Consider the following 57,087-nt stretch of genomic DNA (forward strand, 5'->3'; position numbering starts at 1 on the left):
CTGCACCGACACCGGCGCGTCCCCGCCCACCGCCACCGGACCGACCATGATCTGCCGGCTCTTCCGCCGCTCGGCGAGCTTGGTCGGAACGGACGGCATGCCGAGAGAAATCGCAGTCATCTGCTGTGCAACCCCAAGTCGTGGATCAAGGTCCGGTCCCGTGGACAGCGGGCTTCGGACTCCGAGATTACGGCACCGGCCGCACCCCCGGCACACCCGCTCCCGCCGGTCCACCCGGGGGGAGGCGGCCGGGGGTTGGACCTCCCCGGCCGCCCGTGAACAGCGGGTGGCCACCGGATGCGGCTACGAGATTCTGACCGGGTTGACGACGTCGGCGATGAGCACCAGCAGCGTGAAGCAGATGAAGATGCCCGCGACGACGTACGCCACCGGCATCAGCTTCGCCACGTCGAACGGACCGGGGTCCGGGCGGCGCAGCAGCCGGGCGGTGTGCCGGCGGACGGACTCCCAGACGGCGCCCGCGATGTGGCCGCCGTCGAGCGGGAGCAGCGGGAGCATGTTGAACAGGAACAGGGAGAGGTTGAAGCCGGCGACCAGCATCAGGAAGCTGGCCAGTTGCTGGGTGGGCGGGATGTCGAGGGTGAAGATCTCGCCGCCGACGCGGGCCGCGCCGACCACGCCCATCGGCGAGTCGGCCTGGCGGGGGGCGCCGTCGAAGGCCGCCGCCCACAGCGCCGGGATCTTGCCGGGCAGGCTTGCCAGGGAGTCGACGGCCTGGTCGACGTGGTCGCCCATCCAGGTCAGGGACTGGCCGAAGTCCTGGCGGACGACGCCGGTGGCGGCGCTGAAGCCGAGGAAGCCGGCGGTGACGTACTGGCCCTGGACGGGCTGGCCGCTGGAGTCCTTCTTGGCGACCTTGTTGGTGGCGATCTTCGCGTGCAGGGTCAGTTGGTGGCCCTTGCGCTCGACGACGATCGGCACCTGCTTGCCGGGGACGGCGCGGATGAGGTCGGAGAGCTGGTTCCAGCTGGTGGTGCGCACCCCGTCGAAGGAGACGATCCGGTCGCCGGGCTTGAGGCCGGCGGCGGCGGCCGGGGAGGACGGGTCGGTGTCCTTGCAGGTCTGCCGGTTCTCGCTCTGGGCGATGACGCATTGGGAGACCGAGCTGACGGTGGTGGTCTGCTGCGGGATGCCGAAGCCCATCAGGACGGTGAGGAACAGCGCCACCGCCAGGACGAGGTTCATGAAGGGGCCCGCGAACATGACGACGATCCGCTTCCACGGGGCGCGCGTGTAGAACAGGCGGGTCTCGTCGCCCGGCCGGATCTCCTCGTACGCCGCCGAGCGGGCGTCCTCGATCATGCCGCGCCAGGGCGAGGTGGAGCGGGCGGTGATCCGTCCGTCCTCGCCCGGCGGGAACATGCCGATCATGCGGATGTAGCCGCCGAGCGGGACGGCCTTGATGCCGTACTCGGTCTCGCCCTTCTTGCGGGACCACAGGGTCGGGCCGAAGCCGACCATGTACTGCGGCACGCGGATGCCGAACATCTTGGCCGTGGACAGGTGGCCCAGCTCGTGCCAGGCGATGGAGACCAGCAGACCGACCGCGAAGACGACTATGCCGAGGATCATCATCAGGGTCGTCATGCGCGCGCCTCCGCGGTCGCCGTCCGGTGCGTCAGTTCCCTCGCCCGGGCCCGCGCCCAGGTCTCCGCCTCGAGGACGTCCGGCAGGGTCAGCGGGGTTCCCGTACCCGGGGTGCCGTGCTCCTCCACCACCCGGGTGACGGTGTCGATGATCCCGGTGAAGGGCAGCAGGCCGGCGCGGAAGGCGTCGACGCACTCCTCGTTGGCCGCGTTGAACACCGCCGGGGCGGTGCCGCCGAGCCGGCCGACGTGGCGGGCCAGGTTCACCGAGGGGAACGCCTCGTTGTCGAGGGGGAGGAACTCCCAGGTGGAGGCCTTGCTCCAGTCGAAGGCGGGGGCCGCGTCGGGGACGCGCTCGGGCCAGGCCAGGCCGATGGCGATGGGCCCGCGCATGTCGGGGGGCGTCGCCTGGGCGAGGGTGGATCCGTCTATGAACTCAATCATCGAGTGGACATACGACTGCGGGTGCACGACCACCTCAATGCGGTCGAAGGGAATGTCGTACAGCAGGTGTGCCTCGATGACCTCCAGGCCCTTGTTGACGAGGGTCGCGGAGTTGATGGTGATCACCGGGCCCATCGCCCAGGTGGGGTGGGCGAGGGCGTCCTCGACGGTGACGTGGGCCAGTTCCTGCCTGGTCCGGCCGCGGAAGGGGCCGCCGGAGGCGGTGACGACCAGCTTGCGCACGTCCGCGCGGGTGCCGGCGGCGAGGGCCTGGAAGAGGGCGGCGTGTTCGGAGTCGACCGGGATGATCTGGCCCGGCTTGGCGAGCGCCTTGACCAGCGGGCCGCCGACGATGAGGGACTCCTTGTTGGCGAGCGCGAGGGTGCGGCCGGCCTCCAGGGCGGCCAGGGTCGGCGCGAGGCCGATGGAGCCGGTGATGCCGTTCAGCACGGTGTGGCAGTCGGAGGCGGCGAGCTGGGTGGCCGCCTCGGGGCCGGCGAGGATCTCCGGCAGCGGCTCGCCCGCGCCGTACTCGGCGGCGAGCGCCTCGCGCAGCGCGGGGACGGCGTCCTCGCGGGCGACGGCGACGGTCCGCACCCGCAGTCGGCGCGCCTGTTCGGCGAGGAGGCCGATCCGTCCGCCGTTGGCGGAGAGTCCGGTGACACGGAACCGGTCCGGGTGGCGCAGCACGAGGTCGATGGCCTGGGTGCCGATGGACCCGGTGGAGCCGAGGATCACCACGTCCTTCGGACCGTCCCCCGCTGCGGGGTCGAAGACGAGGTGCGGGTCGGCGAGAGGGGCTGGACTGTCGGTCATTGCTCCATTGTCGCCGCAAGCGGCCGGCCGCAGGACGGCACGTCCCTCGTGCGGGTGCACCGGGGGGCGCCCGGCGGGTGCGGGCGCCCCCGTGCCGGTCAGCGGACGGGGCGTCGTACGTTCTCCCTGCGCGCGGGGCCGGGCGAGGCGTCCGCGATCCACGGGCCGTCGCCGGAGGGGTCGAGGACGCCCTCCTCCAGCCAGGTGTAGACACCGCCGAGGACGCCCTTGACGACCTTGCGGTCGAGGTCGTCGGTGTTGGTCCACAGGCGGTCGAACAGTTCCCCGACCCGGATGCGGGCCTGGCGGCAGAAGGCGTCGGCGAGCTGGTAGGCCTCGCGGCCGTGGTCGCCGCGGGCGCGCAGCATCTCGGCGCGCACGCAGGCGGCGCTCATCGCGAACAGTTCGGCGCCGATGTCGACGATCCGGCCCAAAAAGCCCTGCTTGGTCTCCATCCGGCCCTGCCAGCGGGACATGGCGTAGAAGGTGCAGCGGGCGAGCTTGCGGGCGTGCCGTTCGACGTAGCGCAGGTGCGTCGAGAGGTCGACGTCGTGTTTGAACTCGCCGAAGGCGCCGGGGACCTGGCCCGGTCCGGCGACCAGCTTCGGCAGCCACTTGGCGTAGAAGACGCCGGCGTTGGCGCCCGCCCTCGCCTTGTCCGACAGGGACTTGCCGGGGTCGATGAGGTCACCGGCGACCGACAGGTGGGCGTCGACGGCCTCGCGGGCGATGAGCAGGTGCATGATCTCCGTGGAGCCCTCGAAGATGCGGTTGATGCGCAGGTCGCGCAGGAGCTGCTCGGCGGGTACGGCACGTTCGCCGCGGGCGGCGAGCGACTCGGCCGTCTCGAAACCGCGGCCGCCGCGGATCTGCACGAGTTCGTCGGCCATGCGCCAGGCCATCTCGGAGCCGTACAGCTTGGCCAGGGCGGCCTCGATGCGGATGTCGTTGCGGTCCTCGTCGGCCATCTGCGAGGACAGGTCGACAACGGCCTCCAGGGCGAACGCCGTCGCCGCGATGAAGCTGATCTTGGCGCCGACGGCCTCGTGCAGCGCGATGGGCCGGCCCCACTGCTCGCGCGCCGCCGACCACTCGCGGGCGATCTTCAAACACCATTTGCCGGCCCCGGCGCACATCGCGGGCAGCGACAGCCGGCCGGTGTTCAGCGTGGTCAGCGCGATCTTCAGGCCCTGGCCCTCCTCGCCGATGCGGTGGGTGGCGGGGACGCGGACGCGGTGGAAACGGGTGACGCCGTTCTCCAGGCCGCGCAGGCCCATGAAGGCGTTGCGGTTCTCCACGGTGACGCCTTCGGAGGCCGCCTCCACCACGAACGCGGTGATGCCGCCGCGGTGGCCCTCGGACTTCGGTACCCGCGCCATGACGACGAGCAGGTCGGCGACGACGCCGTTGGTGGTCCACAGTTTGACGCCGTCGAGGATGTAGTCGTCGCCGTCGGGGACGGCGGTGGTGGCCAGCCGGGCGGGGTCGGAGCCGACGTCCGGTTCGGTGAGCAGGAAGGCGGAGATGTCCGTGCGGGCGCAGCGCGGCAGGAACTCCTCCTTCTGCTCCTCGGTGCCGAACAGCTTCAGCGGCTGCGGGACGCCGATCGACTGGTGGGCGGAGAGCAGGGCGCCGACGGCGGGGCTGACGGAGCCGGCGAGGGCGAGGGCCTTGTTGTAGTAGAGCTGGGTGAGGCCGAGGCCGCCGTACTTCGTGTCGATCTTCATGCCGAAGGCGCCGAGTTCCTTCAGGCCCCGGACCACCTCGTCCGGGATGCGCGCCTCGCGCTCGATCAGCGCCGGGTCGATCTCCGTCTCGCAGAAGTCCCGCAGCTTGGCGAGGAACTCCTCGCCGCGCTGGGCCGCCTCGGCGTCCGGCAGCGGGTGAGGGTGGATCAGGTCGAGCCGGAAGCGGCCCAGGAACAGTTCCTTGGCGAAGCTGGGCTTGCGCCACTCCTGCTCCCGGGCGGCCTCCGCCACCTGGCGGGCCTCACGCTCGGTGACGAGGGGCTGGGTCGTGGATGCCGGTGCTGCGGACATGAGGGTCACCTCGCCGCCCAATAGGGGATCTTGGGATCCCAAACAGGGATCTTGGGGTCGAACCGTTACCGACCGGTGCTACTGGATCGTTGGTACCCGATTCGGGCCGACCCCACCACCCCTCGCGCACGGGCGCACCGGTCCTTCCACCGGTCCCGGTCCGGGCTGACGGCGCGTCAGTGTGCGCCGGGGCGGGGCCGGAGCAGGGCCGGGCGGGGTGCGGCCGGGACGGCGCGGGGGCGCTCCCGGCGGGGCGGGGCGGTACGGCCGTAAGGGTGACGCCGACGCGCGGGCATCCTTCCGGCGCCACCCTTCCGACGCCGTCCTCCCGGCACCGTCCTCCCGGCGCCGTCCTCCCGGCGCCGTCCTCCCGGCGCCGTCCTCCCGGCGCCGCCGTGCCGGCGAGGGGCGTGGGCCGTCGCGTGGCGGCGCGGTCCTCGGTGTTGCGTCGACGGCCCGCTCCGGGGGAACGTTCCTCTGCGCGCCCGGGGAGTCGCGGGCAGCGGGGCCGCGAAGAAAAATCGTCGAAGCGCTTCGACGACCCATGGACACCCACTCCGGGTGAAGCTACTGTCGAACCCCCCTCACGCGCCCTGTCAACCGCGCGCACCGTCGAAGCGCTTCACCAGCTTGGAGAGCCGGATGGTCACCCTCGCCGAGGTCGCCCGGCACGCCGGAGTCTCGGCGAGCACGGTGAGCTATGTCCTCAGCGGCAAGCGGTCCATCTCCGCCGGCACCCGGCAGCGGGTCGAGCAGAGCATCCGGGAGCTCGGCTACCACCCCAACGCCGGCGCCCGGGCGCTGGCCGGCAGCAGGTCGAACATCATCGCGCTGATGGTCCCCCTGCGCACCGACATGTACGTGCCGGTGATGATGGAGATCGCCATCGCCGTGGCGACCACCGCCCGCACCCACGGCTACGACGTGCTGCTGCTCACCGGCGAGGAGGGCCCCGACGCGGTGCGCCGGGTCACCGGCAGCGGGCTGGCCGACGCGATGATCCTGATGGACGTCGAGCTGGAGGACGAGCGGCTGCCCCTGCTGCGGCAGACCGGCCGGCCGTCCGTCCTCATCGGCCTGCCCGCCGACACCACCGGCCTGACCTGCGTCGACCTCGACTTCACGGCGGCCGGCGCGCTGTGCGTGGAGCACCTCGCGGCCCTCGGCCACCGTGACATCGCCGTCATCGGCGAGGCCCCCGCGGTCTACGAGCGGCACACCGGCTTCGCCGAGCGCACCCTGGACGGCCTGCGCACCCGCGCCCGCGAGCTGGGCGTACGGCTGCTGCACCGGCCGTGCGAGGGCGGGTACGACGCGATGGCCGCGACCCTGGCCCGCGTCTTCGACGAGCGCCCGGCCACCACCGGGTTCGTGGTGCAGAACGAGTCGGCGATCGAGCCGCTGCTCGCCCTGCTGCGCCGGCAGGGCCGGGCCGTGCCCGAGGACGTGTCGGTGGTCGCCGTCTGCCCCGAGCAGGTCGCCACCCAGGCCTCGGTGCGGCTCACGGCCGTCTCCATCCCCGCCCGGCAGATGGGCCGGTACGCCGTCGAGCACCTGGTCGCCAAGCTCGACGGCCGCGGCACCGACGAGGTCGTGCTGATCGCGCCCGAGCTGACGCGGCGCGCCAGCTCCGGCCCGGCGGCGACCCGGACGCCCCCGCCTACCGGGAAGTCCTGATCCGCTGGTTCCAGTTCGGCGCGCTGTCGCCGCTGATGCGGCTGCACGGCTTCCGCGAGCCGGGCATGCCGCTCGGCCCGGAGATGACCGGCGGCCCCAACGAGGTGTGGTCCTACGGCGAGGAGGCGTACCGGGTGCCGGCGCGGTACCTGCGACTGCGCGAGCACCTCAAGCCGTACGTCCTGGACGTGATGCGGCAGGCGCACGAGGAGGGGCTGCCGGTGATGCGCCCGCTGTTCCTGGAGTTCCCGGGCGACCAGGCCGCCTGGACGGTCGACGACGCCCACCTGTTCGGGCCCGGCCTGCTGGTCGCGCCGGTGCTCACCGCGGGCGCCACGGCCCGCACCGCGTACCTGCCTGCGGGGGCGCGGTGGACGGACGCGTGGACGGGGGCGGTGTACGAGGGCGGTGCGACGGTGACGGTGGACGCGCCGCTGGACCGCATCCCGCTGTTCCTGCGCGACGACGCGCGGCTGCCGGTCGCGGAGTGAGGACGGCGCGGTGAGAACGGCGGCCGGCCCCTGCGCCGCGCACCGCCGCGTCACCCTCGCCCCCGGCGAGCGGGCCGGGCTGTCCCTGGACGGCGGCCCGGTGCCGGCGGTGCCCGCACCGGACGCGCCCACCTCGGGGCCGTACGACTGCACCACGCTCGGCGCGGACCTGGCCGTCGAGGGCGTGCACGACGTGCGGATCACTCTGCGCGGCCCGCTGCGGCCCGCTGCGGCCCGCTGCGGCTGCGCACGTCGGCTTCTCCGGTTCTCCGGTTGAGGGTCCGGACGCGGGCCGACGGGGAGATGAGGGGGCCCGGCACCGGTGGGCAACGGTGCCGGGCCCCTTCATGGGCGCGGGTTCAGAGCTGGATGCCGGTGAGCACCAGGACCCGCTCGTAGGTGTAGTCCTCCATCGCGGACCGCACGCCCTCCCGGCCGACGCCGGACTGCTTGACGCCGCCGTAGGGCATCTGGTCGGCGCGGTAGGACGGGACGTCGCCGATGACGACGCCGCCGACCTCCAGGGCGCGGTGGGCGCGGAAGGCGGTCTGCAGGTCGTGGGTGAACACGCCCGCCTGCAGGCCGTACTTGGAGTCGTTGACGGCGGCGAAGGCCTCGGCCTCGCCGGTCACCTTCTGCACGGTCAGCACCGGGCCGAAGACCTCCTCGCAGGAGATCGTCACGTCGGCCGGCACGTCGGCGAGCACGGTGGGCGCGTAGGAGGCGCCGTCGCGCTTGCCGCCGGTGAGCAGGGTGGCGCCGGCGTCCACCGCCTCCTGGACCCAGGACTCCACGCGCTTGGCGGCGTCCTCGCTGATCAGCGGGCCCACGTCGGTGGCGTCGTCGTTCGGGTCGCCGGTGACCTGGGCCTCGACGGCGGCCACGATGCGCGGCACGAGCCGGTCGTAGACGGCGGCGTCGGCGATGACCCGCTGGACGGAGATGCAGGACTGGCCGCCCTGGTAGTTGGAGAAGGTGGCGATGCGCTGCGCCGCCCAGTCCAGGTCCTCCTCGCTCGCCCAGTCGGCCAGCACGACCGCGGCGCCGTTGCCGCCCAGCTCCAGCGTGCAGTGCTTGCGCGGCACCGAGTCCATGATGGCGTAGCCGACCTTCTCGGAGCCGGTGAAGGAGATGACCGGCAGCCGCTCGTCCTGGACCAGGGCGGGCATGCGGTCGTTGGGCACCGGCAGGATGCTCCAGGAGCCGGCGGGCAGGTCGGTCTCGGCGAGCAGTTCGCCGAGGACCAGGCCGGAGAGCGGGGTGGCGGGCGCCGGCTTGAGGATGATGGGCGCGCCGGCCGCGATCGCCGGGGCGACCTTGTGGGCGCACAGGTTCAGCGGGAAGTTGAACGGCGCGATGCCGAGTACGACGCCCTTGGGGAAGCGGCGGACGAGGGCGAGCCGGCCCTGGCCGCCGGCGTCGGTGTCCAGCCGCTGCCCCTCGCCGCCGTTGAACCGCCGCGCCTCCTCGGCCGCGAGGCGGAACACGGAGACCGCGCGGCCGACCTCGCCGCGCGCCCACTTGATCGGCTTGCCGTTCTCGGCGGAGATCAGGCGGGCGATCTCCTCGGCGCGCTCGGCCAGGCGCCGGCTGACGTGGTCGAGGGCGGCGGCGCGCACGTGCGCCGGGGTGGCGGCGAACTCGTCCCGCACGGCGTACGCGGCGGCCACGGCCTCCTCGACCTGGGCCTCGGTGGGCACGCTCACGGCGGCAACGACCCGGCCGTCCCACGGGGAGGTGACGTCGAAGGTGTCCTCGCCGGTGGCCTGGCGGCCGGCGAGCCAGAAGGCGTGGGTGGCGGCCACAGAGTTCTCGGGCATGTGCGAGTCCCGGCCCTTCCGCGTTGAGGTGTGTTGCTGGCTTGTTCCAGCTCCACGGTAGGGCGGCCCGGGCCCGTCGGCGCTTGTCCGAGTCGTAGCAGTGACCGCGGGGGATGCGCCGGTTTGTAGAGGCGGCAGCAGGGACTGATGAATCGGAGGGTGGGGGAAACAAGTCGGCCGCCTCGGAACCGGGGGGTGGTTCCGAGGCGGCCGGACAGACCGGAACGTCGCGCGCCCCGGGGGGTCTGGGGCGGGCGACCGTCCGATCGTGCGGAGAATCCGGAGCCGGAGCCCCGGTTGTGTGCGCGAGGCACGACCAGGTCGAAGCTGGGGAGGCCCCGGCCTGACCGCCCGCAGTCCCCTGCGGGCGGGTGTATCTCTCATCTGGAGATGAACCTACGCCAGGGGATGCGCCCGCGACAGCCGCTGCGGCCTCCCGCCATCCACCTCGCACACGTTCTTCACACGGCCCGACGTTCGGCCTCGTCAGGCGTGCGACGGCCGGCTCAGATGCGCGTGAACGCCTGCTCGACGACGTCCAGGCCCTCGTTGAGAAGGTCCTCGCCGATGACGAGCGGCGGCAGGAAGCGCACCACGTTGCCGTAGGTGCCGCAGGTCAGGACCAGCACGCCCTCCTGGTGGCAGGCCTTGGCGAGGGCGGCGGTGGTCTGCGGGTCCGGCTCCTTCGTCGTCCGGTCCTTGACGAGCTCGATGGCGATCATCGCGCCGCGGCCGCGGACGTCGCCGATGACCTCGAACTTCTCGGCCATGGCCGTCAGCCGGGCCTTCATGATCTCCCCGATCCGCCGGGCCTTCGCGTTGAGGTCGAGCTCCTTCATGGTCTCGATCGCGCCGAGCGCGGCCGCGCAGGCCACCGGGTTGCCGCCGTAGGTGCCGCCGAGGCCGCCCGCGTGCGCGGCGTCCATGATCTCGGCGCGGCCGGTCACGGCGGCCAGCGGCAGGCCGCCGGCGATGCCCTTGGCGGTGGTGATCAGGTCCGGGACGATGCCCTCGTCCTCGCAGGCGAACCACTGGCCGGTGCGGCAGAAGCCGGACTGGATCTCGTCGGCGACGAAGACGATGCCGTGGTCGGCGGCGAACTGGCGGATCGCCGGCAGGAAGCCCTTGGCCGGCTCGATGAAGCCGCCCTCGCCGAGGACCGGCTCGATGATGATCGCGGCCACGTTCTCCGGGCCGACCTGCTTGGTGATCTGGTCGATGGCCTGCCGGGCGGCCTCGGGACCGCAGTTGTCCGGGCCGGTCGGCCAGCGGTAGGCGTAGGCGACCGGGACGCGGTAGACCTCGGGCGCGAACGGGCCGAAGCCGTGCTTGTACGGCATGTTCTTCGCCGTGAGCGCCATGGTGAGGTTGGTGCGGCCGTGGTAGCCGTGGTCGAAGACGACGACCGCCTGCCGCTTGGTGTGGGCGCGGGCGATCTTCACGGCGTTCTCGACGGCCTCGGCGCCGGAGTTGAACAGCGCGGACTTCTTCGGGTGGTCGCCCGGGGTCAGCTCGGCCAGCGCCTCGGCGACGGCGACGTAGCCCTCGTACGGCGTGACCATGAAACAGGTGTGGGTGAAGTCGGCGAGCTGGGCGGTCGCCCGGCGTACGACGGCCTCGGCGGAGGCGCCGACCGACGTGACGGCGATGCCGGAGCCGAAGTCGATCAGACGGTTGCCGTCGACGTCCTCGATGATGCCGCCGCCCGCGCGGGCGGTGAACACGGGCAGGACCGAGCCCACGCCCTGCGCGACCGCGGCGGTGCGACGGGCCTGAAGCTCCTGCGACTTGGGGCCGGGGATGGCGGTGGCGACGCGGCGCTCCTGCGGAACTGCGGTCATGCGGGGCTCCTGGAGTGTTGCAGAGGGTGTTACGGACACTTTCCTTCTTTTCCCGCAGGCTAGGCCGGGCGGCCGGAGGTGGGCATGCTCCATGTGGGCGCCTTCGCCGGACGCGATTGTCCGCGGTGGACAGGGCGATGCGGTGACACCTCGGCGCGGCCCGGGCCGCGCCATCGGTGAACTCCCCAGGCGTGGGCGTTAGATTGGCTCGCTGATGGGTGTCGGAACGGCTGCTCAGGGGGCAGGCTCGATGGACAGCGACGGGACGCGGGACGCCCGTGGGACGCACGCGAACCCGGTGCCGCGTCCGGCGGCGCCGCCGGAACGGCCCGCGGTGCCCCCGAAGCCGGCCACGGCCCCCGGGGCGCCGCCACGGCCGGACGGCTCCGCCTTCCTGACCTGGCTGCGCACCCCGCGGCCGCCGGCGGCGCCCGGGGTGTGGCGCTTCGGCCACCGGCCGCGGCCGCAGGAGGAACCGGAGCGGATCCCGGCGCGGCAGCTGCTCGGCGGCGCGCTGATCTCCTTCCTGGTGGGCTGGCTGGTCTGGTCGCTGCTGTGGAACGGCTACCTGGGCGGCTGGTGGCTGCTGCCGCTGTACGCGATGATCCCCCGCTCCTGGGCCGCCCCCCACACCTTCGCCGCGGTCGTGGTCGTCTACGCCTACTACCTGCTGATCGCGCTGGTCATCATGGTCGCCGTGGCCCGGCTGGGCCGCTGGGGCGAGGTGTGGCGGCGCTACGGACCGCCCGCCTGGAGCCGCACCGCCCCCGCGCCGGAGCGGCCGCCGGCGCCGGAGCACGACCCGGCCGAATGGCCCGCGCTGCGCGCCGCCGGCGCCCACGAGGCCGCCGAGCGGCTGGCCGCCGAGGCGCGGGCCGGGCTGATGCGGGACGTCGACCACGCGCGGCTCACCCGCGCCTGGCAGGGCGTGCGCGACGGCACGCACAGCCTGGCCGCCTTCACCGGCGCCGTGCTGCGCGACGGCGCCGCCGCCTGCCTGCACCCCTCCGGCGCCCGCGACCTGCCCGCCCGGCACGTCCCGCACGACCTGCTCACCGGCCAGGTGCGGCTCGGCACCACCGCCGACGACCCGCGCAACCCCTACCCCTACCGCGGCACCGGCCTCGCCCTCGGCCCCGAACTGCTGGGCACCTCCCTGCTCGCCGTCGGCCCGGCCGGCTCCGGCAAGACCGGCAGCGTGGTGCGCCCGCTGGCCGAGTCGCTGTGCCTGCAGGCGCTGGCCGGGCGGGCGTGTGTGGTCGTGGTCGGCGCGGCGGGCGCGGGGCTCGGCCCGGCGGACGCCTACGACGTCGTCGTCCGCATCGGCAACCCGGACTCCGAGTACGACCTCGACCTGTACGGCGGCACCACCGACCCCGACGAGGCCGCCGCCGTCCTGGCCGAGGCCCTCGTCGGCGACCTCGCCGACCCGCACCCGGGCAGCGACAGCCGCCGCTCCACCACGGTGCTCGCCCAACTGCTCGGCCCGTTCCGCGCGGTGCACGGCCGCTTCCCCTCCGTACCGGAGCTGCGGCAGCTGCTGGACGGGGCGCCGGGGCCGCTGGCCGCGCTGCGCGAGGCGCTGCACCAGGCCGGGCAGGAGTCGCTGCTGCGGGAACTGGACGCGCGGCAGCGGCAGCTCGGGCACCCCGGTGACGTGGCGGCGGTGCTCGCGGACCGGGTGGCGCTGCTGGACCGGCCCGCGTTCGCGTCCTTCTTCGACACCTCGGGGCGCTCGCGGCCGTTCTCGCTGCGGGCCCTGGACCATCCGGTGCGGGTGCGGGTCGACCTGCCCGAGCGGGGCCACGCGGACGCCTCGCGCATCCTGGCGCGGCTGGTGCTCGCCCAGTTCGCCGCGAGTGTCGCGGTGCGCGAGGACCGGTCGCTGTTCGCCTGCCTGATCCTCGACGACGCCACCGGCGTGGTCACCCCGGAGGCGGTGCGCGCCGTCCAGCGCCTGCGCTCCGCCAACGCCGGCGTGGTCCTCACCCTGCGCACCCTGGACGACGTGCCGCGCCCGCTGCGCGGGCCGCTGCTGGGCGCCACCGGCTGCCGGATGGCGCTGTCCGGGCTCACCCCGTGGGACGGGCAGGACTTCGCCGAGGTGTGGGGCAAGGAGTGGACCGAGACCCGGGACGTCACCGACCGGCAGATCATCGCCGAGACCCCGGCCGGCAAGGCCGTGCACATGCTGCGCCGGGTGATCACCGGCAAGGCGCCCACCGCGCGGGCGGTGACCGTGCGGCAGGTCGAGCGGGAGCGCTGGTCGGCCTCCGAGCTGGCGCACGCCGTGCCGCCGGGGCACGCGGTGCTGTCGCTGACCGACGTCAGGGGCGAGCACGCGCCGCCGCTGCTGGTGGACCTGCGGGGCTGAAGTCCGCGACGGGGCGCGCGGCGACCATACAGTGAGGCAGAATCATCACAGGTCGTTCATACACGACGGCCAAAAGATCACCGGTTCTGCATCGCGACCACACCGACCGCACAGACCGCACAGACGGACAACCGACGGACACCGACGGACACCGACGGACACCGACGGACACCGACCGACACCGACCTGAAGGCCCCATGCCCCCGACGCTCGCCTCGCTCGTCCACCACTCGGCGCTCAAGCTGACCGTGCGGGCGGGCGCGGACCGCCTGGACGTGCCCGTGCGCTGGGCGCACGTCAGCGAGCTCGCCGACCCGGTGCCGTACATGGAGGGCGGCGAGCTGCTGCTCATCACCGCGCTCAAACTGGACGCAGAGGACCCCGAGGCCATGCGCCGCTACGTCCGGCGGCTGGTGGAGGCGGGCGTGGTCGGACTGGGCTTCGCCGTGGGCGTCAACTACGACGAGATCCCCAAGGCCCTCGTCGACGCGGCCGAGCAGGAGGGGCTGCCGCTGCTGGAGGTGCCGCGCCGCACCCCGTTCCTCGCCATCACCAAGGCCGTCTCCGCCGCGCTCGCCGCCGACCAGTACCGGGCGGTGACGGCCGGCTTCGCCGCGCAGCGCGAACTGACCCGGCAGGCACTGACCGCCGGCCCCGAGGGGCTCCTGGCGGCGCTGGCCGGACAGGTCGACGGGTGGGCGGCGCTCTACGACGCCTCAGGCGCCGTCGTGGCGTGCGCGCCGGAGTGGGCGGGCCGCCGGGCCGCCCGGCTCACCGCCGACGTCGAACGGCTGCGCGACCGGCCCGCGCCGGCGTCGTCCGTGGTCGACGGCCCCGGCCACGACGACCGCGTCGAACTGCACACCCTGGGCACCGGGCGGCGCCCCCGGGCGGTCCTCGCCGTCGGTACGGCCGCCACCCTGGGCACCGCCGAACGCTACGCCCTGCACTCCGCCATCGCGCTGCTCACGCTCACCACGGAGCGCTCCCGCTCCCTGCACGCGGCCGAGCAGCGCCTCGGCGCGGCCGTGCTGCGCATGCTGCTCGCCGGGGAGCCCGACCATGCCCGCACCGTCGCCGGGGAGCTGTACGGCGGCCTGCTGGACGCGCCGTTCCGGGTCGTCGTCGCCGAGCCGGCCGCCGCTTCCACCGCCCGGCTGCCCACCGACGCGCCCGCGCCCGCGGCCCCGGCCAGGCCGTCGGCCGCCGCGCTGGCCGCCGCCGACGCGGGCGACGACGTGCTGGGCGGGCTCGCCGAGACGGTGGAGGCCGCCGCCGCCCGTGCCGGGGAGGCGGTCCTGGTCGTCCCCGACGGGCAGCGGCTGGTGGTGCTGGCCGCCGACGGGGGTGCCGCGGCCGCCGCGTGCACGCAGTACGCGGCGGCGATCGAGGCGGCCCGTGCCGCCCGCACCGCCCACCGGCGTGCGGCCGCGGGCGAGCCGGCCGACCTCGTCGTCGGCATGTCCGCACCGGCCGGGCCGATCGCCGCGGCCGCCGCCTACCGGCAGGCCGAGCAGGCCCTGTCGGTGGCGCGGCGCCGCGGCCGGGTGCTGGTCGAGCACGAGCAGCTCGCCGCGGGCTCGGTGCTGCCCCTGCTCGCCGACGACGCCGTGCGCGCCTTCGCCGACGGCCTGCTGCGCCCCTTGCAGGAGCACGACGCCACCGGCCGCGGCGACCTCCTGGCCTCCCTGCGCGCCTGGCTGTCCCGGCACGGCCAGTGGGACGCCGCGGCCGCCGAACTCGGCGTGCACCGGCACACCCTGCGCTACCGGATGCGCCGCGTCGAGGAGATCCTCGGCCGGTCCCTGGACGACCCGGACGTGCGGATGGAGCTGTGGCTGGCCCTGAAGGCGACGTCCACGGAGTAGGCACGGGGCGGCGGGCAGGGAACGGCCCGGCGGCTGAAGGAGCGGCCGGCGGACGAAGGGCGGGGCCGCGGACAGAGGGTGGGGGCCGACGGGCGGAAGGCGGGCCCGGCGGCTGAAGGGGCGGGCCCGGGGCGGAGGGCGGGGCGGCGGACGATGGGCGGGGCCCGGGGCTGAGAAGCTGGTCGGCGTGCCGACCCAGCGAGATCCGCAGCCGCTTCCCCGGCGGCTCCCCCCGTTGTCCCCGTTGCCCCCGTTGTCCCTGTCGTCCCTGCTCCCGCTCCTCCTGCCCGCGCTGCTCTTCGCCCTGATCACCTGGCAGGTGGCCGGTCACGGCCCGCTGCTGGCCGAGGACGCCCGCCTCAGCCGGGCGCTCGTCCACCCCGACCGCGTCTCGCAGGTCCTCTCCGACCTCGGGAGCGCGCCGGTGGCCGTGCCGGTCCTGGCCGTCGTGCTGGCGTACGTCGCCCGGCACGGCCGCGGCTCGGGCGCCCGCGGCTGGTGGCGGCCGCCCGTCGCGGCGGCGCTGGCGATGGTGCTGGTGCCGGTGCTGGTCCTCCCCCTCAAGGAGCTCACCGCCCGCCCCGGCACCCCGGTGATGCCGCCCGGCACCGGCTACTACCCCTCCGGGCACACGGCCACGGCCGCCGTCGCCTACGGGGCCGCGGTCCTGCTCCTCCTTCCCCGGCTGCGCTCGCCGCACGCCCGGCGCCTGCTGGTCGCCGCCTGCGCCGCCGTCAACCTCGGCGTGGGTTTCGGACTGGTCCGGCACGGCTACCACTGGCCCCTGGACGTGCTGGCGAGCTGGTGCCTGTGCGCGGTGCTGCTGCACGCGCTGCGGCTGGTGCTGGCGCTGCCGCGGCCGTCGTCCGGCGGCCGGTCCCCCGCGTGACCGGCCTCCGCCGTCCTATTCCTCCTGCCCCGCGCCCTCCGCCGTGCCCTCCCCCGTGGCGAGTTCCGCCGCCGCCTCATGCAGGGCCAGTTCCAGCAGCGCCGGGTCGGTGAGGGTGCCGGAGCCGTCCGGCGGGACCAGCCAGCGGACGGCTCCGGCGGTGCGGCCGGGATGCGGCACGACGATCCAGGCGCCCAGCCCGACGGTGCGGATGCCGGTGCCCAGCCAGTGCGCGGCGGTGCCCGGCGGGACGAGGAAGCCCGTGCGGGCGTCGCCGAAGCCGGCCAGCACCGGGCCCGGCCGGTCCAGGACGCGGGTGAGGACGTCGAGCGTCGGACGGCCGAGCCGGGCCGGCAGGATCAGCACGTCCCAGGCCCGGCCGGCGGGCAGCAGCGCCGGCCCGAAAGGGTTGCGCTCCCACTCCCGGCGGCACGCCTCGGGGTCGGGTGCGACGGACGCCAGCCAGGCGACCGCCGTCTTCGGCCCTGTCATGGCGGAAGACCTCTCTTTCGCTCCGTTGGGCGCTCGGTTGCGCCTGCCGGACGCGATCACGTCCGGCACGGAGAGAAAGAGAGATCTCCCGGGAGGCGTTACGCGGGTTTCCGTGCCCCTTTGGAGTGAAGCCCCTTTGGAGTGAAACGGGGCACACCCCGGTTCTGCGGGGTGTGCCCCGGTCTGCGAGTGTGCCCCGGCCGGCGGGTCAACTGTCGAAGCCGAGGCCCAGCCGGTCCATCGCCCGCAGCCACAGGTTGCGCCGCCCGCCGTGCGCGTCGGCGCGGGCCAGCGACCACTTGGTGAGCGCGATACCGGTCCAGGCGAACGGCTCCGGCGGGAACGGCAGCGGCTTTCTGCGGACCATGCCGAGTTCCGTGCGCTCGGTGCGCTCCCCCGCCAGCAGGTCCAGCATCACCTCGGCGCCGAAGCGGGTGGCGCCCACGCCGAGGCCGGTGTAGCCCGCCGCGTAGGCCACCCGCCCCCGGTGGGCGGTGCCGAAGAACGCCGAGAAGCGGGAGCAGGTGTCGATGGCGCCGCCCCAGGCGTGGGTGAAGCGGACGCCCTCCAGTTGCGGGAAGCAGGTGAAGAAGTGCCCGGCGAGCTTGGCGTAGGTCTCCGGGCGGTCCTCGTACTCGGCGCGCACCCGGCCGCCGTACGGGTAGATCGCGTCGTATCCGCCCCACAGGATCCGGTTGTCGGCGGAGAGCCGGAAGTAGTGGAACTGGTTCGCCGAGTCCCCGAGGCCCTGGCGGTTCTTCCAGCCGAGCGACGCCAGTTGGCCGGCGGTGAGCGGCTCGGTCATCAGCGCGTAGTCGTAGACCGGGACGGTGTAGGCGCGGACGCGTCGGACCAGGTTGGGGAAGACGTTCGTGCCGAGGGCCACCTGCCGGGTGCGCACCCGGCCGTAGGGGGTGCGTACGGCCATGCCGGCGCCGTACGGCTCCAGCGTCAGGGCGGGGGTGTGCTCGTAGACGCGCACGCCCAGGTCGAGGCAGGCCCGCTTCAGGCCCCAGGCCAGCTTGGCCGGGTGCAGCATGGCCACGCCCCGGCGGTCCCACAGGCCGGCCTCGAAGGTCGGGGAGTCGACCTGTTCCCGCACCGCGTCGGCGTCCAGGAACTCCACGTCCTCGGCGAGGCCGCGGCGGCTGATCTCCTCGTACCAGTCGCGCAGTTCCCACGCCTGGTACGGCTCGGTGGCGACGTCGATCTCGCCGGTGCGCTCGAAGTCGCAGTCGAGGGAGTAGCGGGCGACGGCCGCCTCGATCTCGTCGAGGTTGCGGGCGCCCAGCTCCTGCAGTGTGTGGATCTCGCCGGGCCAGCGGGCCAGGCCGTTGGCCAGGCCGTGCGTGAGGGAGGCGGCGCAGAAGCCGCCGTTGCGGCCCGAGGCGGCCCAGCCCGCCTCGCGGCCCTCGAGCAGGACCACGTCCCGCCGCGGGTCGCGCTCCTTGGCGAGGAGCGCGGTCCACAGTCCGCTGTACCCGCCGCCGACGACCAGCAGGTCGCAGGTCTCGGCGGCGGTCAGCGCGGGCTCGGGGCGGGGCCGTGCGGGGTCGTCCAGCCAGTACGGGATTGGCCGGGCCTCGGAGAGGGACGGTGTCCAACGGCTCATGGCGCTCGGGGCCATGATGTCAACTCCCTACGAGGGCTTGTGCCTTCTGTTTCGTTCGGCGGTTGCCGACGGCCATGGAGGCCAGGACGAGCAGCACGGCGACGACGAACATGGCCGTGCCGATGACGTTGATCTGGACGGGCGTGCCGCGCTGGGCGGAACCCCACACGAACATGGGGAAGGTGACGGTCGAGCCCGCGTTGAAGTTGGTGATGATGAAGTCGTCGAAGGAGAGCGCGAAGGCGAGCAGCGCGCCGGCCGCGATACCGGGGGCGGCGATGGGCAGGGTGACCCGCAGGAAGGTCTGGGCCGGGCCCGCGTAGAGGTCCTGCGCCGCCTGTTCCAGCCGGGGGTCCATCGACATCACGCGCGCCTTGACCGCCGTCACGACGAAGCTCAGGCAGAACATGATGTGGGCGATCAGGATCGTCCAGAAGCCCAGTCGGGCGCCCATGTTGAGGAACAGGGTGAGCAGCGAGGCCGCCATGACGACCTCGGGCATCGCCATCGGCAGGAAGATCAGGGCGTTGACCGCGCCGCGGGCGCGGAAGCGGTAGCGGACCAGCGCGAAGGCGATCATCGTGCCGAGGGTCGTGGCGCCGATCGTCGCCCACACCGCGATCTGGAGGCTGAGCGACAGCGAGCCGCACATGCCGGAGACCCCGCACGGGTCCTTCCAGGCGTTGGTGGAGAACCGCTGCCACTCGTAGTTGAAGCGTCCCTTCGGCGCGTTGAAGGAGAACACCGTCACGACGACGTTCGGCAGCAGCAGGTATCCAAGCGTCAGCAGTCCCGCGAGGACGACGAGGTTGCGCTTGAGCCAGTTGACGAAGGCCATTCAGACCAGATCCTCCGTGCCGGACTTGCGGATGTAGAACGTGACCATCAGGAGGATGGCGGCCATCAGGATGAAGGAGAGGGCCGCGGCCGTCGGATAGTCCAGGACCCGCAGGAACTGCGCCTGGATGACGTTGCCGACCATGCGGGTGTCGGTGGAGCCGAGCAGTTCGGCGTTGACGTAGTCGCCCGCGGCCGGGATGAAGGTCAGCAGCGTGCCGGAGACCACGCCCGGCATCGACAGCGGGAAGGTGACCTTGCGGAAGGTCGTGAACGGCTTGGCGTACAGGTCGCCGGCCGCCTCGTGGAGCCGTCCGTCGATGCGCTCCAGCGAGGTGTACAGCGGCAGGATCATGAACGGCAGGAAGTTGTACGTCAGGCCGCACACCACCGCGAGCGGGGTGGCCAGGACGCGGTCGCCGGCCGTCCAGCCGAGCCAGTCGGTCAGGTCCAGGACGTGCAGCGAGGTCAGGGTGTGCACGACGGGACCGTCGTCCGCGAGGATCGTCTTCCAGGCCAGGGTGCGGATCAGGAAGGTGGTGAAGAACGGCGCGATCACCATGATCATGACCAGGTTGCGCCAGCGGCCCGCGCGGAAGGCGATCAGGTACGCCAGCGGGTAACCCAGCAGCAGACACAGCAGCGTGGCGACGGCCGCGTAGACCACCGAGCGCAGGAACTGCGGCCAGTACGCGGACAGCGCGTCCCCGTAGGCGGCGAAGTGCCAGGTCACCTTGTAGCCCTGCTCCAGGGAGCCCGTCTGCACGGACGTGGAGGCCTGGTAGACCATCGGCAGCGCGAAGAACAGCAGCAGCCACAGGATGCCGGGCAGCAGCAGCCAGTACGGCACCAGGCGGCCCCGTCTGCGCGGCGGCCTGCGCCCGGGAGCGGCCGGGGCCAGGGGCGGGGGTGCCTCGGTGAGTGTCGTCATCTCTACGCGCCCTCCTCCTCGGCCGTTCCGACGCCCGCGTCGATGTCCTGCGCCGCGTCCAGTCCGAAGGTGTGGGCCGGGTTCCAGTGCAGGACGACCTCGGCGCCGGGCACCAGGCGGGGATCGCGGTCGATGTTCTGGGCGTAGACCTCGAACCGGGGGCAGACCGGGCTGTCGACGACGTACTGGGTGGAGACGCCGATGAAGCTGGAGTCGACGATCCGGCCGGTGATGCGGTTGCGGCCCTCGGGTATCCCGCCGGCCTCGTCGGCGTGGGTGAGGGAGATCTTCTCCGGGCGGACGCCGACCAGCACCTTGCCGCCGGTCGTCGCCGGTGCGGAACACCGCGCCCGGGGCAGTACGAGCTTGCCGCCGCCCGCCTTCAGGACGATGTCGCCGCCGGCGGCGGAGTCGATCTCGGCCTCGATGAGGTTGGAGGTGCCGAGGAAGTTGGCGACGAACGTGGTCCGCGGGTTCTCGTACAGGTCGGTCGGCGAGCCGAGCTGCTCGACGCGGCCGGCGTTCATCACGGCGACCGTGTCGGCCATCGTCATGGCCTCCTCCTGGTCGTGCGTGACGTGGACGAAGGTGATGCCGACCTCGGTCTGGATGCGCTTGAGCTCCAGCTGCATCTGGCGGCGCAGCTTCAGGTCGAGGGCGCCGAGGGGCTCGTCGAGGAGGAGCACCTTGGGGTGGTTGATCAGCGCGCGGGCCACGGCGACGCGCTGCTGCTGGCCGCCGGAGAGCTGGTGCGGCTTCTTGCGGGCCTGCTCGCCGAGCTGGACGAGTTCCAGCATCTCCTCGACCTGCTTCCGCACCGACTTGATGCCGCGCCGGCGCAGGCCGAAGGCGACGTTCTCGAAGACGTCCAGGTGCGGGAAGAGGGCGTAGGACTGGAAGACGGTGTTCACCGGGCGCTTGTACGGCGGCAGGTGGGTCACCTCCTGGTCGCCGAGGAGGACGGTGCCCGTCGTGGGCTCCTCCAGGCCGGCGATCATGCGCAGGGTGGTGGTCTTGCCGCAGCCGGACGCGCCGAGCAGGGCGAAGAAGGAGCCCTGCGGCACGGTCAGGTCCAGTGGGTGCACGGCGGTGAAGGAGCCGTAGGTCTTGCTGATTCCGCACAGGCGGACGTCGCCGCTGTTGTCTGTCGTCATCTTCGTCACGCCCCGGTGAGCTTCGCGAACTTCGATTCGTAGGCCGTCTCTTCCTCCGTGCTCAGTGAGCGGAAGGCGTGCGACTTCGCGGCCATGGCCTGGTCGGGAATGATCAGCGGATTGTCCGCCGCACTCTCGTCGATCTTCGCGAGGTAGGGCTTCACGCCCTCGACCGGGGACACGTAGTTGACGTAGGCGGAGAGCGCGGCGGCCTGCTCGGGCTCGTAGAAGAAGTCGATGAGGCGCTCGGCGTTCGTCTTGTGGCGCGCCTTGTTGGGGATCAGCAGGTTGTCGGTCGACGTCATGTAGCCGCTGTCGGGGATGACGAAGTCGACGTCCGGGCTGTCCGCCTTGAGCTGCACCACGTCACCGGCCCAGGCCAGGCACGCGGCGAAGTCGCCCTTGGTGAGGTCGGACGTGTAGTCGTTGCCGGTGAAGCGGCGGATCTGGCCCTTGTCGACGGCCTTCTGCAGGCGGGCGATCACCGCGTCGAAGTCGTCGTCGGTGAACCTCGCCGGGTCCTTGCCCATGTCCAGCAGCGTCATGCCGATGCTGTCGCGCATCTCGGACAGGAAGCCGACGCGGCCCTTGAGCCGGGGGTTGTCGAGCAGGTCGGAGACCGACTTCACCTCGATGCCGTCGAGCGCCTTCTTGTTGTACGCGATGACGGTCGAGATGCCCTGCCAGGGGTAGGAGTAGGCGCGGCCCGGGTCCCAGTCGGGGCTGCGGAACTGGTCCGACAGGTTCGCGAAGGCGTGCGGCAGGTGGGACGGGTCCAGCTTCTGCGCCCACCCCAGGCGGATCAGGCGGGCGGCCAGCCAGTCGGTGAGGACGACGAGGTCGCGGCCGGTGTCCTGGCCCGCGGCGAGCTGCGGCTTGATCTTGGCGAAGAACTCGTTGTTGTCGTTGATGTCCTCGGTGTACTTGACCGTGATCCCGGTGCGCCGGCGGAACGTGTCGAGCGTCGGGTGGTGTTTCCCGCTGTCGTCGACGTCGATGTACTCGGTCCAGTTGGAGAAGTGGACGACCTTCTCCTCGGCCGAGTGGTCCTGGGCGGAGACGCCGCCCCGGGTGTCGCCCGCCGGGGGGATGCCGCAGGCGCCGAGCGCCCCGAGACCGCCGGTGGCGAGTGCGCCGCCCGCGCAGGCGCGCAGCAGCGAACGGCGGGTGAGGGAGGCCCTGCCGTTGCGCAGACTGCGCCGCATGGCGGCCACCTGGGCCGGGGACAGGCGGTCGGGCTCGTACTGCTCCATGCGCGTGGTGCCCTTTCGGGAGGTGGACGGCCGCGGGTCAGACGGCCTGGTGCTGCTGTCGGTCCCCGAAGACGGTGCGGTGCCAGCCCTTCCTGGCCACCGCGGTGTTGTCGAACATGACGTGCTTGATCTGCGTGTACTCCTCGAAGGAGTAGGCGGACATGTCCTTGCCGAAGCCGGACGCCCGGTGGCCGCCGTGCGGCATCTCGCTGACGATCGGGATGTGGTCGTTGATCCACACGCAGCCCGCGCGGATCTCGCGGGTGGCGCGGTGCGCCCGGTAGACGCTGCGAGTCCACGCCGAGGCGGCGAGCCCGTAGGGGGTGTCGTTGGCCAGCCGGAGGCCGTCGTCGTCGCCGTCGAACGGCAGGACCACCAGCACCGGGCCGAAGATCTCCGCCTGCACGACCTCGCTGTCCTGCGGGGCGCCGGCGATCAGCGTCGGCCGGTAGTAGGCGCCCGCGGCGAGGTCCCCGCCGGGCGCCTCGCCGCCGGTGACCACGCGCGCGTAGGCACGCGCCCGGTCCACGAAGCCGGCGACGCGGTCGCGGTGGGCGTGCGAGACGAGCGGGCCCAGATCGGTGCCGGGGGCGAAGGGGTCGCCGAGCCGGACGGTCTCCATGAGCGCGGCGGTCTGCTCGACGAACGCCTCGTACAGGGGCCGCTGCACGTACGCGCGGGTGGCGGCCGTGCAGTCCTGCCCGGTGTTGACAAGGGCGCCGGCGACCGCGCCGTGCACCGCGGCCTCCAGGTCGGCGTCGTCGAAGACGACGAAGGGCGCCTTGCCGCCGAGTTCCAGGTGGAGCCGTTTGACGGCGGCGCCGGCGATCCCGGCGACCCGTCGGCCGACGGCCGTGGAGCCGGTGAAGGAGACCATGGCCACGTCGGGGTGGCCGACGAGGTGCTCCCCGGCCTCCTCGCCGGTGCCGGTGACGACGTTGACCACGCCGTCGGGGATGCCCGCGTCCCGCGCCGCCCGGGCGAACAGCAGCGAGGTGAGCGGGGTGAGCTCGGCGGGCTTCAGCACGACGGTGTTGCCCGCGGCGATCGCCGGGAGGATCTTCCAGGCGGCCATCTGCAAAGGGTAGTTCCAGGGTGCGACCGAGCCGACGACACCGACGGGTTCCCGGCGTACGTAGGAGGTGTGGTCGCCGGAGTACTCCCCCGCCGACTGGCCCTGCAGGTGCCGGGCGGCGCCCGCGAAGAACGCGGTGTTGTCGATCGTGCCCGGCACGTCGAACCCGCGGGACAGCTTCAGCGGCTTGCCGCACTGCAGGGACTCCGCGCGGGCGAGGTCCTCGGCGCGGTCGGCGAGGACGTCCGCCAGGCGGTGCAGCGCGTCGGAGCGCTCACCGGGCGTGGCGCCCGCCCACTCCGGGAACGCGGCGCGGGCGGCGGCCACCGCCGCGTCCACGTCCTCGGCTCCGGCCAGGTCGTAGGTGTACACCGGCGCGCCGGTGGCCGGGTCGACGACGGTGTGCGTACGGCCCGAGGTGCCCTTGGCCGGGCGGCCGGCGAGGTGCAGCGCGCCGTCGGCGAAACGTTCCTGGGCCGGGAAGCGTGCGTCGGCCTCGTGGTGCATGTCGCTCTCCTCCGCGTCCCCGCCACGGGGGCCGGCGTGGCTCAGGCTCGATGTGAATGCCGATCCTGACAGAGCAACGGGATGCCAACAAGTGATTCCGTTGTTTCCTTTTGGTTACGCAACGGAATCTGTCGACCGGGTGTCGAGTGGGAGCGGAAAAACGGGGACGGAATGTCAGTGGCGCGTGCCACACTCGGCGGCATGGTGAAGATCGATTCTCGGGACGCCCTGATCAGGGCGATCCACGCGGGGGCGAGGGTCACGTACCTCTTCTTCTGGGGGCACCGGCCGCGCCCGGACGGGCGGATCGGCGCGAGCTGCCTGAGCCAGTGGTGGCCGGCGCCGTTCACCGTGGACGGCGTGACCTACGCGAGCGCCGAGCACTGGATGATGGCGGGCAAGGCGCGGCTGTTCGGCGACGCGGAGGCCGAGCGGCGGGTGCTGGCGGCGGAGCATCCGGCGGAGGCGAAGAAAGCGGGGCGGCTGGTGCGCGGCTTCGACGAGGCGATATGGCGGCGGGAGCGCTTCGGGATCGTCGTCGCGGGCAGTGTGCACAAGTTCGCCGCCCACCCCGAGCTGCGGGAGTTCCTGCTGGGCACGGGGGAGCGGGTGCTGGTGGAGGCCAGTCCGGTGGACCGGGTGTGGGGCATCGGCCTGGCCGCGGACGACGAGGCCGCCGCGGACCCGGAGCGCTGGCGTGGGGACAACCTGCTCGGTTTCGCGCTGATGGAGGCGCGGGAGCGGCTGTCGGCGCAGGTCCGGTGACACGGGGGCCGGTCGCGCGGGAGCGGCGGCGGATCGGCGGGACCGGCGGCGGATCGGCGGGACCGGCGGCGGATCGGCGGGACCGGCGGCGGATCGGCGGGACCGGCGGCCCGCCGGACCGGTGATCCGGCGGGAGTGGCGGCGGCGCGCGGCGCGGGCGGGTCAGTGGTGGACGGCCGCCGCGACCGGGCCGGCGCCGTCGTAGACGTACGGGTCGGATTCCGTGTCGTCCTTGTTCGCCGCCATGACGATGCCGACGACTATCAGCACGGTGACGGCGAGACCGAGGATGATGCCGATGATCCCGGTGATGAAACCGGCCTGCGCCTGCCCGTGGTTGGTGGCCTCGCCGCGGTCCGCGCGCCGGCGGCCCTTGATGCCGAAGACCACGGCGAGGACGCCCAGCACCAGCGAGAACACGCCGTAGAAGCAGAACAGGCAGCAGGACAGGATGCCCAGCACCATCGCCGCGATGCCCATGCCGTTCTGCGGCGGCATCGGCGGGGCGCCCCAGCCGGGACCCTGCGGGTAGCCCGGGTAGCCGTAGCCGCCGGGTGCCGCGGGGGGCGGGACGGCGGGGCCGGAGGGGGCTATCGGCGGAGGCGGCACGGATCCGGCGCCGGTAGGGGCGGGGGCGGGACCGGGGTGACCGGAGCCCGGGGCGCCGTAGCCGGAGTGGGGGGCCGGGGTGCCGTAGCCGGGGGTGCCCGCGGCCTGGGCGCCGGGCGCCTGGCCCGCTCCGGGCGGGGCGAAGCCGCCCGGGGCGGGCATCGAGGTCACGGTGGCCTGGTCGTGCACGGACGACGGCTGCCCGGCCGGGGACTGCTGGGCCGGGGGCTGCTGCGGGGGCAGGTCCGCGGACTGCGGCGGCGGCCAGCCGGCGGCGGGGGCCGCCGGAGCCGTCGCGCCGGGCGCGGGCGGCTGCTGCTGCGGGCGCTTCTCCAAAGACGGGCCGTGCTCCGGGGGTGCCCAGGGATGGGCGCCGCTTCCGGTGTCGTCGTGCGGCCGGCTTCCGTCCGTCATCTCGTAAGTCCCCCTCGCTCGATCGTCCCGCCATGCTACGGCCTGGCGCCGACGTGCCCGCGCCCGGTCCTCCGCCGGGCGCCCGGCCTACGATGATCCCCGATGCGCCGATCAGCCGATCACCGCGTCCCGCCCGCCGCCCCGGTGGAGCGGGGCGCCGCTTTCGGGGAGGAACCGTTGACCGACCAGAGCACCGCGCCCGCCGCCGACCGGGCCGCCCGCGACCTGCACGCCTTCATAGCCGCCCTGCCCAAGGCCGAACTGCACGTGCACCACGTCGGTTCCGCCTCCCCGCGCATCGTCGCCGAACTGGCCGCCCGGCACCCCGACTCGAAGGTGCCCACCGATCCCGAGGCCCTGGCCGACTACTTCACTTTCACCGACTTCGCCCACTTCATCGAGGTCTACCTGTCCGTCGTCGACCTGATCCGCACCCCGGAGGACGTACGGCTGCTGACCTACGAGGTGGCTCGTGAGCTGGCCCGGCAGCAGGTGCGCTACGCCGAGCTGACCGTCACGCCGTACTCCTCCACCCGGCGCGGCATCGACGCGCGCGCCTTCATGGACGCCATCGAGGACGCCCGCAAGGCGGCCGAGGCGGACTTCGGGACGATCCTGCGCTGGTGCTTCGACATCCCCGGCGAGGCGGGCCTCGAAGCGGCCGAGGAGACCGTCCGGCTCGCCACCGACGACCGGCTGCGCCCCGAGGGACTGGTCTCCTTCGGGCTGGGCGGGCCGGAGATCGGCGTGCCGCGGCCGCAGTTCAAGCCGTACTTCGACCGCGCGATCGCCGCCGGGCTGCGCTCCGTGCCGCACGCCGGCGAGACCACCGGCCCGCAGACGGTGTGGGACGCGCTGACCCACCTGCGCGCCGAGCGCATCGGCCACGGCACCAGCTCCGCCCAGGACCCGAAGCTGCTCGCCCACCTCGCCGAGCACCGCATCCCGCTGGAGGTGTGCCCCACCTCCAACATCGCCACCCGCGCCGTCCGCACCCTCGACGAGCACCCGATCAAGGAGTTCGCCGCCGCCGGGGTCCTGGTCACCGTCAACTCCGACGACCCGCCGATGTTCGGCACCGACCTCAACAACGAGTACGCCGTCGCCGCCCGCCTCCTCGACCTGGACGAGCGGGGTGTGGCCGAGCTGGCGAAGAACGCGGTGGAGGCGTCCTTCCTGGACGCGGCCGGCAAGGCGCGGCTGGCGGAGGAGATCGACACGTACACCGCCCGGTGGCTCGCCGCCTGATCCGGACGGCCGGCCCCGGGCCCTGGGCTCCGTTCCCCGGGCCCGGGAACCCTGTACCCCGGGCCCAGGCCCGGCTCGGGCCCAGGCCCGGTTCGGGCCCAGGCCCCGACCCCGGCCACAATGGGCCCATGCAGACCGTCACCGCCGTGGCCCACCGCGGCGATCCCTACCGCGCCCGTGAGAACACCCTCGCCTCGCTGCGCTCCGCCCTCGCGCGGGGCGCCGACGCGGTCGAGATCGACGTACGGCTCACCCGCGACGGCGTGCCCGTGCTGCTGCACGACGCGACGCTGAAGCGGCTGTGGGAGGTGGACCGGCCGCTGTCCGCGCTCTCGGCGGACGAGGTGCGGGGCCTGACCGCGGGCGGCGTGCCCACCCTGGAGGAGGCGCTGCGGGCCACCGACGGCCACCGCGTGATGATCGACCTGCCCGGCGCCCCCGGCGTGCGCGCCGTGCACCGGGTCGTGGACGCCGTGCGCGCCTGCGGTGCGCGGGACCGCGTCTACTACACCGCCGGCGCCCCCGCCATGCTCGCGGTCCGCGCCGCCGACGCGTCCGCCGAGATCGCCCTCACCTGGACCACGCTCGCCCCGCCCCGCCCGGCCCTCCTCGACGCCGTCCGCCCCCGCTGGCTCAACTACCGTTTCCCCCTCGTCGACCGCGCCCTCGCCGAGCGCGTTCGCCGCGACGGCTACCTTCTGTCCTGCTGGACCCCCGACACCCGCCGCTCCCTGCGCCGCCTCCTCGCCCTCGGCGTCGACTCGATCACCACCAACCGCGTCGACGTGCTGCACGCGCTGCGGGCGGACGAAAGCCGGCTCCCGTAGGGGTGATCCCCCACAACTTCCTTCCCCATCAAGGGGGTTGATCCGGGGACGCGCCGGGGCCGATGCCCTCCTCACCGACGATCCGCGGCGGCTGCGCGGCACCGGACGATGATCGGCGTCACCTCAACCACCACAGGAGGCAGCCGATGCGCCGCCGTACCGCCGTCCTCGCGTCCGCCCTCGTCCTCGCCCTCACCGCCGGGCCGGCGGTCGCGGCCCCCGCCCTCGCCGCCGCGCCGGCGCCCGGCACCGCGCGGGGCCCGGCCGCCGGGCCGGACACCGACGCCCTCCGAGCGGCCCTCGCCGGACTGCCCGACCACGACGCGACCGCGGCGCTGCTGCGGGTGGGCGGCGAGGGAAGCTGGCGCGGCACGGCGGGCGTGCGGGACCTGCGCACCGGGGCGCCGGCGCTCGCGCACGCCCGCTTCCGCGCCGGTTCGGTGACCAAGGTGGTCACCGCGGCGATCGTGCTGCAACTGGCCGCGGAGCGGCGGATCGACCTCGACGGCACCGTGCAGCACTACCTGCCGGGCCTGTTCACCGACGCCTTCCGGCCCGTCACCGTACGGCAGTTGCTGAACTACACCAGCGGCCTGCAGCCCGGCGCCTCGCTGGGCGAGACGGTCGAGGAGGGCTACGCGCACCGCTTCGAGACGCTGACGCCGCGTCAGGTGGTGGCCGCGTCGGTGGCCAAGGGCCCGGCGTACGACCCCGGGACGCGGCAGACGTACGCCAACATCCACTACACCGTGCTCGGCCTGCTGATCGAGAAGGTCACCGGCGACTCCTACGCGCACCAGGCGCAGGTCAGGATCTTCCGTCCGCTCGGTATGCGGGACACGTCCTTCCCACGCGGCGCCGACCCGCGCATCCACGGCCCGCACAACCGCGGTTACGACTGGATCGACGGCAGGCTCGTCGACGTCACCGACTGGAACATGTCCGACCGGTGGGCGGCCGGCGACATGATCTCCACCACCGCCGACCTGGAACGGCTCCTGCTCGCCCTGTTCCGCGGCCGCGTCGTGCCCGAGCCGCAACTGCGGGAGATGTTCACCGTCCCGGACGTGCCCGGGGCCAGGTACGGCGCGGCCCTGGAGCGCATCGAGCTCAACGGCCGGGTGATCTGGGCCAAGACGGGCTCCCGCCCCGGCTACGCCACCGTCTTCGCCGCGACCCGGGACCTGTCCCGCACCCTCGTCTACTCCGTCAACGCCACCGACGCCAAGGGCGACGGCCTCGCCGCCGCCCGGCGCTTCGCCTTCCCGGCGTTCAACCGGTGAAAGGGCCGGCCGCGGCGGGGCGGCGGCCGTCCGGGACGGCCGCCGGGGCGGGCAGCCCCGGCGGCCGGCGCGCGGACGTCAGCCGTTGAGCGACGTCATCACGTGCTTCACCCGCGTGTAGTCCTCGAAGCCGTACCCCGACAGGTCCTTGCCGTAGCCGGACTTCTTGAAGCCGCCGTGCGGCATCTCGGCGACCAGCGGGATGTGGGTGTTGATCCACACGCAGCCGAAGTCGAGCTTCTTGGACATGCGCATGGCGCGGGCGTGGTCGCGGGTCCACACGGAGGAGGCGAGGGCGTACTCGACGCCGTTGGCGTACTCCACGGCCTGGTCCTCGTCCGAGAAGGACTGGACGGTGATGACCGGGCCGAAGACCTCCTTCTGGATGATCTCGTCGTCCTGCCTGACGCCGGAGACGACGGTCGGCGCGTAGAAGTAGCCCTTGTCGCCGACGCGCTTGCCGCCGGTCTCCACGCGCGCGTGCGCGGGCAGGCGGTTGATGAAGCCCTCGACCTGGGCGAGCTGGTTGGGGTTGTTCAGCGGGCCGAAGAGGACCTCCTCGTCGTCCGGCATGCCGGTCTTGATGTTCGCGGCGGCCTTGGTGAGCTCGGCGACGAACTCGTCGTGGATCGACTCGTGGACCAGGACGCGGCAGGCGGCCGTGCAGTCCTGCCCGGCGTTGAAGAAGCCCGCCACGGAGATGTCCTCCACGGCCTTGGCGATGTCGACGTCCTCGAAGACGACGACCGGGGCCTTGCCGCCGAGCTCCAGGTGGACGCGCTTGAGGTCCTTGGACGCGGACTCGGCGACCTGCATGCCGGCCCGCACGGAGCCGGTGATGGAGGCCATGGCGGGGACGGGGTGCTCGACCATCATGCGGCCGGTCTCGCGGTCGCCGCAGATGACGTTGAAGACGCCCTTGGGCAGGATCGAGCCGAGGATGTCGGCGATCAGGACGGTGGAGGCCGGCGTGGTGTCCGACGGCTTCAGCACGACCGTGTTGCCGGCCGCGATCGCCGGGGCGAATTTCCACACGGCCATCATCATCGGGTAGTTCCACGGCGCGACCTGGGCGCAGACGCCGACCGGCTCGCGCCGGATCATCGACGTCATTCCCTCCATGTACTCGCCGGCCGAGCGGCCCTCCAGCATCCGCGCCGCGCCCGCGAAGAAGCGGATCTGGTCGATCATCGGCGGGATCTCCTCGTCACGGGTGAGCCCGATCGGCTTGCCCGTGTTCTCCACCTCGGCCGCGATGAGCTCCTCGGCGCGCTCCTCGAACGCGTCCGCGATCTTCAGCAGGGCCTTCTGCCGCTCGGCGGGGGTGGTGTCGCGCCAGCCGGGGAAGGCCCGGGCGGCGGCCTCCATGGCGGCGTCCACGTCCGCCTGGCCGGACAGCGGGGCGGTGGCGTAGGCCTCGCCCGTCGCGGGGTTGACCACCTCGGTGGTCCGTCCGTCGGCGGCGTCCCGGAACTCACCGTCGATGTAGTTGCGCAGACGACGCAGCTCGGTGCTCACTGCCGGCCCTCCAAGTTCGGGTGTCCAATCGCTGGGACACCCACATTAGTCCGCGCCTCCACGTTTTCAACAGGCCCGACCCGAGCCGATCTACGGAATCCGCAAGTATCAGGTTCATAAACAACGGATTTCATCGATCAAGCCTTGCGAAACTGCCGAGACGTCGTGCACAGTGGGGGCGTGGCCAGTCGAAGCGCAGATCAGCGGGACGTCCGCGAGTCCCGCCGGGACCCCCGCGAGTCCAGGAACGGCAACCCCCCTCTGGACGCCGTCTCCCTCGCCATCATCGAGCAGTTGCAGGAGGACGGCCGCCGGCCGTACGCCGCCATCGGCAAGGCCGTCGGCCTGTCCGAGGCGGCCGTGCGCCAGCGCGTGCAGAAGCTGCTCGACCAGGGCGTGATGCAGATCGTCGCCGTCACCGACCCGCTCACCGTGGGCTTCCGGCGGCAGGCGATGGTCGGCATCACCGTGGAGGGCGACGCGGAGGAGGTCGCCGACGCGCTCACCGACATGCCGGAAGTCGAGTACGTGGTGATGACCGCCGGCTCCTTCGACGTCCTCGCCGAGATCGTCTGCGAGGACGACGACCACCTGCTGGAGGTCATCAACAAACGCATCCGGGCGCTGCCCTCGGTGCGCTCCACCGAGAGCTTCGTCTATCTGAAGCTCAAGAAGCAGACCTACATGTGGGGAACCCGATAACCGTGAGTAGCAAGGACCTCAGCCGATCCGCGTACGACCACCTGTGGATGCACTTCACCCGCATGTCCTCGTACGAGAACGCGCCCGTCCCGACCATCGTCCGTGGTGAGGGCACCTACATCTACGACGACAAGGGGAAGCGCTACCTGGACGGTCTCGCGGGTCTGTTCGTGGTCCAGGCCGGCCACGGCCGCACCGAGCTCGCCGAGACCGCGTTCAAGCAGGCGCAGGAACTCGCCTTCTTCCCGGTGTGGTCCTACGCCCACCCCAAGGCCGTCGAACTGGCCGAGCGGCTCGCCGACTACGCGCCCGGTGACCTGAACAAGGTCTTCTTCACCACCGGTGGCGGCGAGGCGGTCGAGACCGCCTGGAAGCTGGCCAAGCAGTACTTCAAGCTGGTCGGCAAGCCGACGAAGCACAAGGTGATATCCCGCGCGGTCGCCTACCACGGCACCCCGCAGGGCGCCCTGTCCATCACCGGCCTGCCGGGTCTGAAGGCCCCCTTCGAGCCGCTGGTGCCGGGCGCGCACAAGGTCCCGAACACCAACATCTACCGCGCGCCGGTCTTCGGCGACGACCCGGTCGCCTTCGGCCGCTGGGCCGCCGACCAGATCGAGCAGCAGATCCTCTTCGAGGGCCCCGACACCGTCGCCGCGGTCTTCCTGGAGCCGGTGCAGAACGCCGGCGGCTGCTTCCCGCCTCCGCCCGGCTACTTCCAGCGGGTGCGCGAGATCTGCGACAAGTACGACGTGCTGCTCGTCTCCGACGAGGTCATCTGCGCCTTCGGCCGCCTGGGCACGATGTTCGCCTGCGACAAGTTCGGCTACGTCCCGGACATGATCACCTGCGCCAAGGGCATGACCTCGGGCTACTCCCCCATCGGCGCCTGCATCGTCTCCGACCGGATCGCCGAGCCGTTCTACCGGGGCGACAACACCTTCCTGCACGGCTACACCTTCGGCGGCCACCCGGTCTCCGCCGCGGTCGCCCTGGCCAACCTCGACCTGTTCGAGCGCGAGAGCCTCAACCAGCACGTCCTGGACAACGAGGCGGCGTTCTTCGCCACCCTGCGCAAGCTGCACGACCTGCCCATCGTCGGCGACGTCCGCGGCAACGGCTTCTTCTACGGCATCGAGCTGGTCAAGGACAAGGCCACCAAGGAGACCTTCGACGAGGAGGAGACCGAGCGCGTCCTGTACGGCTTCCTGTCCAAGGCCCTCTTCGACAACGGCCTGTACTGCCGTGCCGACGACCGCGGCGACCCGGTCGTCCAGCTCGCCCCGCCGCTCGTCTCCGACCAGGCGACCTTCGACGAGATCGAGCAGATCCTGCGCGCGACGCTGACGGAGGCGTGGACGAAGCTGTGACCGCGCCCCGGGAGGATCATCCTCCCGGATGGTCAACGCCGGCCCCGGAACCGCCCGTTCGAGTGAGAAACGGCGGCCCGGGGCCGCGTGCTGTCCGGCCCGCGGCGGAACGCTGCCTAGCGTGCGTGTGACCGATCGGCCCCGCCTTCGTTCCCCCGGACGGGGGAACGCACGGGAACTACGGATCCGAACTCGAGGTGTACGCCCATGGAGGCCCCGCCGGACAACGACGTGCTCTGGGCACGCTCCCTGCACTTCACCCACGACGACGGCTCCCCGGGACTCGGCGGGGTCTCCCTCGGCGTGCGCGAGGGGGAGATCCTCGCCGTCGGCGGTCCGTGCGGCAGCGGCAAGACCACGCTGCTGCGCTGCCTGGCCGGGCTGCTGCGGCCGCAGCAGGGCGAGGTGTGGTTCAACAGCCTCCCCGTGCACACGATGGGCGCCTTCGCGCGCGAACGGCTGCGCCGCGAACGCTTCGGCTGGATCGATCCCGCGCCCGCGCTGGTGCCGGAACTCACCGTCTGGGAGAACACCGCGCTGCCCCTGATGCTGCGCGGCACCCCGCGCCGCCGCGCCAAGACCACCGCCCTGGAGTGGCTGGAGCGCCTCGACATCGGCGACCGCGCCCGGCACCGCCCGCACCGGCTGCGCCGCGCCGAACAGCAGCGCGTCGCCGTCGCCCGCGCGCTCGCCTCCTCCCCCACGGTCCTCTTCGCCGACGAGCCCACCGCCTCCCTGCACCGCGCCGACCGCGCCCACCTGCTGCGCACGCTCACCACGGCGGCCCGCTCGCACCGCATCACCGTCGTCGTCGCCACCCGCGACGCGCAGACCGCGGCTCTGGCCGACCGGACGGTGGGGCTGCTGGACGGGCGGTGCGTGAGCGCCGCGCACCTGCCCGAGGTCGCCGACCCGGAAGGCCGGGCCGCGTGCTCGCTCTCCGCCTGAGCCGCGGCGCCCGCCCCGCCGTCCAGCTGCGCCGCCTGCTGGTCGCGGCCGCGTCCGCGGGCACCGGCTTCCTCCTGCTCGGCACCCTCGGCCACGCCCTCGGCCACCCCGAGGCGCCCGCCGCCTCCCTGCTCCGCCTCGTCTGGTGCGCGGTGCCGCTGGCCGCGACCGTGCACCTGGCGCTCGCCGTCGCCCGCACCGACCCCGGCACCCGCCCCCGCCCCGGCCTGTCCGCCGTCGGCCTCGGCCCCGCCCACCTGATGGCCGTCTCGGCCCTCACCACCGCCCTGTCCTGCGCCCTCGGCTCCGGGCTGGCCCTGCTCCTCTTCCTCCACCTGCGCGGCGACCTCACGGGCCTGCCGTTCGACGGCGCGGCCACGGACCTGCTGGGCGGCGGCACCCCGCTGCCGGCGGCCGGGACACTGACCCTGCTGGCGCTGGTGCCGGGGACGGCCTCGGCCGTGGTGGCGTGGCAGCTGCGGCCGCGGGAGAAGGGCCGCGCCACCGCACCGGCGCCGGCACCCGCGCCGGGCGGTGCGAGCCGCCCTCACCCGGCACCGGGCGCCGCCGAAGCCGGGCCCGCCCTCGCCGTCGTCCCCTCCACCCTCCCCTGGGGCGTCGCCGTGCTGGCCGCCGGTCTCGCCGTGGAGACGTACGCGAGCCGCTCCGCCACCGCTTCCCTCACCCTGCCCGGCGGCCTGCCTCCCGGCCCCCTGGGCGTTCTGGCCGGCTGGCTGCTCACCGCCGTCGGACTCGCCCTCGCCGGCCCCGGTCTCACCCACCTGTGCGGCCGGCTGCTGCAGGCGGCGCGGCCCGGCGCGCTGCGGCTGCTGGCCGGGCGGATCCTGATGGCGGAGGCGCACCGGATCGGACGGCCGCTGGGCGTGGTGTGCGCGGTCGCGTCGGGCGCGTACACCACGGCCACCGTGCCGGCCGCGCCGCGCGCCCCGGCCGTCCTCGGCCCGCTCACCACACTCGGACCGCTCACCACGCTCGGCGGGCTGCTGGTCGCCGGCTGCGCGGTCGCGACGCTGCTGACCGCGGCCGTGGAGGCGCGGCAGGCGCGCGCGCAGCACACGGACGCCCTGCTGCGCCTCGGCGCGCCGGCCCGGACGCTGCGCGCGGCGGCCGCCCTGCGCACCGGCGCCCTCCTGGCCCTCCTCACCCCGCTGACCCTGCTGATCGCGCATCTGGCGGCCCTGCCGCTGACACACCGATGAGTTTCGCGCCGCGGCCCGGTCCACCTTCTCGAACGGCACACCATCAAGCACCGCGGGAGCGACCATGTACCAGCAGATGATCTTCGTGAACCTGCCCGTGAACGACCTCGAGGCCGCGAAGAAGTTCTTCACGGACCTCGGCTACTCCCTCGACCCCCGGTTCAGCGACGAGAACGCGGCCTCGGTCGTGATCAGCGACACCATCTACGTGATGCTGCTGACCAAGCCGTTCTACGCGACGTTCACGAAGAAGGAGATCGCGGACGCCACCACCACCAGCGAGGTGCTGCTGTGCCTGAGCGCCGAGAGCCGCGAGAAGGTCGACGAGCTGGTGGAGAAGGCCGTCGCCGCCGGCGGCACCGCCTCCGACCAGGTGCAGGACCAGGGCTTCATGTACGGCCGTGCCTTCGACGACCTCGACGGCCACACCTGGGAGGTGGTCTGGATGGACCCGGCGGCGATGCAGGGCTGACCTCCCCGGGAGCTTCCCCTCCGAGCGCGTCCTCCTAGCATGGGCGGGTGCATTCGACACCCGCCCAGCCGTCCCGCCCGGCCCGTCACGACCGCGAGATAGAGTCGCTCGCCGAGTTCGACGAGGTCCTCGCCGCGCACGGCTCCCTCGCCCACCATCGCGTGCAGTCCGTCGACCTGACGGGCCGTACGGAGGCACTGCTGGCCGCCGACACCACGGGCGCCGTCTTCCTCGGCTGCCCCATGGCCCCGGAGGCGGCCGCCCGAATCCGCGCCCGTGGCGCCCTGGTGTTCCCACCAGTGCCGGACCTGCCCTTCGACCCGTACCGCGGATTCGTCTACACGCCCCAGGAGTTGTACGACGGCCTGGACACGGCCGGGGGCTACGAGGCGACCCCGGACGCGCGGGCGTACGCCTGGTTCCGGCGGACGCAGGCGGACGGGGACGTCTTCTCCTCCATGCTGCGCGCCCTGCACGACGACGCCGTCTGCGACGCGCTGGACGAACTCCTCGCCGGGGCCCGGGTGGTGGGCGTCATGGGCGGGCACGCCATGGCGCGCGGCACCGAGGAGTACGCCGGCGCCGCCCGGCTCGGACGGGAGCTGGCGCGCGCCGGGTTCACGGTGGCCACGGGCGGCGGACCCGGCGCGATGGAGGCCGCCAACCTCGGCGCGTACGCGGCCCCGTTCGACGAGCGGATGCTCGGTGAGGCCCTGCAACTGCTGGCGAAGGCACCGTCGTTCGCCCCGTCGGTCACCGACTGGGCGCGCGCCGCGTTCGAGGTGCGCGACCGCTGGCCGGGCGGCGGGTCCTCGGTGGGCCTGCCCACCTGGTTCTACGGCCACGAGCCGCCCAACGCGTTCGCCGCGCACATCGCCAAGTACTTCGCCAACGCCGTCCGCGAGGACGGGCTGCTGGCCCGCTGCACCGCGGGCGTGGTGTTCCTGCCGGGCGCCGCCGGCACCGTGCAGGAGATCTTCGACAACGCGACGCCGAACTACTACTCCTCCCGCGGCGAGCCGACGCCCATGGTGCTCGTGGACCGGGCGCACTGGACGGAGCGGCTGCCGGCGTGGCCGCTGCTGACGGCGCTGGCCCGCGGACGGGAGATGGAGGGGCGCATCGCCCTGGTCGACCGGATCGAGGAGGCCCCCGAGGCGTTGAAACGTCTCAGCGCTTCATGAGGCTTCATGAGGCTTCATGAACGGGCAAAGCCAACGCCTCTGAGGGGCATGCGCGTTGACATCACTTATGGAACGCTTATAAACGTGTGATCCTGCCGGGGCGATGGCGGCCGCGTCTCTCACCGCCGCTTCCGCCCCGCTCAACCCCCCGCAATTGCGCATCCCGTGAAGGGCAAACGTGGCCATCTCGTCCGCAACCAGTGAATTCCGCGCATCCCGCCGCACCGCACGCGCCGTGCGTGTCCTGGGCGTCGGTGCCGCCTCCGCCGCGCTGGCGCTCGGCGCCGCCGGCACCGCGTTCTCCTGCACCATCCGTGATTTCAAGGCCGAGGCGTCCTGCGACGGCGCCCAGGGCGTCATCACCGTCACCGACACCGACGCCTCCGGCACCCCGGCCGTGATCTCCGTGTTCCTGGAGAACAACGGCGCCGACGTGAAGAAGATCGGCCAGCAGAAGGTCAAGGGTTCCCGCGAGGGCACCACCGTGACCTTCGCCGAGGACTGGAAGCCGAACGCGACGTACCGCATCCACGTCAAGGCCGCCAACCTCGTCAACGAGGACATCACGCCGAACCTGACCACCCCGTCCCAGGCCTGCTCGGCCGGGCAGTCCGCGAGCCCGTCGCCGTCGGACACCCCGACGCCGTCGGCGTCCGCCCCGTCCGCCTCCGCCCCGGCCGCCTCCGGCAGCCCGGCCCCGGCGCCGTCCTCCTCCGACAGCGCCGAAGCGCCGGCGCCCTCCGCGAGCAACGCCCCGTCGGCCGCGGCCGGCGAGTCCAACCTCGCGGAGACCGGTAGCTCCAACACCGGCCTGATCGCCGGCATCGCCGCGGCGCTCATCGCCGTCGGCGGCGGCGCGGTCTTCTTCGGCCTGCGCCGACGCGGCGCGAACGGCGGCCGCTGAAAGCCGGTAGCGGAACAGCACCGGACCGGCACCTGACCGGCACCGGGTAGCAGCCGGCCGATCACGCGGCCGGAGGGCGTGACCGACGTGGCCCGCTCCGCACCCGCGGGGCGGGCCACAGCCGTCGGGCCACCGCGGCCGGGCCGCGGATGGTGAGCGGCCGGTCGGCCGAACGCCGTGCGCTCCAGCCACACCGGTCGTACGGAACAGGGGGCGTCATGCCCGCACCTACGATCCGGCCCCTCAGCCCAGCACGGCGATTTCCGCCGCGTCGAACGCCACGCCGACCTCCTGGCCCACCTCGGGCGCCTCGCGCAGGGCGCAGGCCGCCTGGAGGCGGGGCGCGTCGCGGGGCTGGAGGTGGACGGCGACGTGGGTGCCCTGGAAGGTGCGGGCGGTCACCGTGCAGCGCAGGCCCTCGGCGGCGGGCACCAGCCGGACGCCCGCGGGCCGTACGAGGAGGGTGCGGGTGCCCCGCGGGGAGTCCTCGGGCACCGGCAGTTTGCCCCACGGGGTGTCCGCGGCCGTGTCGCCGACGGTGGCCTGCACGACGTTGTCGAAGCCGAGGAACCGGGCGACGAACGCGTCCGCCGGCCGCTGCCACACCTGAAGCGGCGTGCCGCTCTGGGCGATGCGCCCGTCGCGCATCACCACCACCCGGTCGGCGAGCGCGAACGCCTCGCCCTGGTCGTGCGTGACGGCGAGCACCGTGGTGCCCAGCCGGCCGAACAGCTCCCGCAGTTCGACGACGAGCCGCTCCCGCAGCGAGCGGTCGAGCTGGCCGAGCGGCTCGTCCAGCATCAGCAGCCGGGGCCGGGCGGCCAGGGCGCGGGCGAGCGCCACCCGCTGCTGCTCGCCGCCCGACAGCGCGGCCACGGCCCGCCGCTCCGCCCCGGGCAGCCCGACGAGTTCCAGCAACTCCCTGACGCGCTCGGCCTGTTCCCGCCGGTCGGCGCCGTGCATGCGCGGCCCGAAGGCCACGTTGCCGGCCACGTCCCGGTGCGGGAAGAGCTGGTGGTCCTGGAACATCAGCCCCACTCCGCGCCGGTGCGCCGGAACCCCGGCCTGGTCGCGGCCGTCGAGCAGCACCCGCCCGGCGTCCAGCGGCTGCAGCCCGGCCACCGCGCGCAGCAGCGTCGACTTGCCGCTGCCGCTGGGTCCGAGCACGCACACGATCTCGCCCTCGGCGACGTCGAGGTCGACGGCGTCCAGCACGGTGCGCCGCCCGAACCGGACGGTCGCCCCCTGAAGGCCGAGCAGCATCAGAACTCCCCCGTGGGGTCGGTACGGTCACCGGTCGTCCTGCCGCGCAGCCCCTCCAGGAGCAGCAGGGTCGCGGCGCACACCAGCATCAGGATCGTCGAGAGGGCCATCGCCTGGCCGTAGTTGAGGTCGCCGGGGCGGCCGAGCAGGCGGGTCACGGCGACCGGCAGCGTGGGCCGGTCGGGCCTGGCGATGAACACCGTCGCCCCGAACTCGCCGAGCGAGACGGCGAAGGCGAACCCGGCGGCGATCAGCAGCGCCCGCCGCACCAGCGGCAGGTCCACCGCGCGCCACACCCGCCACGGCGACGCCCCGAGCACGGCCGCCGCCTCCCGCAGCCGTGTGTCGACCGCGCGCAGCACCGGCAGCATGGTCCGCACCACGAAGGGCACGCCGACCAGCGCCTGCGCGAGCGGCACCAGGATCCAGGAGGCCCGCAGGTCCAGCGGCGGGGTGTCCAGGGCGATCAGGAAGCCGAAGCCGACGGTCACCGCGGACACGCCGAGCGGCAGCATCAGCAGCGCGTCGAAGCCGCGCACGAGCCGGCCCGCGTCCCGCCGGGCCAGCGCCCCGGCGGCCAGGCCGCCGATCGCCACGGCGATGGCGGTGGCGGCCAGCGCGTACTCCAGGGAGGTGCCGATCGCGGTGATCGGCGCGACGAGGAAGATGTTGCCGTCGTCGCTGCTCAACGCCCGGTAGTAGCGCAGGCCGGGCGCGTCCAGGGACCGCTGCACCAGGACGGCGAGCGGCAGCAGCACCAGGACGGCGACGGAGAGCAGGACGCCGGTGAGCAGCGCCCACTGCGTCGCGCCGCGCGGCCGGCGGGCGGTGCGGGAGGCGTCCACCAGGCGCAGGGCCCTCTCGCGGCGCCGCACGGTGCGGGCGTGCACGGCGAGGATCGCGGCGACGGCGGCGAACTGGACCAGGGTGAGGACGGCGGCCGTGGACAGGTCGAAGATCTCGGAGGTCTGCCGGTAGATCTCCACCTCCAGGGTGGCGAAGCGGGGTCCGCCGAGGATCTGCACGACGCCGAAGGAGGTGAAGGTGAACAGGAAGACCATCAGGGCGGCGGCCGCCACGGCGGGCGCGAGGGCGGGCAGGGTGACGGTGCGCCAGGCGGTGAGGCGGGACGCGCCGAGCATCCGGGCCGCCTCCTCCTGCCGCGGGTCGAGTTGCGCCCACAGGCCGCCCACCGTGCGGACGACGACCGCGTAGTTGAAGAAGACGTGCGCGAGCAGGATGGCCCACACGGTCGTGTCCAGCCGTACGCCCCACAGCGTGTCCAGCAGCCCGCCGCGGCCGACGAGCGCGAGCCACGCCGAGCCGGCGACCACCGTGGGCAGCACGAACGGCACGGTGACCACGGCCCGCAGCAGCCGGCGGCCGGGGAAGTCCAGGCGCGCCAGGACGTAGGCGCCGGGCAGGGCCACCAGCAGCGTGAGCGCGGTGGAGGCCAGCGCCTGCCAGGTGGTGAACCACAGCACGTGCCGGACGCCGCCGTCGCCGAGCACGTCCGCGATCCGCCCGGGGCGCCAGTGGCCGTCCGCCTTCAGGCCGCGCGCGACGATCGCGGCGACCGGGTAGGCGAAGAACACCGCGAAGAACGCGGCGGGCACGGCCAGGAGAGCGAGCCGCGCCGCGCCGGAACGGCGGGCAGAGCGGCCGTTCCCATCAGTACCGGCCGCTGTGCCCGCCTCGGTCGTCCGGGCTACTTCAGGACGAGTGACGTCCACGACTTGACCCACTGGTCGCGGTTGGCGGCGATCCTGCCGGGGGCCATGGTCTCGGGGTCCTTGGCCTGCGGCCCGTACGCGGTGAACTCGGCGGGCACCCGCGCGCCCTCGACCACCGGGTAGACGAACATGTTGAGCGGCATGTCCTGCTGGAACTCCTTGGTGAGCAGGAAGTCCAGGAACGCCTTGCCGCCCTTGGGGTTGCGGGCGTTGCTGAGCAGACCCGCGTACTCGACCTGCCGGAAGCAGGTGCCCGTGGCCACGCCGGTGGGCGCGGTCTTCGGCCGGGGGTCGGCGTAGACGACCTCGGCGGGCGGCGAGGAGGCGTACGACACGACCAGCGGCCGGTCGCCGTGCGCCTTGCGGCCGCCCGAGGAGCCGGAGAACTCCTCGTCGTAGGCCTGTTCCCAGCTGTCGACGACCTTGACGCCGTTGGCCTTCAGCTTCTTCCAGTACGCCTGCCAGCCTCCCCCAGAGGCTCCGCCCTGGGAGGTGCCCCCATCGCCGTACCTGGCGGCGGTGCCCAGCAGGAAGCCGAGGCCGGGCGAGGAGGTGGCGGCGTTCTCGGTGACAAGGAGGTTCTTGTACTGGGGCTTGACCAGGTCGTCGAAGGTCTTCGGCGGGGCCAGCTCGTGCTTGCTGAAGTAGGCCTTGTCGTAGTTGACGCAGATGTCGCCGGTGTCGATGGGCGTGACCCGGTGCTGGGCGGTGCCGGCGCGGTACTCCGGCTTGACGCTGCCGGAGCCCTTCGCCTCGTACGGCTGGAACAGGCCGTTGTCGAGGGCGCGGGAGAGCAGGGTGTTGTCGACGCCGAAGAAGACGTCGCCCTGCGGGTTGTCCTTGGTCAGGATCGCCTTGTTGACGGCCTGGCCGGCGTCGCCGCTCTTGAGGACCCTGACCCGGTAGCCGGACTGCTTCTCGAAGTCCTTCAGGACGTTCTTCGACACGGCCCACGAGTCGTGGCTGACCAGCGTGACCGTCGTGCCGCCGGTCCCGGCGCCGGTCCCGCCGGAGCCCTGCGTGCCGGACGAGCCGCACGCGGTGAGCGTGACGAGTCCCAGGCCGACGACGGCGGCCGCGACCTTCGTGGCGTGGTGCACGGACTGCACGGACATTCCTCCTGGCTGACGGACTGACCAGGAAGAGACGCGGCCCTGCCCGGGGCCTTGCGGAGCGGACTCCGGCGGCTCCCGGGCAGGGCGCAACAGCTCGAGTGAAGACCGATCTCCCTACCCAGAATGACCTGGGCGAGGTTCGGAGGGTCTGCGGCCCGGTTGCCGCACTCTCAGCGCTGTGGCGCTCCCCTGTCGGAAATTGGACATGTTGACCGTATGAAGTTGACCGTATGAAGTTGTTGACGGGCACAGACTACCGTTCGGTGGCCGCGAGCTGACCACACGCCCCGTCGATCTCCTGGCCACGGGTGTCCCGGATGGTCACCGGCACGCCGTGCGCGGCGATCGCCGCCACGAACGCCTTCTCGTCCTCGGGCCGCGACGCGGTCCACTGCGAGCCCGGCGTCGGGTTCAGCGGGATGAGGTTGACGTGCACCGGCTTGCCCTTGAGCAGCCGGCCGAGCCGGTCGCCGCGCCACGCCTGGTCGTTGACGTCCCGGATCAGCGCGTACTCGATGGACAGCCGCCGCCCCGACTTGGCCGCGTACTCCAGGCCCGCGTCGAGCACCTCCCGCACCTTCCACCGGGTGTTGACCGGCACCAGCGTGTCCCGCAGCTCGTCGTCGGGCGCGTGCAGCGAGATCGCCAGCCGGCACTTGAAGCCCTCGTCGGCGAACCGGTGGATGGCCGGCACCAGCCCGACCGTGGAGACGGTGATGCCGCGCTGGGAGAGCCCGAGGCCGTCCGGCGCGGGGTCGGTCAGCGCGCGGATCGCGCCGACGACCCGCTTGTAGTTGGCCAGCGGCTCGCCCATGCCCATGAACACGATGTTGCTCAGCCGCGCCGGGCCGCCCGGGATCTCCCCGTCCCGCAGGGCCCGCATGCCCTCCACGATCTGGTGCACGATCTCCGCGGTGGACAGGTTGCGGTCCAGTCCCGCCTGCCCGGTGGCGCAGAACGGGCAGTTCATCCCGCACCCGGCCTGCGAGCTGATGCACATGGTGACCCGGTCCGGGTAGCGCATCAGCACCGACTCCACGAGCGTGCCGTCGAACAGCCGCCACAGCGTCTTGCGGGTCGTCCCCTGGTCGGTGGACAGGTGCCGCACCACCGTCATCAGCTCCGGCAGCAGCGCCTTTCGCAGCCTGTCGCGGGAGGCCGCCGGGATGTCCGTCCACTGTTCCGGGTCGTGCGCGTACCGCACGAAGTAGTGCTGCGAGAGCTGCCGGGCGCGGAACGGCTTCTCGCCGACGGCCGCGACGGCCTCCTTCCGCTCGGCGGGCGAGAGGTCGGCGAGGTGCCGCGGCGGGGTCTTGGCTCCGCGGGGGGCGACGAAGGTGAGCTCACCGGGGGCTGGACGGGCCACGGTCGGACGACTCCTCACGACGGACGGACCTGGCAGCCCCGCGGGGGCGGGGACGACGGCAGGACGGTGCCGAAGCCAGGAGATCTCTGGACCGCCCCCGCGAAGGCGGGGACGAAGAAAGGGCCCGCAGCCGACGCCGCAGGCCCTTCCAGCGTACCCCGCTCGCCGTCAGCCCGAGCCGACGAACAGCACCAGCAGCAGCCACACCACCGGCGCCGTCGGCAGGAGCGAGTCCAGCCGGTCCATGATGCCGCCGTGACCGGGAAGCAGGGTGCCCATGTCCTTGATGCCCAGGTCCCGTTTGATCATGGACTCGCCGAGGTCGCCGAGGGTGGCGCTGGCGGCGACGGCGAGGCCGAGGAGCAGGCCCTGCCACCAGGTGCCGCCGTCGATGAGGAACTGCATGCACAGTGCACCGGTCGCCATGGCGAACGCGACCGCGCCGATCAGGCCCTCGCGGGTCTTGCCGGGGCTGATGCGCGGGGCGAGCTTGTGGGAGCCGAAGCGCCAGCCGACCGCGTAGGCGCCGGTGTCGCTGACCACCGTGAGCAGCAGGAAGGTCAGGACCCGGCGCGGGCCGTCGTCGGCGGTGAGCATCATCGCGACGAACGTGGCCAGGAACGGCACGTAGAACGCGGCGAAGACGCCCGCGGTGACGTCCTTCAGGTAGCCCTCGGGTGGTTCCGTCATCCGCCAGACCAGCACGGCCAGCGCCGTGAGGGCCATGGCCGTCCAGGCGCCCTCGGGGCCGCGGGCGTACCCGGCGACCACCATGGCGGCGCCGCCGACCGCGAGCGGCACCAGGGGCACGCGGATCTCCTTGCGCTCCCGCAGGCGCCGGGTCAGCTCCCACAGGCCGACGACGACGGCGACGGCGATGACGCCGACGAAGACCGCCTTGACGATGAACAGGGCGGCGACGATGACCGCGCCGAGACCGACGCCGACCCCTATCGCGGCGCCGAGGTCCCGGCCCGCGCTCTTCTTCTGCGGCGCGGGCGCCGGCTGCGGGGCGTCGGACATGGGCTCCGGATTCTGCGGGGCCGGCCCGTGGGGCTGCTGCCCGGGGGCCGGAGGCTGCGGCTGGTCGCGGAACAAGGGGCCGCTCAGCCGAGCGGCCCCCCGGTCGTCATCATCCTGGTGTCCGCCATCGTGTGCGGGTGCGTCGGGCACGATGGGCATGGGGCGAGTCTGCTGGGCGTCGCCCGCGCCGTACGCGGGGCCCGCCGGGGCGGCGCCCGGGACGGGTCCCGGACCGGCGGGTTCGTGCGGCCCCCAGTACCCGGCCTGTGGCGGCGCCCCCCAGGAAGAGTCGTTCATCAGACCTCGAGCAGCTCCGCTTCCTTGTGCTTCAGCAGCTCGTCCACCTGGGCGACGTACTTCGCGGTGGTGTCGTCGAGCTCCTTCTCCGCACGGCGGCCCTCGTCCTCGCCGACCTCGCCGTCCTTGATCAGCTTGTCGATGCCGTCCTTGGCCTTGCGGCGCACGGAGCGGATGGAGATCTTCGCCTCCTCGCCCTTGTGCCGGGCGACCTTGATGTACTCGCGGCGGCGCTCCTCGGTGAGCTCGGGGAACACGACGCGGATGAGGTTGCCGTCGTTGCTCGGGTTGACGCCCAGGTCGGAGTCGCGGATCGCCTGCTCGATGTTGCGCAGCGCGCTCTTGTCGAACGGGGTCACGACCGCCATGCGCGGCTCCGGCACGGAGAACGAGGCCAGCTGGTTGATCGGCGTCGGCGTGCCGTAGTAGTCAGCCACGATCTTGTTGAACATCGCCGGGTGCGCACGGCCGGTGCGGATCGCGGCGAAGTCCTCCTTGGCGACCACCACGGCCTTCTCCATTTTCTCCTCGGCCTCGAGGAGGATCTCTTCGATCACCACTTGCTCCTGCGTGTCTTGAGTAGGCCCGGCTGCGGATTGTTGTGTTCGGTCGGCGGCCGGCTGCGTCGCGGTCTTCTTCTGCACGGTTCCCGACCGGCAGGACATTGTCCATCCCCCGGTCAGGGTCCGTCCTCCGGACAGGTGGCGTCCCGCGGACGGAGGGGTGCCGGTCAGTCCCGGCTGTCGCGGTCACCCACAAGCGTGCCGATCTTCTCACCCTTGACGGCGCGGGCGATATTGCCCGGGGCCAGGAGTTCGAAGACAACGATCGGAAGCTTGTTGTCGCGGCACAGCGTGATGGCCGTGGCGTCGGCGACCCGCAGATCGCGGGTGATGACCTCGCCGTAGCTGAGGGAGTCGAACTTGACGGCGTCCGGGTTGGTCTTCGGGTCGGAGTCGTAGACCCCGTCCACGCCGTTCTTGCCCATCAGCAGCGCCTCGGCGTCGATCTCCAGGGCGCGCTGGGCGGCGGTGGTGTCGGTGGAGAAGTACGGCATGCCCATACCGGCGCCGAAGATGACCACGCGGCCCTTCTCCAGGTGGCGCACGGCCCGCAGCGGGATGTACGGCTCGGCGACCTGGCCCATGGTGATGGCGGTCTGCACGCGGCAGTCCACGCCCTCCTTCTCCAGGAAGTCCTGCAGGGCGAGGCAGTTCATGACCGTGCCGAGCATGCCCATGTAGTCGGAGCGGGCCCGGTCCATGCCGCGCTGCTGGAGTTCGGCGCCGCGGAAGAAGTTGCCGCCGCCGATGACGACCGCGATCTGCGCGCCGTCCCGTACGACGGCCGCGATCTCGCGGGCGATGGCGTGGACCACGTCCGGGTCGACGCCCAGGCCCCCGCCCCCGGAGAAGGCTTCTCCGCTCAGCTTCAGCAGAAACCGGCCGCGTACTTTGCCGTCGTCGCCCTTCTGGGCCTTGGTGGTCATGGAGATCTCGCCTCTTTTACCTGGATCGCACAGACGAAGAAGGCCATTGCCGGCGGGGGCGTGGTTCGCTTCCCTTGCGGCAATGGCCTCCTCGTCAGATCTGCTGTCGTCCGCCACACGCGCGTGCGGGACGTCTTCCCCGTACGCCGCGGCCGTCACGGACGACTGCGGTCGACCCTATCGGGCTCGCGCGTCGATCGCGGTACGGACTCAGATGCCGACCTTGATGCGCGTGAAACGCTTCAGGGTGACACCGGCCTCGTTCAGGACCTGCTGGACGGTCTTCTTGTTGTCGAGCGCGTACGGCTGGCCGAGGAGCGTGACCTCCTTGAAGAAGCCGTTGAGGCGACCCTCGACGATCTTCGGGATGGCGGCCTCGGGCTTGCCCTCGTTGCGGGTGGTCTCCTCGGCGACGCGGCGCTCGTTCTCCACGACGTCGGCGGGGACGTCGTCCTTGGAGAGGTACTTCGGCGCGAAGGCGGCGATGTGCTGCGCGACGCCCTTGGCGACCTCGGCGTTCGGCTTGTCGAACTCGACGAGGACACCGATCTGCGGGGGCAGGTCGGGCATCGTGCGGTGCATGTACGCGGCCACGTAGCCGTCGGCGAACTGCGCGAAGCGGTCCAGGACGATCTTCTCGCCGAGGTTGGCGTTGGCCTCGTCGACAAAGGCCTGGACGGTCTTGCCGGGCTCGATCTCGGAGCCGAGCAGGGTCTCGATGTCGGCCGGGGAGGTCTTGGCCACGTGCTCGGCGATGGCCTGGGCCACGGAGAGGAACTTCTCGCCCTTGGCGACGAAGTCCGTCTCGCACTTCAGCTCGACGAGGACACCGGAGGAGTTGTCGTCGGCGATGATCGAGACCACGGCGCCGTTCTCGGCGGAGCGGCCCTCGCGCTTGGCGACGCCCTTCTGGCCCTTGATGCGGAGCAGCTCGACGGCCTTCTCGACGTTGCCCTCGGCCTCGTCCAGCGCCTTCTTGCAGTCCATCATGCCGGCGCCGGTGAGCTCGCGGAGCTTCTTGACGTCGGCGGCGGTGTAGTTCGCCATGAGTCTGTGAGTCTTTCTCGAAGTCTGGAGGATCGAAGAGATCGATCTGGTCTGCGCGGTCCGCGGTCCACGGGTGGACGCGGATGGGGGGCGTAGACCTACGGGTGAACGGCGGGAGCGGTCGGTACACCTCGTGGGGTGGTCGTGTCACCGCTCCCGCCGCCGGCGCTGTCGGGTCAGGCCTGCTCGCCGGTCTCGGCGGCCGGGGCCTCGGCTGCCGGGGCCTCGGCGGCAGCGGCCTCGGCCGGCTTCTCGGCGGCCTCGCCCTCGTCGGCCTTCTTCTCGCCCTCGAGCAGGTCGCGCTCCCACTCGGCGAGCGGCTCGCCCGCGGCCTTCTCGCCCTTGCCCTCGGCGCCGCCGGAGCGGGCCAGCAGGCCCTCGGCGACCGCGTCGGCGATCACACGGGTGAGCAGGGTGACGGAGCGGATCGCGTCGTCGTTGCCCGGGATCTTGTAGTCGACCTCGTCGGGGTCGCAGTTGGTGTCGAGGATGGCGACGACCGGGATGTTGAGCTTCCGGGCCTCGCCGACCGCGATGTGCTCCTTCTTGGTGTCCACGATCCAGACGGCGCTGGGCACCTTCTGCATCTCGCGGATACCGCCGAGGGTCTTCTCCAGCTTCGCCTTCTCGCGGGAGAGGACCAGGAGCTCCTTCTTGGTCAGACCGGAGGACGCCACGTCCTCGAAGTCGATCTGCTCGAGCTCCTTCAGCCGCTGCAGACGCTTGTAGACGGTCGAGAAGTTGGTGAGCATGCCGCCCAGCCAGCGCTGGTTGACGTACGGCATGCCGACGCGGGTGGCCTGCTCCGCGATGGCCTCCTGCGCCTGCTTCTTCGTACCGACGAAGAGGATCGTGCCGCCGTGGGCGACGGTCTCCTTGACGAACTCGTAGGCGCGGTCGATGTACGACAGCGACTGGAGCAGGTCGATGATGTAGATGCCGTTGCGCTCGGTGAAGATGAACCGCTTCATCTTCGGGTTCCAACGGCGGGTCTGGTGACCGAAGTGGACGCCGCTCTCCAGCAGCTCCCGCATCGTGACGACGGCCATGGCCGTGTTCTCCTTGATTTTCCCGGTTGTGCCGCGGGTGCCGGACGGCACCCGCGCCTGACGCCCGCCGTGCGCCGTGCCACTGAGGACCGAGAGGCGCGGACACCGTCGCTTTCCCCGGGAAAGGCCCCGGGAAATGGTCCGGTGTCGGGGCGTGCGAAGTCGACCCGGTGACCCGGATCGCCACCAGAAGTGTACGGGACTGGCGGCGCGGCAGGTGACGCCGTTGTCCACAACCGGCGGACGATCCACAGTTCCCGGCCATGATCGACGCTGATCGGCCGGTCTGCGCCACCGTGGGCGCATGCGAGTGCTGCGATGCGTACGGACGTGCACACGGTCGGTGTCGACGCTGTTCCTGGCGGTGGTCCTGATGGCTCCGGCGGCGTGGGCGAGGGACCCGGGACCGCCGTCCTCCCCCGGTCCGCCGGCCCCGGACGGTCCGGTCCCGGCCATGGGCCGCCTCTGGCCCGTGGGCCGGCGTCCCGCCGTCCTGCGCGGCTGGTCCCCGCCGGCCACGCCCTACGGCCCCGGCCACCGCGGCGTCGACCTGGGCGCCGCCGACGGCGCCGCCGTGCGGGCGGTGGCGCCGGGGCGGGTGCTGTTCGCGGGGCGGGTGGCGGGCCGGGGTGTCGTCTCGGTGGCCCTGACGGGCACGGGGGACCCGCCGCTGCGGACGACGTACGAGCCGGTGAGCCCGTCGGTGCGGGAGGGGGACGTGGTGGGGGCGGGCGCGGTGCTGGGGACCGTGGAGGGGGCGCGGGCCGGGGCGCACTGCGGGACGGCCTGCGTGCACTGGGGGCTGCTGAGGGGGCGGACGTACCTGAACCCGCTGGCGCTGCTGCCGCCGTGGCTGCTGAACGGGGGCCCGTCGAGACTGCTGTCGGTGGCGGGGGTGCCATTGCCGACGTGACCGCACCCGGCACCGGGGCGGGAAGCGACCGGACGGCGGCGTCCTCGGGCCTCGGCCGGCGACGTCCTCCGGGCCCGAGCCGGTGACGCCCTCGGGGCTCGGCGGAGGACGCCCGGGAGGCCGGCCGGTAACGCCGTCGGGGCTCGGCGGGCGTCGCCCGGGAAGTCAGCCGGTGACGCCCCTCAGGGCCATGGCCACCGCCGCGTCCGCGATCGTCGCGGGATCCTCCGCGGCGCCGAGCTCGATCCGCCGCACGGCCGCGTCCACGACCCCCTGCAGCAGCATGGCGCCCAGCCGGGGCCGCGGATGCCCCAGCTCCTCCAGCGCCTGGACGATCATCGCGACGAGCCCCCCGTGCGCGGCCCGGATCCTCTCCCGGGCACCCGCGTCGAGCTCCCGCGCCGAGATCGCCACCACGGCCCGGTGCCGCCGGTCCCCGACCAGGTCCAGCTGCCGCCGCACGTACGCCTCGACCCTGCCCTCGGCGGTGTCCGCCTGCTCCATGGCCGCGGACACCTCGGCCGCCCACACGGGGAAGTCGACCGCACACAGCTCCTCGACGACGGCGGCCCGGGACCTGAAGTACTCGTACACCGAGGAGCGTGCCAGCCCCGTCCGCTCGGCCAGGGCCGGGAAGGTCAGGGCCTCCGTCCCGCCCTCCGACAGCAGGGCCCGGGCCGCGTCCAGCAGGGCGGCGCGCTGCATCGACCGGTGCTCGGCCACGGAGGCCGCTCGAATCCTTGGCACGCCACCACTGTACGGACGGGCCCCCGCCCGGAGGGAGGCGAGCACGCCGGTCGCGCCGGCGGCGCCCGCGCCTCAGCGCCCGAAGCTCGCCAGCTTCGCCCGCAGCTGCAGCACCGACTTGGTGTGGATCTGGCTGACCCGGCTCTCGGTGACCCCGAGCACGTTGCCGATCTCGGCGAGCGTGAGGCCCTCGTAGTAGTACAGCGTGACGACGGTCTTCTCACGCTCGGGCAGCGTGTTGATGGCCCGCGCCAAAAACCGGCGCAGCTCCCGGTCCTCGGCCACCTCCACCGGGTTGTCGGCGGCGGTGTCCTCCAGCGTGTCCACCAGCCGGTCCCCGCTCTCGCCCCCGACGTGCAGCAGCTCCTCCAGGGCGACCACGTTGGCCAGCGACACCTGACTGAAGACCGCGTGGAGCTCCTCCACCGTGACGCCCATCTCGTCGGCCACCTCCGCCTCGGTCGGGGTGCGCCGCAGCCGCGCCTCCAAGGTGGCGTAGGCACGCTCGGCCCTGCGTGCCTTCTGCCGCACCGAGCGCGGGATCCAGTCCAGCGCCCGCAGCTCGTCGATCATCGCCCCGCGGATCCGGGTGATCGCGTACGTCTCGAACTTGATCTCCCGGTCGAGGTCGAACTTCTCGATCGCGTCGATCAGTCCGAACACTCCGGAAGAGATGAAGTCCGCCTGCTCGACGTTGGGCGGCAGCCCCACGCTGACGCGGCCGGCCACGTACTTCACCAGCGGCGAGTAGTGCAGGATCAGCTGCTCGCGCAGCCGCTCGTCCCCCGTCGCCTTGTACGACCGCCACAGTTCGTCGAGCGTCGAGGGAGCGGGCGGCCGCACGCCGCCACCGTCGCGGGCGGCTGGGGGGAGCGCCGCCCGGTCGGATCCGGAGGTGTGCTGGGGCATTCGTCGCCTTGTGCCGTTCTGCCGTGGACTGGTGGGTGGTGTGGGGTGTGTCGCCGCGGGGCCGTGATCGCCTGTCTCGTCGGGAGTCCGGCCGGGAGTCCGGTCCGGTTCCTGTCTCGTTCCTGTCTGGCCTGTCTGGTTCCTGTCCGGTTCCTGCCGTCTGCACCGGGATCCTCGTGAGCGTAGCGTGACTGCACTGTCGCGGTGTGCGCACGCAGGCGGGCGCAGCGGACGCAGATACGTTCCGCTGGGTGTCGCGTCCGGGCGGTTCCACCCCCGTGAATCGACCGGTGGGAACGTCAACTCCGCGCTGCTCCAAGGGTGTCGAGGTTCCCCCGTACGGCCGAACGCCCCCGGTCAACTCCGGATCCGGCCGGCGCGCGCCGAGAGCACCGCCTGGCGTGTCAACTTCCAGCCGTCGCCATGTCGTTCGACGTAGCCCAGGGCCCGGAGCTCGTACAGCCGCGCGACCGCGTCGTCCTGTGTGGTCTGCGCGCCGCGGGCGATCTCGTCCACCGGTGCCGCGCCGCGCCCGGGCAGTGCGGCCAGGACCCGCCGCGCCCGGGGTTCCAGCAGGTCGCGCGGCAGCACGGGCCCGCGCCGCTCGGGGGCGAGCTCGCCCATGTCGCCCACCAGCTCGACGACTTCCGCGGCGTCGGTGACCAGCACCGCCTCACCGCGCAGCAGCTCGTGCACGCCCGCGGAGAGGCTGCTGGTGGCCGGCCCCGGCACCCCCATGGTGTGGCGGCCGAGGCGCTGCGCCGCCCGCGCCGTGATCAACGAGCCGCTGCGGTGGGCGGCCTCGACGACCACGGTGCCCCGGGTGAGGGCCGCGATGACCCGGTTGCGCACGATAAAGCGGTTCGGTGTCGGATGCTCGCCCGGCGGCAATTCCCCGACGAGGATCCCCTGTGCCGCGATCCTGGTGATCAGCTCGGCGTGTCCGCGCGGGTAGGCCCGGTCGACGCCGCAGGCCAGGACGGCGACGGTGGCTCCGCCGGCGCCCAGGGCGCCCCGGTGGGCGGCGCCGTCGATGCCGTAGGCGCCGCCCGACACCACGACCCAGCCGCGCTCGGCGAGCTCCGCGGCGAGGATGGCCGCCATGTGCGCGCCGTACTCGGTGCAGGCGCGGGCGCCGACGACCGCCACCGAGCGCAGCGCCCACATCCGCAGGCTGGGGCGGCCGCGCACCCACAGTCCCACGGGCCGGGCATCCCCCAGGTCGTCGAGCTGCGCGGGCCACTCGGGGCCGCCCGGGCCCACGAACCTCGCCCCGGCCGCGTGGGCCGCGGCGAGGTCCCGCTCCGGCTCGGCCCGCACGGCACGCGCCCGCAGCCCCGCCCACCGTCTGTCGCTCACCCCGGGCAGGGGCCGGCCGCCCTCCCGCAGCCGCCGGGCCACCTCCCGCACCCCGTGTTCCCGCACCCACTTCCCCACGGCCTCGTCCCCCGGTTCGGTGACGCGGCTGAGGAAGACCCGGGCGAGCAGCTCGCCGCCGGGGGTTTCGGCGGCGCTCACACCGGCGCCCCGATCGCCATGGGCACGCCGCGCGGGACGCCCGTGCGCAGCTGCAGGGCCAGGGCGACGTCGCCCGCGTCGGGCCGGTCGTGTCCGGCCAGGTCGGCGACGGTCCAGGCGACGCGCAGGACGCGGTCGAGTCCGCGGGCCGTGAGCACGCCCCGCTCCAGGTTCCGCTCGGCCTCGTCCATCGCCCCGGGCCCGGCGCGCCAGCGGCTGCGCAGCTCGCGTCCGGGCACCTCGCCGTTGGTGCGCCAGGGGGTGCCGACGAGGCGGGCGGTGGCGCGCTCCCTGGCCGCCCGCACCCGCGCGGCGACCGCCGCGGTGGACTCGCCCCGGGCACCGCGCGCGGTCAGCTCGCCGCGGGTGACGGCGTCCACCTCGACCCGCAGGTCCACCCGGTCCAGCAGCGGGCCGGAGAGCCGGGCCTGGTAGCGGCGGATCACCGAGGGCGGGCACTCGCACAGGGTGCCCGTCCGGGAGAAGCGGCCGCAGGGACAGGGATTGGCGGCGAGCACCATCAGGAATTTCGCGGGGAAGCGCACCACTCCGGCGCTGCGGGCGATCACCACGTGCCCGGCCTCCAGGGGCTGGCGCAGCGCGTCGAGGGCCCGGCTGCTGAACTCGGGGGTCTCGTCGAGGAAGAGCACGCCGCGGTGGGCGAGGGAGACCGCGCCGGGGCGTGCGACGCCCTGGCCGCCGCCGACGAGGGCCTGCATGGTGGCGGAGTGGTGCGGGGCGCAGTAGGGGGCGACGTCGATCAGGGGCTTGCCGGGCGGCAGCAGCCCGGCGACCGAGTGCACCGCGGTGACCTCCAGGGACTCCTGCCGGCCGAGCCGGGGCAGGACCGCGGGCAGCCGCTCGGCGAGCATGGTCTTGCCCGCGCCGGGCGGTCCCTCCAGGAAGAGGTGGTGCCCGCCGGCCGCGGCCACCTCCAGGGCCGTGCGAGCGGAGAGCTGGCCGACGACGTCGGCCAGGTCGTGTCCGTGGTCGTGCGGGACGGCGCCCACGTCGTGCAGGCCGGTGGCCGCGCCCGTGCCGGGCATGCGCAGGCCGGCCAGAAGCGGGTCGGGGCGGCCCTGCTGGTCCGGTTCCTCGTCGGGCACGGGCTCGTCGGTCAGGACCGCGATCAGCTGCCGCAGGCTGCGAATGCCGAGCACGGACACGCCGGGCACCAGGGAGGCCTCGGCGGCGGCGCACTCCGGCACGACGACCTGCTCGTACCCGGCGTCCGCGGCGGCCAGGACCGCGGGCAGGACGCCGCGCACCGGGCGCACCCGGCCGTCCAGGCCCAGTTCCCCGATCATCACGACGTCGGCGAGCACCCGCGGGTCGATCCGCTCGGCGGCACCGAGCACGGCGCAGGCGACGGCGAGGTCGAAGCCGCTGCCGGCCTTGGGGACCGAGGCCGGGCTGAGCCCGACGGTGAGCTTTTTCTGCGGCCACTCGGCGCCCGAGTTGACCACCGCGGCCCGTACCCGGTCCCGGCTCTCGGTCAGGCTCTTGTCGGGCAGGCCGACGAGGGTGAAGGCGGCCACGCCCGGTTCGAGGTCGGCCTGGACCTCGACGACGACGCCCTCGACGCCGACGAGGGCGACGGAGCACGTGCGGGCGAATCCCATCACGCCACCCCCCGGACGTGCTCGACGACGGGTGCGCCGCGCCGGGGCAGCAGGACGCCGACCAGGTCGATGCGGACGCCGCCCGGTGGTGCGCCGCCGTGCGTCCGGATCCACCGCTCGGCCAGGTCGCGCAGCCGCTGCGCCTTCCCCGGGGTGACGGCGGCCATCGGATGCTCGTAGCGTCCGGCCCGGCGGGCCTTCACCTCGCAGATCACCAGGACGTCGCCGTCCCGGGCCACGATGTCGATCTCGCCGGTGCGGCCGCAGCGCCAGTTGCGCTCCAGGACCGTCATGCCGGTTTCCGTCAGCCGCCGGGCGGCCAGTTCCTCGCCGTACCTGCCGAGTGCGCTGCGTGCGTGCTGGGTGTTCATGTCGGCACCACCTCCGGCGCCAACGATCACGCACACCGGGCCAAAGAGTGGATCTTGGTGGATCACTCGGCGGTTGTGGAAAAAGGCCTCACCCGTTCGGGTGAGGCCCCAGGCGGGGAGACCCCGGGCGGGCTCAGCCGCCCGGCAGCTCCAGGTCGCTCTTGTTGAGCTCCTCGATGTTCACGTCCTTGAATGTGAGCACACGGACCTGCTTCACGAACCGGGCCGGCCGGTACATGTCCCACACCCAGGCATCCGCCATCGTGACCTCGAAGAACACCTCGCCCTGGACCGAGTGCACCTGCATCTCGTAGTCGTTGGTCAGGTAGAAGCGCCGCTCGGTCTCGATCACGTATTTGAACAGACCGACGACATCGCGGTACTCCCGGTAGAGCTTGAGCTCCATCTCGGTCTCGTACTTCTCGAGGTCCTCGGCGCTCATGGCATGTTCCCCTTCAGCCGTGCGTCCCACCATTGTGCGCCAGTCCCGCGGGCCTCTAGACGATTTCGGTGTCCAGGGTCACGGGGCCGGCCGGGGGACCCTCGTCGAGCAGCCTGCGCAGCAGCTCGGCGAGTCTGGTCGGATACACCGTCTCATGTGACCGGGTCAGTTCCTGACACGTCCACCAGCGCGCCCCGGCGACGCTGCGCCGCTCCAGGTCGGTCAGGCCCGCCGCCACGGTCTCGGTCCGGGTGGTACGGGCCAGGTAGTACCACTCGTCCTGGTTCCAGCGGCGCCCCGCGAACGGGAACGAGCACGTGCGCCGCCACACCACCGGGCCGAGCTCGACGTCGGTGATGCCGGTCTCCTCGGCGAGTTCCCGCAGGGCGGCCTCCTCCCGCGTCTCGTCGCCCTCCAGGCCGCCGCCGGGGGTGAACCACCAGTCGTCGGCCGGATCGCCCGGTTCGTGCCCGTGCAGCAGCAGGATGCGGTCCTGCGGGTCGAGCAGGACGACGCGGGAGACCTTGCGGAGCTCCCCGATCTGCGGCTCCGCGCTGTGCGACTCCCCGATCTGCGGCTCCGCGCCGTGCGGCTCCCCGATCTGCGATTCCACGCCGTGCGGCTCCCCGTCGTACAGCTCCGCACCGTGCGGCTCGCGGTCCCGCGGCTCCGCACCGTACGGCCGGCCCGGTCCGCCGGTCGCGGTGTCCTGCCCCGTGTCCTCAGCGGGCACCGGCGGGCTCCGTGCGCGTGCGGGGACGGGTGCGGGAGCCGACCCGCTTGGCCACCGGGCCGTAGGCGCCGCCGCCGAGGACGAGAACGGCCCCCGTGATGATCAAGGCAAAGATCGTGCGCAGCGGGCCGGGCCGGGAGAGCGGGCCGAGCGCCTCGAAGCCCGTTGGCCGCTTCAGCATGCCCTTCATGGGCCACACGACGGCGTCGACACGGGCGGTGACGGCGCTGCGCGCCACCGTGCCGCGGGCCGCGTCCGTGAGGTGGGCGGTGGAGTCCAGGGAGCCCTGACGCTCGTCGCCGAGCAGGAACAGGCGGCCCTTGGGGACGGTGACCTCCGGGAAGTTCGTGATCTCGGCGGTGCTGCCCTTGGGCAGATAGGGCTCGTCGATCTGCTTGCCGTTGACGGTCAGCCTGCCGTTGGTGCAGCAGGCGACCGTGTCGCCGCCGACGGCGACCACGCGCTTGACGACGGGGGCGTTGGTCACCCAGGTCCTGTCGGTGAAGACGACGACGTCACCGCGGCGTATGTCGCCGCTGTCGACGCGCTGGGCGAGGACGCGGGCGCCGGCGTCGATGGTCGGGGTCATGGAGCTGGTGGGGACCGTGTACGGCCGGTAGACGACCGCGCCCCAGGCGAATCCGCCGAGGAACAACACCAGGCCCAGCGCCACCGCCAGGTTCGACAGGCGTTGTCCTGTCCGTGTCGTGCTCTCGCCACCCATGGGTGTGCACCCTACCTGCCGGTACCGGGGCGGGCCCACCCACCCGGCCCGGCAGGCCGCGGGACGACCGTCCCGAACGCTCCGCCCCGGGCCCCGGCGGGGGTTCCACCCGGTTCCGCCCCTGGCCGCAACGCCGCACGGGCCCCGCCCGGCTCACCCCTACGGCACCGCCGCGCTCAGCACCCCGTCCTTCCGGCGCCGCGCTCGGCGCACTCCCCCCCCTCGACGCCGTGCTCAGCCCCTCGACGCCGTGCTCAGCGCCCCCGTGCCTCCGGGCGCGCGCTCAGCGCCCCTCGGGCCTCCTCCTCCGCCGCCTGCGCCACACCACCACCGGTGCCACGCCGAGCAGCGCGAGGCCCTGCGGGGCCGCCGTCAGGGCGGCGGACGCGGAGGACTGCCGGTCGTTGCCGGCCTGGTCGAAGGTGTCCGGAACCGGCAGGGTGTCCCAGCGGTTGATCGGCCAGGCGACGACGATGGCGCGCCCGACGACGTCCTTGACCGGGACCATGCCGTGGTGCGCGTCGGTCTGGTTGTAGCGGGAGTCGCGCGAGTCCTGGCGGTGGTCGCCCATGACCCAGATGTAGCCCTCGGGGACCTTGACCTTGAACTGGCCGCCCTGGTCGTCGACGCTGCACGGCGTGTTGCCGGGGTAGACGTAGGGCTCGTCGAGCGGGTGGCCGTTGACCTTGAGCGGGGTGCTGCCCTTGCACTCGACGGTGTCGCCGCCGACGCCGATGACGCGCTTGATCAGGTCCCGCTCGTCCGCGGACGGCATGAGGCCGATCCAGCCGAGGACCGTCTGCAGGGCGTTCGGCTGGGCCACCGGCTCGCCGGCCAGCCAGTTGTCGGGGTCGTGGAAGACGACGACCTCGCCGCGCTCGGGCTCGGCGCCGAACCACGGGGTGAGCTTGTCGACCAGGACGCGGTCACCCATCTGCAGGGTGTTCTGCATGGAGGCGGACGGGATGGAGAACGCCTGCACCAGGAACGTCTTGATCAGCAGCGCCAGCACCAGCGCGATCACGATCAGGATCGGCAGCTCCTTCCAGAAGGAGCGTGGCCTCCTGGCCCTCTGCTGCTCGCCGTCCTGCCCGGGGGCATTCCTGTGCTGCGGTTCCTCGGTCTGGTTCTGCTCGCCCGTCACCCTGTCGTCCTCGGCCGCTCCGGATACGCTCCCGGAGGTCGCGGCGCCGCCCGCGGAGGAAGCCGCCACGGGGTGCCCGCGGTGTTCCTCGCCGTCGTGTCCGGACCGTGCGCCAACCGCCACATCCCCCACGCCAACTCCTCACTCTGTCCCGCGGCCTGCTCCACACGCGGTGCAGGCCCACCACTCCCATAACGAGCGGGAGTTCCGCAGGGCTCGGGAGCTGAACCACCCCGTTCGGATGCATTCCGTTCGGATGCGCGCCCTCCGGGTCGTCGGAGGCCACCTTATGCGACGTGCGGGGGGCCGCGGTCGACGCGGGCGCCGCGTCGCCCACGGAAGCGTACGTTTTCGGTTCCTTCAACGTACTCCAGTGCCCGAAGGGCCAGGCGAT

General features: G+C 73.1%; 48 protein-coding genes and 4 pseudogenes (1 of these 52 only partly in view). 18 read left to right on the forward strand and 34 right to left on the reverse strand.

What is annotated here, in order from left to right; genetic code table 11:
* The 4 genes and pseudogenes from IE225_RS23000 to IE225_RS23015 all read right to left on the reverse strand — a co-directional run.
* Window positions 1-120 (reverse strand): annotated as a pseudogene (locus tag IE225_RS23000) (flavodoxin-dependent (E)-4-hydroxy-3-methylbut-2-enyl-diphosphate synthase); the annotation flags it as partial.
* Window positions 121-303: 183 nt separating this feature from the next.
* Entirely contained in the window at window positions 304-1,608 is a 1,305-nt protein-coding gene (locus tag IE225_RS23005; RefSeq protein ID WP_506004986.1) for a M50 family metallopeptidase, read from the reverse strand.
* Entirely contained in the window at window positions 1,605-2,867 is a 1,263-nt protein-coding gene (gene dxr / locus IE225_RS23010) for a 1-deoxy-D-xylulose-5-phosphate reductoisomerase (RefSeq protein WP_190059502.1), read from the reverse strand. The genes IE225_RS23005 and dxr overlap by 4 nt, the downstream gene beginning before the upstream one ends.
* A gap of 98 nt (window positions 2,868-2,965) precedes the next feature.
* Entirely contained in the window at window positions 2,966-4,906 is a 1,941-nt protein-coding gene (locus IE225_RS23015) for an acyl-CoA dehydrogenase family protein (protein WP_190059503.1), read from the reverse strand.
* A 642-nt stretch (window positions 4,907-5,548) separates the two neighbouring features.
* Here IE225_RS23015 and IE225_RS23020 point away from each other — a divergent pair.
* The 3 genes and pseudogenes from IE225_RS23020 (at window position 5,549) to IE225_RS23030 (ending at window position 7,351) form a co-directional block, all read left to right on the forward strand.
* The gene (locus IE225_RS23020) at window positions 5,549-6,583 is read left to right on the forward strand and encodes a LacI family DNA-binding transcriptional regulator (RefSeq protein ID WP_190059504.1); all 1,035 of its coding nucleotides are present in this window, start codon (window positions 5,549-5,551) and stop codon (window positions 6,581-6,583) included.
* A pseudogene (locus IE225_RS23025) lies at window positions 6,544-7,074 on the forward strand (glycoside hydrolase family 31 family protein); the annotation flags it as partial. The gene IE225_RS23020 and the pseudogene IE225_RS23025, both read left to right, overlap by 40 nt.
* 10 nt (window positions 7,075-7,084) lie before the next feature.
* On the forward strand, window positions 7,085-7,351 hold the full coding sequence (locus IE225_RS23030) for a hypothetical protein (protein ID WP_373303261.1): 267 nt from the start codon (window positions 7,085-7,087) through the stop codon (window positions 7,349-7,351).
* Window positions 7,352-7,433: 82 nt separating this feature from the next.
* Here IE225_RS23030 and IE225_RS23035 read toward each other — a convergent pair whose 3' ends face one another.
* On the reverse strand, window positions 7,434-8,879 hold the full coding sequence (locus IE225_RS23035; RefSeq protein ID WP_190059597.1) for an aldehyde dehydrogenase family protein: 1,446 nt from the start codon (window positions 8,877-8,879) through the stop codon (window positions 7,434-7,436).
* Between the two features lie 521 nt (window positions 8,880-9,400).
* Entirely contained in the window at window positions 9,401-10,735 is a 1,335-nt protein-coding gene (gene gabT, locus IE225_RS23040; protein WP_190059505.1) for a 4-aminobutyrate--2-oxoglutarate transaminase, read from the reverse strand.
* Between the two features lie 250 nt (window positions 10,736-10,985).
* On the opposite strand from gabT, the gene IE225_RS23045 reads away from it, so the two are divergent.
* The 3 genes from IE225_RS23045 (at window position 10,986) to IE225_RS23055 (ending at window position 15,866) form a co-directional block, all read left to right on the forward strand.
* Window positions 10,986-13,109, forward strand: coding sequence for an ATP-binding protein (locus tag IE225_RS23045; RefSeq protein ID WP_190059506.1), 2,124 nt, complete (start codon window positions 10,986-10,988; stop codon window positions 13,107-13,109).
* Between the two features lie 197 nt (window positions 13,110-13,306).
* The gene (locus IE225_RS23050) at window positions 13,307-14,977 is read left to right on the forward strand and encodes a PucR family transcriptional regulator (protein WP_190059507.1); all 1,671 of its coding nucleotides are present in this window, start codon (window positions 13,307-13,309) and stop codon (window positions 14,975-14,977) included.
* A gap of 253 nt (window positions 14,978-15,230) precedes the next feature.
* Window positions 15,231-15,866, forward strand: coding sequence for a phosphatase PAP2 family protein (locus IE225_RS23055; RefSeq protein ID WP_308432545.1), 636 nt, complete (start codon window positions 15,231-15,233; stop codon window positions 15,864-15,866).
* Between the two features lie 15 nt (window positions 15,867-15,881).
* On the opposite strand, the gene IE225_RS23060 is transcribed toward IE225_RS23055, so the two are convergent.
* The 7 genes from IE225_RS23060 to IE225_RS23090 all read right to left on the reverse strand — a co-directional run bounded on the left by IE225_RS23060 (window position 15,882) and on the right by IE225_RS23090 (window position 23,727).
* Window positions 15,882-16,358, reverse strand: coding sequence for a hypothetical protein (locus IE225_RS23060; protein ID WP_190059509.1), 477 nt, complete (start codon window positions 16,356-16,358; stop codon window positions 15,882-15,884).
* 208 nt (window positions 16,359-16,566) lie between these two features.
* Window positions 16,567-17,985 (reverse strand): NAD(P)/FAD-dependent oxidoreductase, encoded by a 1,419-nt coding sequence (locus IE225_RS23065; protein WP_190059510.1) that lies wholly within the window; start codon window positions 17,983-17,985, stop codon window positions 16,567-16,569.
* Between the two features lie 4 nt (window positions 17,986-17,989).
* Window positions 17,990-18,808 carry an ABC transporter permease gene (locus IE225_RS23070; RefSeq protein WP_190059511.1) on the reverse strand — a complete coding sequence of 273 codons (819 nt, stop codon included), beginning with the start codon at window positions 18,806-18,808 and terminating at the stop codon, window positions 17,990-17,992.
* Window positions 18,809-19,738, reverse strand: a complete 930-nt coding sequence (locus tag IE225_RS23075; RefSeq protein WP_190059512.1) for an ABC transporter permease — start codon at window positions 19,736-19,738, stop codon at window positions 18,809-18,811.
* A 2-nt stretch (window positions 19,739-19,740) separates the two neighbouring features.
* The gene (locus IE225_RS23080) at window positions 19,741-20,892 is read right to left on the reverse strand and encodes an ABC transporter ATP-binding protein (RefSeq protein WP_190059513.1); all 1,152 of its coding nucleotides are present in this window, start codon (window positions 20,890-20,892) and stop codon (window positions 19,741-19,743) included.
* Between the two features lie 5 nt (window positions 20,893-20,897).
* Complete coding sequence (locus IE225_RS23085) at window positions 20,898-22,145, reverse strand: polyamine ABC transporter substrate-binding protein (protein ID WP_190059514.1); 1,248 nt, start codon at window positions 22,143-22,145, stop codon at window positions 20,898-20,900.
* A gap of 37 nt (window positions 22,146-22,182) precedes the next feature.
* A complete protein-coding gene (locus IE225_RS23090; protein ID WP_190059515.1) occupies window positions 22,183-23,727 on the reverse strand; it encodes a gamma-aminobutyraldehyde dehydrogenase in 1,545 nt (514 codons plus the stop codon).
* Window positions 23,728-23,928: 201 nt separating this feature from the next.
* Here IE225_RS23090 and ybiA point away from each other — a divergent pair, with 201 nt between their 5' ends.
* Complete coding sequence (gene ybiA / locus IE225_RS23095) at window positions 23,929-24,492, forward strand: riboflavin biosynthesis intermediates N-glycosidase (protein WP_506004987.1); 564 nt, start codon at window positions 23,929-23,931, stop codon at window positions 24,490-24,492.
* A 162-nt stretch (window positions 24,493-24,654) separates the two neighbouring features.
* Here the strand turns inward: ybiA and IE225_RS23100 are convergent, their stop codons facing one another.
* A complete protein-coding gene (locus tag IE225_RS23100) occupies window positions 24,655-25,515 on the reverse strand; it encodes a DUF4190 domain-containing protein (protein WP_190059517.1) in 861 nt (286 codons plus the stop codon).
* Between the two features lie 118 nt (window positions 25,516-25,633).
* Here IE225_RS23100 and IE225_RS23105 point away from each other — a divergent pair.
* From IE225_RS23105 to IE225_RS23115, 3 genes and pseudogenes are all read left to right on the forward strand, one after another.
* Window positions 25,634-26,763, forward strand: a pseudogene (locus IE225_RS23105) (adenosine deaminase).
* 128 nt (window positions 26,764-26,891) lie between these two features.
* Window positions 26,892-27,590, forward strand: coding sequence for a glycerophosphodiester phosphodiesterase (locus tag IE225_RS23110; RefSeq protein ID WP_190059519.1), 699 nt, complete (start codon window positions 26,892-26,894; stop codon window positions 27,588-27,590).
* 146 nt (window positions 27,591-27,736) lie between these two features.
* On the forward strand, window positions 27,737-28,873 hold the full coding sequence (locus tag IE225_RS23115) for a serine hydrolase domain-containing protein (protein WP_190059520.1): 1,137 nt from the start codon (window positions 27,737-27,739) through the stop codon (window positions 28,871-28,873).
* A 78-nt stretch (window positions 28,874-28,951) separates the two neighbouring features.
* Here IE225_RS23115 and IE225_RS23120 read toward each other — a convergent pair whose 3' ends face one another.
* Entirely contained in the window at window positions 28,952-30,391 is a 1,440-nt protein-coding gene (locus IE225_RS23120) for a gamma-aminobutyraldehyde dehydrogenase (RefSeq protein WP_190059521.1), read from the reverse strand.
* Between the two features lie 165 nt (window positions 30,392-30,556).
* Here IE225_RS23120 and IE225_RS23125 point away from each other — a divergent pair, with 165 nt between their 5' ends.
* The 7 genes from IE225_RS23125 (at window position 30,557) to IE225_RS23155 (ending at window position 37,188) form a co-directional block, all read left to right on the forward strand.
* The gene (locus IE225_RS23125; protein WP_190059598.1) at window positions 30,557-31,093 is read left to right on the forward strand and encodes an Lrp/AsnC family transcriptional regulator; all 537 of its coding nucleotides are present in this window, start codon (window positions 30,557-30,559) and stop codon (window positions 31,091-31,093) included.
* A 2-nt stretch (window positions 31,094-31,095) separates the two neighbouring features.
* Entirely contained in the window at window positions 31,096-32,460 is a 1,365-nt protein-coding gene (locus IE225_RS23130; RefSeq protein WP_190059522.1) for an aspartate aminotransferase family protein, read from the forward strand.
* Window positions 32,461-32,667: 207 nt separating this feature from the next.
* Window positions 32,668-33,408, forward strand: a complete 741-nt coding sequence (locus tag IE225_RS23135; protein WP_190059523.1) for an ABC transporter ATP-binding protein — start codon at window positions 32,668-32,670, stop codon at window positions 33,406-33,408.
* Window positions 33,390-34,628 (forward strand): hypothetical protein, encoded by a 1,239-nt coding sequence (locus tag IE225_RS33400; protein ID WP_229879937.1) that lies wholly within the window; start codon window positions 33,390-33,392, stop codon window positions 34,626-34,628. Before IE225_RS23135 ends, IE225_RS33400 begins: the two co-directional genes overlap by 19 nt.
* A gap of 64 nt (window positions 34,629-34,692) precedes the next feature.
* Complete coding sequence (locus IE225_RS23145; RefSeq protein ID WP_190059524.1) at window positions 34,693-35,100, forward strand: VOC family protein; 408 nt, start codon at window positions 34,693-34,695, stop codon at window positions 35,098-35,100.
* Window positions 35,101-35,147: 47 nt separating this feature from the next.
* Complete coding sequence (locus IE225_RS23150; protein ID WP_190059525.1) at window positions 35,148-36,284, forward strand: LOG family protein; 1,137 nt, start codon at window positions 35,148-35,150, stop codon at window positions 36,282-36,284.
* 235 nt (window positions 36,285-36,519) lie between these two features.
* Window positions 36,520-37,188 carry an LAETG motif-containing sortase-dependent surface protein gene (locus IE225_RS23155; RefSeq protein WP_190059526.1) on the forward strand — a complete coding sequence of 223 codons (669 nt, stop codon included), beginning with the start codon at window positions 36,520-36,522 and terminating at the stop codon, window positions 37,186-37,188.
* Between the two features lie 243 nt (window positions 37,189-37,431).
* On the opposite strand, the gene IE225_RS23160 is transcribed toward IE225_RS23155, so the two are convergent.
* The 9 genes from IE225_RS23160 to rpsB all read right to left on the reverse strand — a co-directional run bounded on the left by IE225_RS23160 (window position 37,432) and on the right by rpsB (window position 47,570).
* Window positions 37,432-38,451: an ABC transporter ATP-binding protein gene (locus IE225_RS23160; RefSeq protein WP_190059527.1), complete on the reverse strand. Its 1,020-nt coding sequence runs from the start codon at window positions 38,449-38,451 to the stop codon at window positions 37,432-37,434.
* Window positions 38,451-40,073, reverse strand: a complete 1,623-nt coding sequence (locus IE225_RS23165) for an ABC transporter permease (RefSeq protein WP_229879940.1) — start codon at window positions 40,071-40,073, stop codon at window positions 38,451-38,453. The genes IE225_RS23160 and IE225_RS23165 overlap by 1 nt, the downstream gene beginning before the upstream one ends.
* Before the next feature lie 86 nt (window positions 40,074-40,159).
* Entirely contained in the window at window positions 40,160-41,299 is a 1,140-nt protein-coding gene (locus IE225_RS23170; RefSeq protein ID WP_190059529.1) for a thiamine ABC transporter substrate-binding protein, read from the reverse strand.
* 253 nt (window positions 41,300-41,552) lie between these two features.
* On the reverse strand, window positions 41,553-42,665 hold the full coding sequence (gene rlmN, locus IE225_RS23175) for a dual-specificity RNA methyltransferase RlmN (protein WP_190059530.1): 1,113 nt from the start codon (window positions 42,663-42,665) through the stop codon (window positions 41,553-41,555).
* A gap of 168 nt (window positions 42,666-42,833) precedes the next feature.
* Window positions 42,834-43,985, reverse strand: a complete 1,152-nt coding sequence (locus IE225_RS23180) for a phosphatidate cytidylyltransferase (RefSeq protein WP_190059531.1) — start codon at window positions 43,983-43,985, stop codon at window positions 42,834-42,836.
* Complete coding sequence (gene frr / locus IE225_RS23185; RefSeq protein WP_190059532.1) at window positions 43,985-44,542, reverse strand: ribosome recycling factor; 558 nt, start codon at window positions 44,540-44,542, stop codon at window positions 43,985-43,987. Before frr ends, IE225_RS23180 begins: the two co-directional genes overlap by 1 nt.
* Before the next feature lie 173 nt (window positions 44,543-44,715).
* A complete protein-coding gene (gene pyrH, locus IE225_RS23190; protein ID WP_190059533.1) occupies window positions 44,716-45,474 on the reverse strand; it encodes a UMP kinase in 759 nt (252 codons plus the stop codon).
* A gap of 210 nt (window positions 45,475-45,684) precedes the next feature.
* Window positions 45,685-46,521, reverse strand: coding sequence for a translation elongation factor Ts (gene tsf, locus IE225_RS23195; RefSeq protein WP_190059534.1), 837 nt, complete (start codon window positions 46,519-46,521; stop codon window positions 45,685-45,687).
* A 176-nt stretch (window positions 46,522-46,697) separates the two neighbouring features.
* The gene (rpsB, locus tag IE225_RS23200) at window positions 46,698-47,570 is read right to left on the reverse strand and encodes a 30S ribosomal protein S2 (protein ID WP_190059535.1); all 873 of its coding nucleotides are present in this window, start codon (window positions 47,568-47,570) and stop codon (window positions 46,698-46,700) included.
* 304 nt (window positions 47,571-47,874) lie between these two features.
* Between rpsB and IE225_RS23205 the strand changes: the two genes are divergently transcribed.
* Window positions 47,875-48,483: a peptidoglycan DD-metalloendopeptidase family protein gene (locus tag IE225_RS23205; protein ID WP_190059536.1), complete on the forward strand. Its 609-nt coding sequence runs from the start codon at window positions 47,875-47,877 to the stop codon at window positions 48,481-48,483.
* 165 nt (window positions 48,484-48,648) lie between these two features.
* Here IE225_RS23205 and IE225_RS23210 read toward each other — a convergent pair whose 3' ends face one another.
* The 10 genes and pseudogenes from IE225_RS23210 to lepB (IE225_RS23255) all read right to left on the reverse strand — a co-directional run.
* Window positions 48,649-49,206, reverse strand: a complete 558-nt coding sequence (locus tag IE225_RS23210; RefSeq protein ID WP_190059599.1) for a TetR/AcrR family transcriptional regulator — start codon at window positions 49,204-49,206, stop codon at window positions 48,649-48,651.
* A 96-nt stretch (window positions 49,207-49,302) separates the two neighbouring features.
* On the reverse strand, window positions 49,303-50,139 hold the full coding sequence (gene whiG / locus IE225_RS23215) for an RNA polymerase sigma factor WhiG (RefSeq protein ID WP_190059537.1): 837 nt from the start codon (window positions 50,137-50,139) through the stop codon (window positions 49,303-49,305).
* A gap of 357 nt (window positions 50,140-50,496) precedes the next feature.
* A complete protein-coding gene (dprA, locus tag IE225_RS23220; protein ID WP_190059538.1) occupies window positions 50,497-51,657 on the reverse strand; it encodes a DNA-processing protein DprA in 1,161 nt (386 codons plus the stop codon).
* Entirely contained in the window at window positions 51,654-53,279 is a 1,626-nt protein-coding gene (locus IE225_RS23225; protein ID WP_190059539.1) for a YifB family Mg chelatase-like AAA ATPase, read from the reverse strand. Before IE225_RS23225 ends, dprA begins: the two co-directional genes overlap by 4 nt.
* A complete protein-coding gene (locus IE225_RS23230; RefSeq protein ID WP_190059600.1) occupies window positions 53,279-53,680 on the reverse strand; it encodes a YraN family protein in 402 nt (133 codons plus the stop codon). Before IE225_RS23230 ends, IE225_RS23225 begins: the two co-directional genes overlap by 1 nt.
* Window positions 53,681-53,783: 103 nt before the next feature.
* Entirely contained in the window at window positions 53,784-54,092 is a 309-nt protein-coding gene (locus IE225_RS23235) for a DUF2469 domain-containing protein (RefSeq protein WP_014675276.1), read from the reverse strand.
* 55 nt (window positions 54,093-54,147) lie between these two features.
* Window positions 54,148-54,663 carry an NUDIX hydrolase gene (locus IE225_RS23240; RefSeq protein ID WP_190059601.1) on the reverse strand — a complete coding sequence of 172 codons (516 nt, stop codon included), beginning with the start codon at window positions 54,661-54,663 and terminating at the stop codon, window positions 54,148-54,150.
* A gap of 151 nt (window positions 54,664-54,814) precedes the next feature.
* Window positions 54,815-55,549, reverse strand: a complete 735-nt coding sequence (gene lepB, locus IE225_RS23245) for a signal peptidase I (RefSeq protein ID WP_190059540.1) — start codon at window positions 55,547-55,549, stop codon at window positions 54,815-54,817.
* A gap of 283 nt (window positions 55,550-55,832) precedes the next feature.
* Entirely contained in the window at window positions 55,833-56,825 is a 993-nt protein-coding gene (lepB, locus tag IE225_RS23250; protein WP_190059541.1) for a signal peptidase I, read from the reverse strand.
* A pseudogene (gene lepB, locus IE225_RS23255) lies at window positions 56,722-57,087 on the reverse strand (signal peptidase I) (its annotated part continues 750 nt past the right edge of the window); the annotation flags it as partial. The gene lepB (IE225_RS23250) and the pseudogene lepB (IE225_RS23255), both read right to left, overlap by 104 nt.

Source organism: Streptomyces echinoruber, assembly GCF_014651135.1.
Taxonomy (GTDB): Bacteria; Actinomycetota; Actinomycetes; order Streptomycetales; family Streptomycetaceae; genus Streptomyces; species Streptomyces echinoruber.

Excerpts from the sequence above, each read along its gene's own strand:
- IE225_RS23005 (WP_506004986.1), bottom strand. The coding sequence starts at position 1,608 with ATGACGACCCTGATGATGATCCTCGGCATAGTCGTCTTCGCGGTCGGT.
- dxr (WP_190059502.1), bottom strand. The coding sequence starts at position 2,867 with ATGACCGACAGTCCAGCCCCTCTCGCCGACCCGCACCTCGTCTTCGAC.
- IE225_RS23015 (WP_190059503.1), bottom strand. The coding sequence starts at position 4,906 with ATGTCCGCAGCACCGGCATCCACGACCCAGCCCCTCGTCACCGAGCGT.
- IE225_RS23020 (WP_190059504.1), top strand. The coding sequence starts at position 5,549 with ATGGTCACCCTCGCCGAGGTCGCCCGGCACGCCGGAGTCTCGGCGAGC.
- gabT (WP_190059505.1), bottom strand. The coding sequence starts at position 10,735 with ATGACCGCAGTTCCGCAGGAGCGCCGCGTCGCCACCGCCATCCCCGGC.
- IE225_RS23045 (WP_190059506.1), top strand. The coding sequence starts at position 10,986 with ATGGACAGCGACGGGACGCGGGACGCCCGTGGGACGCACGCGAACCCG.
- IE225_RS23050 (WP_190059507.1), top strand. The coding sequence starts at position 13,307 with ATGCCCCCGACGCTCGCCTCGCTCGTCCACCACTCGGCGCTCAAGCTG.
- IE225_RS23060 (WP_190059509.1), bottom strand. The coding sequence starts at position 16,358 with ATGACAGGGCCGAAGACGGCGGTCGCCTGGCTGGCGTCCGTCGCACCC.
- IE225_RS23065 (WP_190059510.1), bottom strand. The coding sequence starts at position 17,985 with ATGGCCCCGAGCGCCATGAGCCGTTGGACACCGTCCCTCTCCGAGGCC.
- IE225_RS23070 (WP_190059511.1), bottom strand. The coding sequence starts at position 18,808 with ATGGCCTTCGTCAACTGGCTCAAGCGCAACCTCGTCGTCCTCGCGGGA.
- IE225_RS23075 (WP_190059512.1), bottom strand. The coding sequence starts at position 19,738 with ATGACGACACTCACCGAGGCACCCCCGCCCCTGGCCCCGGCCGCTCCC.
- IE225_RS23080 (WP_190059513.1), bottom strand. The coding sequence starts at position 20,892 with ATGACGACAGACAACAGCGGCGACGTCCGCCTGTGCGGAATCAGCAAG.
- IE225_RS23085 (WP_190059514.1), bottom strand. The coding sequence starts at position 22,145 with ATGGAGCAGTACGAGCCCGACCGCCTGTCCCCGGCCCAGGTGGCCGCC.
- IE225_RS23090 (WP_190059515.1), bottom strand. The coding sequence starts at position 23,727 with ATGCACCACGAGGCCGACGCACGCTTCCCGGCCCAGGAACGTTTCGCC.
- ybiA (WP_506004987.1), top strand. The coding sequence starts at position 23,929 with ATGGTGAAGATCGATTCTCGGGACGCCCTGATCAGGGCGATCCACGCG.
- IE225_RS23100 (WP_190059517.1), bottom strand. The coding sequence starts at position 25,515 with ATGACGGACGGAAGCCGGCCGCACGACGACACCGGAAGCGGCGCCCAT.
- IE225_RS23110 (WP_190059519.1), top strand. The coding sequence starts at position 26,892 with ATGCAGACCGTCACCGCCGTGGCCCACCGCGGCGATCCCTACCGCGCC.
- IE225_RS23115 (WP_190059520.1), top strand. The coding sequence starts at position 27,737 with ATGCGCCGCCGTACCGCCGTCCTCGCGTCCGCCCTCGTCCTCGCCCTC.
- IE225_RS23135 (WP_190059523.1), top strand. The coding sequence starts at position 32,668 with ATGGAGGCCCCGCCGGACAACGACGTGCTCTGGGCACGCTCCCTGCAC.
- IE225_RS23145 (WP_190059524.1), top strand. The coding sequence starts at position 34,693 with ATGTACCAGCAGATGATCTTCGTGAACCTGCCCGTGAACGACCTCGAG.
- IE225_RS23160 (WP_190059527.1), bottom strand. The coding sequence starts at position 38,451 with ATGCTGCTCGGCCTTCAGGGGGCGACCGTCCGGTTCGGGCGGCGCACC.
- IE225_RS23170 (WP_190059529.1), bottom strand. The coding sequence starts at position 41,299 with ATGTCCGTGCAGTCCGTGCACCACGCCACGAAGGTCGCGGCCGCCGTC.
- IE225_RS23180 (WP_190059531.1), bottom strand. The coding sequence starts at position 43,985 with ATGAACGACTCTTCCTGGGGGGCGCCGCCACAGGCCGGGTACTGGGGG.
- pyrH (WP_190059533.1), bottom strand. The coding sequence starts at position 45,474 with ATGACCACCAAGGCCCAGAAGGGCGACGACGGCAAAGTACGCGGCCGG.
- tsf (WP_190059534.1), bottom strand. The coding sequence starts at position 46,521 with ATGGCGAACTACACCGCCGCCGACGTCAAGAAGCTCCGCGAGCTCACC.
- rpsB (WP_190059535.1), bottom strand. The coding sequence starts at position 47,570 with ATGGCCGTCGTCACGATGCGGGAGCTGCTGGAGAGCGGCGTCCACTTC.
- IE225_RS23205 (WP_190059536.1), top strand. The coding sequence starts at position 47,875 with ATGCGAGTGCTGCGATGCGTACGGACGTGCACACGGTCGGTGTCGACG.
- whiG (WP_190059537.1), bottom strand. The coding sequence starts at position 50,139 with ATGCCCCAGCACACCTCCGGATCCGACCGGGCGGCGCTCCCCCCAGCC.
- IE225_RS23225 (WP_190059539.1), bottom strand. The coding sequence starts at position 53,279 with ATGGGATTCGCCCGCACGTGCTCCGTCGCCCTCGTCGGCGTCGAGGGC.
- IE225_RS23235 (WP_014675276.1), bottom strand. The coding sequence starts at position 54,092 with ATGAGCGCCGAGGACCTCGAGAAGTACGAGACCGAGATGGAGCTCAAG.
- lepB (WP_190059540.1), bottom strand. The coding sequence starts at position 55,549 with ATGGGTGGCGAGAGCACGACACGGACAGGACAACGCCTGTCGAACCTG.